The sequence below is a fragment of the Streptomyces niveiscabiei genome, assembly GCF_033794345.1.
Classification (GTDB): domain Bacteria; phylum Actinomycetota; class Actinomycetes; order Streptomycetales; family Streptomycetaceae; genus Streptomyces; species Streptomyces niveiscabiei.
Window position 1 is genome coordinate 1 of sequence record NZ_JARAYJ010000023.1, and the last position, 56,427, is coordinate 56,427.

Genomic DNA, 56,427 nt, shown 5'->3' on the forward strand with positions numbered 1-56,427 from the left:
CCAACGAAGCGATCTTCGATCTCATCAAGACTCGGCTGGCCGCTGGCATCCATGCCCCGACCGTACAGGCAGGGCAAACGTTGCCTGATGCGGCACTAGCTTGACTCTGTCGGGGATCTTGGAACGTCCCGCCAGTGGGCATGCTCGCGGTGTTCCGAGTGTCCATGCAGTTGTCGAGGTGCCCGTTGTCCCTCCGCCCCCGTTCTGGTGAGCGAGTCCCGCCTCTGACCGCGCAGATCGCGCGGGCGAGCAACCCGGGCGGTACGACGGCGATATGGGTGCGCGACCTACTGGACGGCCTGTGGCACGACGAGGACTTCACCGACTGGTACCCACGTGACGGACGCCCCGGCCTCTCGCCGGCCCATCTGACCACGGTCTGTGTGCTGCAGTTCGTGCTCGGCCTGTCGGACCGGCAGGCCGCTGAGGCGGTTCGCTGCCGCATCGACTTCAAATACGCGCTGGCCATGGAGCTGGACGACCCCGGCTTCCACCACAGCGTGCTCACCGACTTCCGCGTCCGCCTCACCGAGGACGGTCGGGCCGACCGCTTTCTCGACCTGGCGCTGGCCCGCCTGAAGGAAGCCGGACTCGTACGCGAGCGCACCACGCAGTGCACCGATTCCACCCACGTCCTGGCCGCGGTCCGCGACCTGACCCGGCTGGAGCTGGTGACCGAAGCGGTCCGCGCCGCGCTGGAGGAGTCGCCGGTACCGCCCCCCTCGTCGACGAGAACTGGGGGCGCCGCTACGGCCGTCCCGTCCGCCTGGGCAACCCCACCAAACCCAAGACCAGGACTCTGGCCACCGGAAACGACGCCGTCCAGCTCCAGGAGCACCTCTACTGGCATGGGAAAGACCACGCGTTCGGCACCCGGGTCCAGTCCCCGCGCCGGATCATGGTGCAGAACTACCACCGCAACGCCGCAGGACACCTGTACTGGCGCATCGCCGAGAGCGAAGGCGGGCCGGGGCTGCCGCCCTCGGCACAGGCGATCGTCTCGCCCTACGACACCTTGAGGTTCCCCCGCTACGCACGCCACGGGCACATCATCAGCTGGAAGGGGTTCTCCGCCCACCTGACGGAGACGCGCTCCCGATGGCCCCAATGTGATCACGGACGTGGCCACCACTACGTTCACCACCCACGACAGCAAGGTCCTGCCCGGCATCCACACCCGACTGGACCGTCGCGGGCTGCTGCCCGCCGAGCACCTGGTCAACAGCGGCTACACACCCCTGCCTCACCTGGAACAAGCCGCCCGCGAACACCAGATCACCGTCTCCGGACCGCTCCGGGGCAACCCCACCCGGCAGCACCGCCGGGGCGAGGGCTTCGCCCGCGACGACTTCCACATCGACTACGACCGCCGGCAGGTCACCTGCCCACAGGGGCAGGTCAGCCAGGGCTGGCACGGCCCCTACCCGACCTCCTCGCCCACCGCGGCCCTGCTGATCGTGGCCTGGTTCACCAACAGCCAGTGCCACCCCTGCCCGGTCCGCGCACAGTGCACCGCCTCCCGCGAAGGCCACCGCACCGTCAGCTTTCCCCCGCGAGAACTCCGCGACCTGCAACTCCGCGTCCGCGCCGAGCAACAGACACCCGAGTGGAAGACCCGTTACGCGGTCCGCTCCGGAGTCGAGGGAACGGTCAACGAGTTCGCACACGGACACGGCATGCGCCGCTGCCGCTATCGCGGACAGCAAAAAGCCCACGTCCGGCACGTCCTAACCGCCATCGCCATCAACATCGAGCGCCTCAGCGGTCTCCCAATAACCGAGGAGGCACGCGCTCCCCGCCGACCGACAGCCTGTCAGACATACCTCGACCAGCATGAACTACCCCGGCCGAAGGCCTGGCGCACTCTGGGCACCTGACCTTGCCAGCTCCAAGAGTCGGGTGGCCCGGGGGAATCTCACCCCCGGGCTCCCACAGAACGGAGCGTGACAATCTCTCGTCACTCCGCTCTTGTCATCCTGGTCACCAGGCAACAGAGGCTTCAGTTGCCCACCGCCATTGTGCGAACAACCGGGGATATCGCTTGGCGATCCCCTGCATGCACTCGACGGCCTTCCTCAGCCCCGCGAGCCGCTTGTACTTTCGTCGGATCCACCGCACCAAGTAGGCGTTGATGCGCGCCAGGAGGGGATACAATGCCGACCGATAGAACCGGCCGTAGTAGTTCATCCAGCCCGCCACGATCGGATTGATCGACTTGGCGAGTTCCACGAACGTGAAGCTGGAGCGACGATGGAGCCGCCATCGGCGTACTTCGCGCCCCATCTTGTTCAGAGCATCCTTGCTGACCGCCGGCAGGAACGACAGGAACTTCACGCCGTCCTTGGTCCGTGCGCCGCGTGGGCGAAACGTGAACCCCAGGAACGTGAAGGACGTGTGCTCGTAAGAGCCGCGCCGCTTCCCGTCCTTGCAGTACACGATCTTGGTTTTGTCGGGGTGCAGTCGCAGCCCGACCTCCTCCATTCTGTTCCCGAGCATCGCCAGGACCTTGCGGGCCTGACTCTCGCTGACGCAGTGCACCACCGCGTCGTCGGCATAGCGTTCGAACTGGACACCCGGGCATGTCCGGGTCAGCCACATGTCGAACGCGTAGTGCATGAACAGATTCGCCAGCACGGGCGAGACCGCAGACCCCTGCGGGGTGCCCCGATCCCGCATCTGCAAGGAGCCGTCCGGCAGTTGAAGCGGCGCGCGAAGCCACCGCTCAACATACAACTTCACCCAGACGGCATCGGTGTGAGCCTCCACAGCCTTGACGATGAGGTCCCAGCGGACACTGTCGAAGAACTTCTGAATGTCGAGGTCGATCACCCAGTCCTTCTTCCAGCACCGTGCCCTGCAACGCTCTACCGCATCCAAGGCCGACCGCCGGGGCCGGTATCCATAAGAGTCCTCGTGGAACACAGGGTCCACACGGACACCGAGATGCCGGGCCACGACTGTCTGGGCAACCCGGTCGGCGACAGTGGGAATGCCAAGCATTCTCGTGCCTCCACCGTGCTGCTTTGGAATCTCTACCGCACGCACCGGAGGAGGGAAATACGTCCCCGACGACATCCGATTCCAGACCTTGTAGAGGTTGTTCCTCAGATCGGCCTCGAAGTCCTCGATGGACTGCGCATCCACTCCCGGTGCGCCCTGGTTTCTCTTCACATCCTGGAAAGCCTCCCAGACCTCCCACTCCGGGATATCAAACGGCTTGTCTGACGACTTCAACTGCCCCATCGGCTCCTCCCGGTCATAGCCGGCTGGCCAAACGAACACAGTTACGGATGACCCGGCCCCTTCGCTCCACCCCCATTACAGGGGCTTCATCGCTACTACGGGCCGGTCCGCCAGCGCACCCAGCGACGGTACTCAGTCCCTTGCGGTTTCAGCCGCTTGGGACGCTCCCTCTCACCGCTCAACCCGAGCGGACAGTGTCAGGGTGCGCTTTCTCCTGTTCCATGCGGAAGCAGCAGATCAGGCTCACGTCATCTTCATGCCGGGCACCATCTGGCCAATAAACGGGCTCCCGCCAGACTCATCCCAGAGATCGGAAAATATCTCCGGTTCTGATGCCTTCTCGCTCTGTTTCGACACGTCAACAATGATTCGCTTGCGCTCGTCTTCCTGATCCCCACCTGACGCCTCTCACGACGCCTTTTCCTCATCGCTCACCACGACGGTCTTCAGTCAACGCAGCATGAGGCGGTTTGGAGCCTCCCCCCGCAGGGCGACTCCGAAGGGCCAATTCCTTCATCTCCCGCACAGCATCACTTGAGGATGCAATTCCTACATAGAGTTCCTCATCGTGTTCAGGACACACTCCCCGACAGAGTCAAGCTAGTGGCCCCAGTGATCTACCAGTAGCTACCGGACTGGTAGATCACCCGGCATCGGCTCCGGGCTGAAGCTCGCGGCGGCGCCGCCATCGACCAGGCGTCGGCTGCGCGGCGGCGCGCACGGCGACACCGAAGGCATGAGGGGCCGCTTCCAACTCGGCTGCGCTCGCGGCTTCGTGGTAGCCGTATGCCGCCGCCATCACACGCTCAGCGGTCTCGCGCACCTGGAGGTCGGAGTGCTGAATGAGCGGGGCGGAGGCCTGAGTCACTGCGGTGGCCTTGGGCGTGATGCTCGAAGTCGCGGCCTTCTGCTGGATGCGCTCCTGGGACAGGACCCAGCTGGCCCCACCCAGGACCGCCGCGAGCTGGCGGCGGTCGGCCCCCCTGATGAAGGCGGCGAGGCCAACGTCAGCCATCCCAGCCAGGATGCCAGCGCGGACCTTCTCCATCCCGTTGCTCCACAGGATGCGATCCTCGTCGACCGCGTCGCGCAGCTGCGCGACGGCCACGAACATGGCGTCGAACTGGGCACCGAGGTTATCGCGCTCGGCCTTGACCTCAGCGCGGACTGTAGCGCGAGCGTTCACGCATGCACCGAGAGGGACGGCCACCAGGCCGACCACGGGAGCTATGAGGGTGTTGGGATCGAAGGTCACTGGCACAGAATGCCGTACAACTCCGCATGCTTCGTCCCGACTTGACAGCCTCCCGTGCGCCTACTTGATGGTGCCGGTCCAGTTCGGGTCGTCGCCGAGGAAGCTGCCGCTCTGAAGCCACGCATCGTCGGAGCGGCTCATGGTGAACAGGACCTCCTTGCCGTCACTCTTGGCGAGGGAGTACTCGGCGGTGAACGTGGCGGAGCGGCCTGCGGCGAGTCGGCCGTCGGCCTGCTTCGAGCCTGCCTCGACGTACAGGAACTCGGTCTGCCCACCGGTCGTGGCACCTTCGGCGTTGTAGCCGAAGCCGTCCAGGTCGTACGCCTTCTTCGTGCCGTTGGTGATCGTGAACGTGACCCGGAACGGGGTCATGTCGGGGTCAGGCTTGGTGTCGTACTCGCCCCATTTGGTGATCGTGCTAATGCTGTCGACCTTCGTCTTGAGCCCGTCGCTGTAGGCGAAGGTGTCCCCCACCGCGAGCTCGGTGTCCGGCTTATCGTCGGCGGCCGGGGCCGCGTCGCCGTCGGGCGAGTCGGAGGCCGGCGAGCTGGCCGCTGCGGTGGCGCGTTCAGCCTTGCCCTGCTCGGGTTCGCTGCATGCGGTGAGCGTGGCGGCGAGGATGGCGATGGTGGCGAGCGCGGTCGTTCTGGCGTGCATGGTCCCCCCAAGGACGGTACTGAACTGTCCGTCATTGTGGGGGCGTTGTGTAACTTACGGATGGGGCGTGCACTCTTCGTGTCGCAGCTGTGACACGTGTGAGCCCCGCCGCAGGGGTCCTCTGGCGGGGCTCGTCCCGGCGGGTGGGGCGAGGGGACGTACGTCCGGCCCACCGGTACTGCTACACGTACACGGTGTACGTCTTGCAGTAGTCCTTGTTGCAGCCCTTGATCTGGGCCCTGTCGAACTTGCCGCTCGGGCTGTTGACCGGTCCCACTTGAGTGTTGCTGTCACGCCACTTGCCCCAGCTGTCGCCGTGGACACGCATCCAGACGTGGCCTGCGCAGGAGCCGTCGTTGCCCTTGCCTGCCACCGCCTTCTTACTGGTCAGGTTGATGGCATAGGTGGTCCCGCAAGGCCGGGTGAACTCGCCGAATCCATCGACGAAGTAGACACCGGTGTCCGGACGATGCCCGGACCCGGTGTCCGCGGATGCGGTGCCAGTGGTGAGCATGATGGCCGCGGCAGTGGCGCCGAGGGCTGTGGCGATGCGCTTGCGCATGAAGTTCCTCCGTTGGTATGCCTCGCGGGTCCAGTAACGATCGGACACCGCGGCCAACGTAGGGGGCATGCCGCTCACGGAGTACCTACAACTGTCTAGGGTGAACCACGGGGAGCACGCACAAGTTGGCCCGGGACACCGGAGTGGTGTCGCTTCCCTGACGGCACCTCCGCACACCGCTACCGTCACAGGCATGGAACCGGGAGACTGGATCGCTGTCGGGGCTGGGGGCGTAGCGGTCATCGCAATGCTGATCAGCCTGTCGCAGGCGAAAAGTGCGCGCACAGCGGCAACTCAAGCAGAGCGGCAGGCCGCTGCCGCCGAGGATCAGGCAAACCTTCTGCGCCAGCAGCTCGCTCAGGCAACTCAGGCTCATCGAGAGCAGAACGAGCCGTACGTCGTCGTGGACATTCAGCCTGACCAGCCTGGATCGGGTCTTATGGTGTTGCTCATCGAGAACATCGGTCCCACCGTCGCCCGGAACGTGCAGGTCACTGTCACACCGCCGCTGGAGTCTGGCCTTGGGGACACGCACACCCAGCGCTTGCAGCGTGCCATGGGCCGCACCTTCCCGATGCTGCCTCCCGGACGGCGGCTGAAGTACGTATTCGACGTCCCAGACCGCTTCAGCAACACGGCGCTTCCTCAGGTGTACGACTTCACGGTCAGGGCCGAGGGGCCGTACGGTCCGGTAGAGGATCTTGCGTACACGGTCGACTTCGGGACCTGGGGCGAATCGCTGGTGGGTGAACGCCCCATGAAGAGGCTGGAGCAGAAGGTGGCTGACGTCGCCAGCAGTCTGAAGAAGCTCGCCGACCACTACGGCAAGGCCAACGCCACGTCGATTCGCACCGAGCAGGAACAGCGAGTCGCTCGACTGCGACAGAGGGCACCGGGCGACGGCACACCGGCTGGAGACGGTACGAACCCCTGACTGGTGCCCCAGTCCCAGATGGAACCCCATCTGGGAGCACGACATTCGCGCGGCCCACCCGGAACACAGGCGGTGTACGGCCGCCTGGTACGCCTGCCCCGTTCAAGGGCTCACGGCAAGCGTACGCGGTAGCGTCACCATCTCGGCCAGTACAAGTAGGAGTGTCCAGGGTGCCGGCCTTCGTCCATCGCGGGCGCGCGGCTGGTGCTCTTCAAGTCGTCATGGCAGGCATTCTCTCCGACTCCCCTGCTCCTATCGGAGGCCGCGGCGAGGGCCCCGTGTCTCTGTCCGAGCCCTTCTCCCTCACGCGTCCGGATTCAGCACCATCCGGAACCGCGCCTTGCCTTCCTGCTGTGTCTTCAGCGCGTGTTGCGCCTCCTCCAGTGGGGCCGTCTCGACCATCGGCCGTACGCCGGTCGTGGCGGCGAAGCGCATCGCCTGTTCGGTATCGGCCGGGCTTCCTGTCAGGTGCCCGGCGATGGTTCGGGCTCCCATGACCAGTTTGCCCAGGGGTAGTGGGAGGGGGGTTCCGTCGAATCCGACGACGGTGAACTGTCCGTGGGGGGGGGCGAGGCCGTCGGTGAGTTCCGCGAGGGGCTTGGTGCTGGAGGCTGTGGAGAGGATGAGCCGTGCGCCGCCCAAGGCGGTGAGTGCGGCTCCGGGGTGTTGGCGTTCGGCGTCGATGTAGTGCCGCGCGCCCAGTTCTTCGGCGAGCGCCCGCTTCTCCGCGCCCCGCCCGATCGCGGCGGTCTCGAACCCCATGGCGGCGGCGAAGCGAACGGCGAGGTGCCCGAGCCCGCCGATCCCGAGGACGGCGACCAGGTCACCGGGCCCGGCGCCGGAGTGGCGCAGGGCGTTGAAGGTGGTGACTCCGGCGCAGCCGAACAGACAGGCGTCCGCAGGGGTCAGCCCGTCGGGGATCCGGGCGAGGGTGGTGGCGGGCACGGTGGTCGTGCTCGCCCACCCGCCGGGGTACGCGAGCCTCGGCACCTTGCGCTCGGGGCGGTGCACGACGTCTCCGGTACGGCAGGGCGCGGCAGTGCCCGCAGCTCCCGCCGAACCAGCTGGCGGTGCCCCTCTCCCCCACCGCCCACCCGGCAACGTCCGGCCCCACCTCGGCGACGACGCCGGCGACTTCGTGCCCCGGCGTGACGGGGAAGCCGGTCGCCAGGGCGGGGTCGCGGACCGTTCCGGTGTCGGCGCCGCAGATCCCGGCGGCCATCACATCGACCCGCACCTCACCGGCCCCGGGTGCGCGTGCCTCCACCGGCACGGCCTCCACGGCCGCTCCGGCAGTGGCGACCTGGGCGACCCGGTGGCGGCGGATCGCGTACCGGGACACGGAAGCCCCTCCTTCGTGCGACGGGGCGCTGAGCTTCATGGGGTATCGCGCGTATGGCTCCGTCCGCATGGTGAGCCGTGCCGAACGGCCCGGGTGGAGGGGTAGGGCGAAGGGGGGTACAGCGGGTGGCTATGGCCGGGTCGGGGCGACGCCTCCCGCGAAGGGCAGGGTCCGCCAGTGTTCGACGGCGGGCGTGAGGTACTCCATCAGTTCGGGCAGCTGGGGCGCCAGGGTGAGCGTGGCGACGGCCCGCAGCATGCCGACGGCGTCGGCGAAGCGCAGGACGTCCTCGTCGAGCGTCCGCGTGCCGGCGTTCCGTGCGCCCCGGTCGTAGGCGGCCCGGTGTTCGGGGCCGAGGGCGGCGAGGTCCCATTCGACGGGCCCCAGGGTGACCAGTTCGAAGTCGGCGTAGAGGTCGCCGTCCACCCCGGCGAAGATGTTCGCGGGCGGGGAGTCGCCGTGGACGGCCTGGAGTGCGATGCCCGGGAACCGGGCCTCGAAGGCGGCGCGGGAGCGGACGAGGGGTTCCAGGACCCGCCACTCGCGGCGGGCGCGGTCCAGGTCGGCCGGGTCGATCAGGACGGGGTCGGCGAGGCTCCGCGTGACGAAGTCCGGGTCGGCGGCGGACAGGAACTCCAGGCGGCCCGGGTAGCCGCGCAGGGCCGCGTGGAGGGCGGCGGTGCTCTCGGCGTTGGCCACGTAGTCGGGTTCCGTGTCCCGGTTCTCGGGGACGTACGTCCAGAACGTCATGGAGAAGCCGTCGCGCTGGACGGGTTCGCGCGGTACGAGCGGGCTGGGCGCGATCACGGGCACGCCCTGCCGGTCGAGCCAGCGGGTCACGGCCAGTTCGTCGCGCTGGCGGCGGGCGAGGGCGGCCGGGTCGGCGGGCTGCGGCAGGACGGTGGGGATGCGGACGACGACGGGCGCGGGCGCGAGGTGCACGACGACGGAGAAGACGTCGTGGAGCACGCGGGCGTCGGTGACGGTCAGGCCGAGTTCACGGCCCGCGGCGACGGCCGCGCCGAGGGCGGCGGAGGTGCGGGCGGCGCGCTGTCGCGGGGTCAGGAAGGCGGTCGTCATGGGTTCCTCGTTCCGGGTGGGGTGGTCAGTGGCGGCGGCCGGCGCGCAGTTCGAGCCGGTCGCCGTGGAAGCCGCGGTCGTGGGTGACGGCGACGACGGTGCCCCGGTGGGCACGCAGGTGGTCCTCCAGCCAGCGCACGGCCGCCGTGTCGAGGTGGTTCGTGGGTTCGTCGAGGAGGAGCCGTTCTCCCCGACGACGGCCGCCTTCTCGCCCGGCCGGACGGTGAAGGTGACCTGGTCGAGGACGGTACGGGTGGCGTAGGACTTGGTGACGTCCTTGACGGACAGCTGGGTCATGGCGGTTCGGGCGCGGGCGCGCATAGGACTTTCCCCGGGCGTGCGGAGGGTCGACGGGCGGCAGAGACGGCGGGATCGGCCGTGCCCGGACTCAGACGAAGAAGAGGAAAGCCATGGCCCGACGGTAACAAGGGGGGTCGCCGGGCCTCAACGCGTATTCCCGGGTCAGTGTTCGTGCGGTCCCGCGCGGTGCACCGGTCCGTGTGCGCCGTCGGGGGTGTCCTCGCCCGCGTGGTCGACCTGGAGTGTCGTGTGGGTGATCGCGTGGCGGGTGCGCAGGAGGCGTTGGAGGTCGCGGCGGACGGCGTGGCAGTCGCCGTCGGGGGCGACCAGGACGTGGGCCGAGAGGGCGGGTTCGCCCGAGGTGATCGTCCAGAGGTGGAGGTCGTGGATCTCGGCGACCGAGGGGCGGGCGGCCAGTTCGTCGCCGATGGCGTCGGGGTCGAGGCCGACGGGGGCCGCTTCCAGGAAGATCCGGCCCGAGTCGCGGACCAGCCCGTAGCCCGCCTTGGCCATGAGGGCGACCACGGCCAGCGTCGCGATCGCGTCGGCGCGGGCGAACCCCGTGAGGACGACGACCAGCGCCGCGACCGCCGTGCCGATGAACGCGAAGAGGTCGTTGAGGATGTGCTGGTAGGCGCCCTCGACGTTGAGGGAGCTCCGGTTCGCGCGGGAGACGCACCAGGTCGCGGCGATGTTGACGACGATCCCGGCGAGGGCGGTCGCCAGCATGAGGCCGCCCTCGACGTCGGGCGGGTCGACGAGGCGCCGTACCGCCTCGTACGCCAGCCAGGCGCCCAGCAGGAGCAGGGTCAGGCCGTTGGCCTGGGCGGAGAGGATCTCGGCGCGTTTGAGGCCGTACGTGAAACCGCCCCGGGCGGGCCGCGCGGACAGCCGCATGGCGACGAGCGCGAGGACGATGGAGACGGCGTCGGTGAGCATGTGCGCGGCGTCGGAGATCAGCGCCAGCGAACTCGCCAGGATGCCGACGACGACCTCGGCGGCCATGAACACCGTGATGAGGGCCAGGGCGGTGCCGAGCCAGCGGCGGTCCGCGTCGGAGCTCACGCCGTGGGCGTGCCCGGCGTGCTCCGCGGTGTCGTGACGGCTCATGTCGGACGCCTTCCTCGTACGCGGGCTCCCGGACAGCAGTGAAACCCAGAAGGAGCGCCCGCGCCAAACGTCGTCACCTGGGCGGACGCGGTCGCCGGGGCACTTGCCGGGCCCCGCCCGGCGGGGGAGGTGCGCGTGGTTGCAGGCCACCGCCCGGCCGGCACTGACAGGATCTTTACGCGCGCCGACGGTTAGGGTTCGTGTCCATGCGGGCCGTGTCGATCAGCCGGGACACCCGCTCCGTGCGCCGGGCCGGAGCGGTGCTGGTGCTCGCGCTGGTCACGCTCCTGCACGTGCTGTGCTGCGCCCACGGCCCCACGGCGGCCGAGCCGTTACGCGCGGACGCCCTGACCGTCGTGTCGTCCGTCGCGTGCGAACCGCACCGCCCCGGCCACGGGTCCCACGGCGGCTCCTCCCACTGCGTGGACGCGGACGAGCCGACCGTCCAGCCGCCCCGCGACCACCCGGCCGGCCCGCTCGCCCCGGTCACGGCCGTACCCGCCGTCCTCCATCCGGCGGCGGCCCCGCTCCCCCGCCTCTCCGGCACTCCTCCCCCGCCCCTGCCGCCCGGCAACGACCGGGCCCGGCTCGGCGTGTGGCGGACCTGATCGGACCGGAGTCCGATCACGATCCGTCTCTTCCCCCGACCCACGGCCGGCTGTGTCCGGCCGCAGGAGAAGCACGCCATGACGCATACCCCCCACGCTCCGGTGTCCCAGTTGCTGGCCGACGCCAAGCACCCCCTCCACACGCCCGCCGGGCTGGTCGGCGACACGCCCGTCCTGTGGATCGGCGAGCCCTTCACGGCCGCCGGACGCGGCTTCTGGGCCAAGCTGGAGGGCCACAACCCGGGCGGCATCAAGGACCGCACCGCCCTGTACATGGTCCGCGCGGCCCGCGAACGCGGTCTGCTGCGGCCCGGCGCCCGCGTCGTCGAGTCGACGTCGGGCACGCTCGGCCTCGGCCTGGTCCTGGCCGGCGCGACGTACGGCCACCCCGTCACCGTCGTCACCGACCCCGGTATGGAACCCCTGATGACGGGGCTCCTCACGGCGTACGGCGCCGAGGTCGACCTCGTCACCGTCCCGCACCCGGAGGGCGGCTGGCAGGAGGCCCGGCGGCGCCGGGTCGAGGAGCATCTCGCGCGGGACCCGGAGGCCTGGTGCCCGGACCAGTACAACAACCCCGACAACGTGGCCGCGTACGCGCCGCTCGCCACCGAACTCGTCGCCCAGCTCGGGCGGATCGACACGCTGGTCGTCTCGGTCGGCACGGGCGGGCACTCCGCCGGGATCGCGTCCGTGCTGCGCGGCTGGTTCCCGCGCCTGAAGGTCGTCGGTGTCGACACGACCGGCTCGACGATCTTCGGGCAGCCCGCCGGGACGCGGCTGATGCGCGGTCTCGGCTCCAGCATCTACCCGCGCAACGTGGCCTACGACCTGTTCGACGAGGTCCACTGGGTCGCCGCCCCCGAGTCGGTGTGGGCGGCCCGCCACCTGGCCCGCAGTCACTACGCGACCGGCGGCTGGAGCGTCGGCGCGGTCGCGCTGGTCGCCCGCTGGCTGGCGCGGACGCTGCCCGCCGAGGACCGGATCGCCGCCGTCTTCCCGGACGGGCCGCAGCGGTACGTCGGGACGGTGTTCGACGACGAGTACTGCCGGCGCCACGACCTGCTCGGGCGTCCGCCCGCCGACGAGCCGGACGAGATCGCCGCGAGCCGTGAGCGGACGGTCACCCGCTGGACGCGCTGCACGCACGTCGTCGACCCCCTCGCGGTGACCGGGGTTTCCCGGTGAGGGGGCTGTGGCGGCAGACCCGCTCCTTCCCGCCGGCCGTGCGGCTGCTGATGGTCAACCAGTTCGCGATCAATCTCGCGTTCTACATGCTCATGCCCTACCTCGCCGCGCATCTCTCGGACGGACTCGGACTGGCCGCCTGGGCCGTCGGACTGGTCCTCGGGGTGCGGAACTTCTCGCAGCAGGGGATGTTCCTGATCGGCGGGACGATCGCCGACCGGTTCGGGTACAAGGCGCCGATCCTGGCCGGGTGCCTGCTGCGGACCGTCGGGTTCGGGCTGCTGGGCTGGGTGGACAGCCTGCCCGCGCTGATCGCCGCGTCGGCCGCGACCGGGTTCGCGGGTGCGCTGTTCAACCCGGCGGTGCGGGCGTATCTCGCGGCCGAGTCGGGTGAGCGGCGGGTCGACGCGTTCGCCACGTTCAACGTCTATTACCAGGCGGGGATGTTGCTCGGTCCGCTGGTCGGACTCGCGCTGCTGGCCGCCGACTTCAGGCTGGTGTGCGCTCTCGCGGCGGCCGTTTTCGCGGGGTTGAGCCTGCTCCAGTGGCGGGCGCTGCCCGCGCGTCGCGGGGTCGCTTCCGGGAGCGGTGAGAGCGTGCTCGCCCAGTGGCGGACGGTCGTCGCCAACCGGCCGTTCCTGCTGTTCTCCGCCGCGATGATCGGCTCGTACGTGCTGACGTTCCAGGTGTATCTGGCGCTGCCGCTCGCCGCCGAGGACGCGCTCGGGGAGCGGGGCACGGCGGTCACCAGCGGGCTGTTCGTGGTGTCCGCCGCCGTCGCCGTGGCGGGTCAGCTGCGGCTCACCGGCTGGGCGAAGGGGCGGTGGCGGCCCGACGAGGCGCTCGTGCGGGGGCTCGCGGCGATGGGGGTGGCGTTCCTGCCGCTGGCGCTCGTCCCGCGCGGGTCGTCGTACGCCGTCCTCGCCGGGCTGGTGCTGGCGGTGGTGCTGCTCGCGGTGGGGTCGGCGGTCGTCTACCCCTTCGAGATGGACACGGTCGTCGCACTGTCCGGGGAGCGGCTCGTGGCCACGCACTACGGGCTGTACAACACCGTGTCCGGGCTGGGCATCACCCTCGGCAACCTCGTCACCGGGGCGCTGTGGGACGTCGCCAGGCGGCACGACGCGCTGTGGCTGACGTGGGGGACGCTCACCGTGACGGGTCTCGCGTGCGCGGCCTCGGTCGCCGCGCTGGCCCGGGGCGGGCGGCTGCTGAAACCGGTCACGGTGTGACCCGGTAGAGCGCCGTCAGCAGCTCCACCGCCTGCTGGGCGGCGGGGTGCGGATCGTCCCGCCACCAGGCGAGACGGACGACGACCGGCTCGGCGTCGAGCACCGGAAGGTACGCGACGCCGGGCCTCGGGTACTGGTGGGCCGTGGACTCGGCGGTCACACCGATGCTGCGGCCCCCGGCGATCGCGGTCAGCCAGTCGTCGACGTCGTTGATCTCCGCCACCGCCGGACGCGCGCCCGGCGGCCACAGGTCCGGGGTCGTCGTCCCGGTCCTGCGGTCCACCACCAGCGTGTGTCCGGCCGCGGCGAGGTCCGCGAGGCGTACGGCGCCGGCTGCGGCGAGGGGGTCGTCGGCCGGTACGGCGGCGAGCCGGCGCTCCAGGCCGACGACCGCCGCGTCGAGGCGGCGGTCCTCCAGCGGGCGGCGTACGACGGCCAGTTCGCAGGTGCCCTCGGCGAGGCCGCCGGTCGCGGAGTTGTGGCGGATCAGGTGCAGGTCGGTGGCCGGGTGGGCCTCGGCCCAGCGGCGCTGGAAGACCGGGGTGTGCCTGCCGAGCGCCGACCAGGCGTAGCCGACGCGCAGGCTGGTGTGGCCCGAGGCCGCCTCGTGGACCAGGTCGTCGATCTCGGCGAGGACGCGGCGGGCGTGCGCGAGGACGCGGGTGCCCGCGGCCGTCGGGGCGACCTCTCGCGACGTACGCCTCAACAGCCGTACGCCCAGCGCCTGTTCGAAGGAGGCGAGGGTGCGGGAGACGGCCGCCTGGGAGACGCCGAGGGTGATCGCGGCGTCGGTGAAGGTGCCCTCGTCGACGATGGCGACGAGGCAGCGCAGGTGCCGCAGCTCCACATCCATGCGGTCAGCGTATAGATCTCGCGGTGGGTGCATTGTGCGTATCCGGGCGGGCGGTTGAGCATCGTGCCATGCCCGCCACCAAGGATCGGTCCTTCGTCGCCGGGGTCGCCACGATGGTCGGGAGCGGTCTGTCGAACCAGACCGGTGCCGCGATCGGGTCCCTCGCGTTCCCCGTCATCGGCCCGGTCGGGGTCGTCGCGGTCCGGCAGTACGTCGCGGCCGTCGTCCTCGGCGCCGTCGCGCGGCCCGGGCTGCGCGGTCTGACGTGGTTCCAGTGGCGGCCCGTTCTCGCGCTCGCCGTGGTGTTCGGGACGATGAACCTCTCCCTGTACACCGCCATCGACCGCGTCGGCCTCGGGCTCGCGGTCACCCTGGAGTTCCTCGGTCCGCTCGCCATCGCGCTCGCGGGGGCGCGGCGGCGGATCGACGCGGGGTGCGCGGTCGTCGCCGCCACCGGGGCGGTGACGCTGATGCGGCCCCGGCCGTCGGCGGACTACGCCGGCATCGGGCTCGGGGTGCTCGCCGCGTGCTGCTGGGCCTCGTACATCCTGCTCAACCGGGCCGTCGGGGAACGGGTCCCCGGCGTGCGGGGGCCGGCCGCCGCCTCCCTCGTCTCCGCCGTGCTGTTCCTGCCGGTCGGGGTGGTCGTCGCGGTGCGCCACCCGCCGTCCGCGAGCGCTGTGGGCTGCGCGGTCGCGGCGGGGGTGCTGTCCTCCGCCGTGCCCTACCTCGCCGACCTGATCACCCTGCGGCGGGTGCCCGCGCAGGCGTTCGGCCTGTTCATGAGCGTCAATCCGCTGCTCGCCGCCGTCGTGGGGTGGGCGGGGCTCGGGCAGCGCCTCGGGTGGGCCGAGTGGGCGGCCATCGGCGCCGTCGTGGGCGCCAACGCCGTCAGCATGACGACGCGGTCCGCCGCCGCACCAGCGCCACGCCCACCCCGGTCAGCGCCGGCACGGGCCCGCCGGGGGTGAGCAGCCGTACGAGGGACAGGGACTCGGCGCGGCTGCGCGCGGTCTGCGGGACGCCGCTCGGGCGGGGGCGGCGTCGAGGTTCATCGGAGTGTCCCGTCCGTGCCCAGGGGGCTTCTGAGGTGCCACGCGTATGCCGGGGGCAGGTTGGCCCAGACCGTCCAGCGGCCCACGGCGTACCGGCGCTGGTAGGCCGCCATCACCTCGTCCACCTCCGCGTGGCGGCGGGCCTCCGCGCGGGAGGCGGTGAGGGTGCGGGCCCTGCGGGTGCCGAGGTAGGCGAAGTAGGTCAGCGTGCCGCCGGGGTGCAGGAGTTCGAGGAGGCGGGCCATGATCTTCTCGACGTCGCCCGGCGGGAAGTTGGTCAGGGGGAGGCCGGAGACGATGACGTCGTAGCGGGTGTCGGTGGCGAGGTCCTCGATGCGCTGCTCGTGGACGGCCGCCCCGGGGGCGAGGGCGCGCAGGCGGGCGGCGAAGCGGGGGTTGGCCTCGACGATGTCCAGGGTGCTGCCGCGCGGGAGGGCGGGGAGCAGGACCCGGGTCACCGCTCCGGTGCCCGCGCCGACCTCCAGGACCGCGAGGGGGTTCGGTGCCCGGTCGCGGACCGGTGCGGTCAGGGCTCGGGCGAGGGCCTTGCCGCTGGGGGCGATCGCTCCGGTGGTGCGCAGGTCGCGGGCCGCCTCGCGGAGGAAGGCCCAGCGGTCGTGGTCGTTCATGGAATCGACGCTAGGAATCGGCTCGGGTCTTCGAATCGGTCGTTGTGCGACGCTCACCCTCGACTTTCGTAGGGGGTGCGCGCAGGCCCGCGTGCCTAGGATGGGCGGCGTGAGCGGGAGAACAGGCGCCCGGTGGACGGCCGTCGGGCGGACCGCGTTGGTGGTCGCGTGCACGGTGACGTCGCCGGTCGGCACCGACCGGGCGTTCGTGGTCCCGGTGGCCGTGGCCGCGCTGGTGTGCGGGGCGGTGCTGCTCGTGCCCCGGCTGCGGTGGCCCGTCGCGCCGGCCGTCGTCTCCCTGGCCACGGCGTGGTGGGGGCTGCCGCTGCTGCCGCTGCTGGTGATCGCCCTGTTCGGCATGGCCGTGGACCTGCGGTGGCGGGCGGCGCTCGGGTGGGCGGCGGTGGCGCTCGCCGGGAACCTGCTCAGTTACCGGGAGACCGCGCTGTGGACGAGCACGACGTACGCCTCCGTCGTGCTGCTGCCCGGCCTCGCCGTCGTCGGCGGGCTCTGGCGCGGCAACCGGCGCCGCCTCCTGGACGCCCTCACCGCCGACCTCGCGCATCTGCGGGTCGCGGCGCAGCTCCGCGAGGACGCCGCCCGCGCGGCCGAACGGTCCCGGATCGCCGCCGAGATGCACGACGTCCTCGCCCACCGGCTCAGCCTCATCGCCCTGCACACCGGGGTCCTCACCACGAAGGGCGGCCTGCCCGCGCCGGTGGCCGAACGCCTCGCGCTGCTGCGGGAGACCTCCGTGGAGGCGCTCACCGATCTGCGGGAGGTGCTGGGCGCGCTGCGCGACACCGACTCGCCCGAGCTGCGGCCCGCGGTGCGGGACGTGCGCGAGCTCGTCGAGGAGGCGCGGGGGGCCGGGCAGCAGGTCGTCCTGGTCACCGACGGGACGCCCTCGCTGGCGCCGACCACGCATCGGCTCGCCGTGTACCGGCTGGTGCAGGAGGCGCTGACCAACGCCCGCAAGCACGCCGACGGGGCGCCCGTCACCGTCCGCGTCTCCTACGACCCGCCGGACACGCTCGTCGAGGTCACCAATCCGCCCGGCGGCTCCCGTACGGACGCGGACGGTTCCGGCTACGGGCTGGTCGGTCTGCGTGAGCGGGTCGGCGCGCTCGGCGGCGAGTTCAGCGCCGGGCCCGCGGGCGCGGGTGTCTGGCGGCTCGCCGCGCGTCTCCCCCACCCCTCCGTCTCCCCGGGACAGCCATGATCCGCGCCATGATCGTCGACGACGACGCGCTCGTCCGCCTCGGTCTCGCCGACCTCCTCTCGGGCGACCCCGGCATCACGGTCGCCGCGCAGGCGTCCGACGGCCTCCAGGCGGTCTCCCTGGCCACGGCCCACGCCATCGACGTCGCCCTCGTCGACGTGCGCATGCCCCGCATGGACGGCATCACCGCGACGTCCCGCCTGCGCGCCCTCCCCCACGCCCCGAAGGTCGTCATCCTGACCACCTTCGACCTCGACGAGTACGTCTACGACGCGCTCGCCGCCGGCGCGGACGGGTTCCTCCTCAAGGACACGGACCCCGCCGAGATCCTCCGCGCCATCCACCTCGTCGCGGCGGGCTCGGCGATGCTGCACCCCGCGGCGGCCCGGCGCCTGATCGACCGGTACCACGCGAGCAGCGGCCCCCGTACGTCCGCCGCCCGGTCCCTGGTCGAACGCCTCACCCCCCGCGAACGCGATGTGCTCGCGCTGCTGGCCGAGGGGGAGACCAACGCGGACATCGCCGGGCGGCTGAACATGCGGGAGAGCACGGTGAAGGCTCATGTCAGCCGGATTCTCACGGGTCTTGAGGTGACGAACCGGGTACAGGCGGCGCTGGTGGCGCGGGACGCGGGGGTCTAGCGCTTCGGGGGGTCCGCCGGGCAGGGCCTCCCGGCGGACCGGTTCGGGTCAGGGCAGGCGGGTGGTGATCCGGTAGCGGCCTGAGGTGAGGCGGTAGGAGGAGGTGGTGTCGGTGTGGGTGAGGAAGCGGGCGCCGTCGGCTTCGGAGAGGGGGGTGCGGCCTTCTCGGACCGTGTCGGGGGACGTCGAGGGGAGGTGGAGGGTGGCTTCGGTGTTGGGGGGTACCGCCGCCTCGTACGTGAGGATGTCGTCCGTCGTCGTCCAGGCGCTGTGGATCTCGCCGTACGGGGAGTCGTGGGTGGCGGCGACGTGGGTGATGCGGCCGGTGGGGTCGAGGTGGGGGGCGAGGGTGAAGCGGCGGAAGCCGGGGTGGGCGGGGTCGCGGGCTATGCCGGCCATGTAGGCGTACATCCACTCGACGATCGCGCCGTAGGCGTAGTGGTTGAAGGAGTTCATGGAGACGGGGCCGAAGCCGTCGGTGCGGGAGTAGGAGTTCCAGCGCTCCCAGACGGTGGTGGCGCCGCCGCGGACCGAGAACAGCCAGGAGGGCAGGGCGTCCTGGTGGAGGAGGGCGTAGGCGAGGTCGGAGCGGCCCTCGTCGGAGAGGACGGGGGCGAGGACGTTGACGCCGAGGAAGCCCACGGAGAGGGTGTTCTCGGCGTAGCGGACGCGGGCGCTGTCGGGGTGGGCGGCCTTGTACGCGGCGTCGTTGCGGATGTTGTCCGCCAAGTGGCCGACGAGGGCGTGGCGTTGGGCCTCGGTCTCGTAGAAGCCGAGTTTCAGGACCCACAGGAGGGCGGTCTGGGTGTTGTCCTCGGTCTTCTGGTCGGGGTCGGCGCCGGGTTCGATGGGGGACGCCGGGCCGAGGCTCGACTTCACGGTGACCGAACTGCCCTCGCCCGCGAGGTACTTGGTGATGAACGCCTGCCGGATGCGGGCGAACAGGTCGGCGTAGGCGCGGCCTTCGGCGGGGCGGCCGATCGCGGGGGCCATCTGGGCCATGAGGCGGGCGACGTAGCCGTAGTAGACGTCGCTCATGAGCTGGGCGCTGGTCTTCTGGGGGGCGAGCCAGTCGCCGGTGAGGGAGCCCTGTCCGGCGTAGGTGTCACCGGTCTGCTGCCGGATCCAGTCCAGGTAGGCCACCATGGCGGGCCAGTTGTCGCGGACGATGGTGTCGTCGCCGGTCATCTGCCAGACCGTCCAGGGCAGGACGACCCCGCAGTCGGCCCAGCCGCTGCCGCCGCCGGGGAAGTTGTAGCGTCCGCCGGGGGCGACGCCGGTGAACTGGCGTCCGCCCTCGCCGTAGAGGGCGGCTGAGTCGACGACGGTGTCCTGGAACTGGGTGAGGAAGGCGCCCGCGTCGGCGTTGTAGAGGCCGGTGGTGGCGAAGATCTGGGTGTCGCCGGTCCAGCCGAGGCGTTCGTCGCGCTGGGGGCAGTCGGTGGGGACCCAGAGGTAGTTGCCGCGCTGTCCCCAACGGACGTTGCTGATCAGCTGATTGGTGTCGGCGTCGTCGGTGGTGATGGTGCCGGTCTCGCGGATCGCGGAGGTGACGACCTTCCCGGTGAGCCCGGTGACGGTGACCGTGTCGGAGGCGGTGACGGACACGTACCGGAAGCCGTAGAAGGTCAGCGAGTCCTGGTGGGTCTCGCCGCTGCGGTCGCCCTTGAGGACGTACGTGCTGGTGGCTTTCGCGCTGCGCAGGTTGGCGCGGTAGACGGAGCCCTCGGGGCCGTCGGCGCCCTCGCTGTCGTCGTTGAGCATCTCCGCGAACCGGAACTCGACGCGGGCGCCCGCCGGTCCGCGCAGGCTGTAGCGGGCGACGCCGACCATGTTCTGGCCGAGGTCGTAGACGGCCGTGTCACCGGGGCCGATCGTGACGTGCGCGGCGGCGGCCCGGCCGGGGTCGGTGACCGTGCGGGCGGGGTCGACGACGATGCGGCCCTTCCCGTCGCCGGTCACCCCGGTGTACACGGTGACCGACTCGGGGCGGCGGTCCCAACGGGGCATCAGGCGGGCGGAGTCGGCGGGGTGGGCGAGCAACCGGACGCCGGGATAGCGGGTTTCGTACGGGACCTGCTCGACCTCGCCCCAACTGCTCACGGGGTAGCCGGACTTGGTCCAGCCCGGCAGTTCCTGGCGGGCGTCGTAGGTCTCGCCGTCGTAGATGTCGTCGGCGCGCCAGGGGCCGGTGTCGGTGGCCTTCCAACTCGGATCGGTGACAACCGACTTGGTGGTGCCGTCGGTGTAGCGGATGAGGAGTTTCGCCTTGAGGGCGAGGGGGTTGCCGTCCTTGGACCAGTAGGTGCTGCCTTCGGAGATGCGGCCGTTGTACCAGCCGTTGCCGAGGACGGCGGCGAGGGTCACCGTCCGTTCGCCCGCGATGAGTTGGGGGACGTCGTAGGTCAAGTAACTCGCGCGGACGTCGTAGTTGGTCCAGCCCGGGGGCAGGAGTTCGCGGGTGGGGGTGCCGTCCTGGAGGGCGGTGAGGGGGTGGCCGTTGACGTGGGCGTCGTACACGCCGAGGGCGGCGACGTACAGGCGGGCCTCGCGGACCTTCGTGCGCAGGGGGACCTCGGTGCGCAGGAGGGGGGCGCCGGGGCTGTGGGGGGTCTTGCCCTTCATGCCGATCCACTGGGCGCCGTCCCAGCCGGTGACGCCGTCGGTGGAGAGCAGGCCGGTCTCGAAGAAGGCGACGGGGGCGGTGCCGACGGTGCGGTCGCGGGTGTCCCAGACGGTGACGGTCCAGTGGTAGCGGGTGGAGGGGCGCAGGGCGGGGCCCCGGTAGCGGACGGCGACGGAGTCGGCGGAGTGGATGCGTCCGCTGTTCCAGACGTCGGCGCGGGTCGCGGTGAGGCGGTCGGGGGAGGTGGCGACGAGGATCTGGTAGGCGCCTTGGGCTCTGCCTCTGGCGAGGGAGCGGGTGCGCCAGCCGAAGCGGGGGGTGGTGGCGTCGATGCCGATGGGGTCGACGCGGTGTTCGACGGTGAGGCCGGTCACCTCGCCGTCCCGGGTGCGTGGGGCCGCCGCTGCCGGGGTCGCCGGGAGCCCCGCGCCCGCGACGGCGACCGCTCCGGCGGTGGCGGCGAGGACGGTCCGGCGAGGGAGGCCCTGGTCGGGTCCATGGTTCACACCGTTTTCCTTTCGTGGTGGGGGGGTGGTCAGCGGGCTGCCCGGTAGTCGTCGTCCATCTCCTTGAGGAGGCGCGCGGGGGTGGACTGGCCGCTGAAGATCTCCTGGAGGCCGCTGAGCATCGTCTGCTGGACCTTGGCGTCGGGCCAGAGCTGGTCCATGAAGGGGACGGTGCGGCCGGTGCGGATGAAGGTGGCGAGTTCGGCGAGGGCGGGGTCGGCCTTGTCGCCGGTGCCGGGGAGGGTGGGGAGGCTGCCCTGTCTGGTAGTGAAGAGGTTCATGCCCTCGGGGGACATGACGAAGTCGACGAATTTCAGGGCGAGTTGTTCGTGCTTCGTCTTGGCGTTGACGCCGTATCCGGCTCCTGCGGCGGCGGGGACGAGGGTCTGCTTCGGGTCGTCGGTGGCGGGGAGCGCCGTGAAGGTGAAGGTGCCTTGCGGGTTCTTGCCCTTGAGGAGGGCGATGACCCAGTTGCCCTGGACGAGGCCCAAGGTCTTTCCGGTGGCGGCGAGTTGCTGGCTGGCTTCGTAGCTGGTGCCGAGGGGGTTCTTCTGGAAGCAGCCCGTCTCGCGCATCGTGAGGTACTTGTCGACGGCGGTGGTCCACGGCGAGGTCGCGAACGTGGCCTGCCCGGCCCGCATCTTCTGGTCGAAGGCGCGGTCGGGGCCGTAGACGGTGGTGGCGACGAGGGCGTACTGGACGAGCTGGGCGACCCAGTTGTCCTGGAGTCCGAGCGCGAAGGCGGGGGTGCCCTTGGCCTGGGCGGCGCGGCAGAACGCGAGGAGGCCGCTCCAGGTGTCGGGCGGGGTCAACCCTGCCTTGTCGAGGGCCTGTTGGTTGTAGATGGCGCCGATGCCGTTCTGGCCGAAGATCGCCGTGTACGTCTTGCCGCCGTCCTGGGCGACGCTCTTGACCGGGTCCGGCAGTTTGCTCGCCCAGGGGCGGTCGGAGAGGTCGCGGAGGTAGCCGGGCCCGGCGAGGACGTGCGTGGCGGCCGGGTTGCCGTTGCCGGGCCACACCGACATCACGTCGGGTGCGGTGCCGGAGGCGAGCTGGGTGCGGATCTGCTGCTGGTACTGGTCGGCGCCGCTGGTGGTGTAGCGGACGTCGACGCCGGGGTTGGCCTTCTCGAACGCCGCGACGACGTCCTCGACCGAGCCCTGGTCGACGGAGGCGAGGGTCAGGGTCTGCGCACCCCCGCCGGAGCCGCCCGCGTTGGTGCCGCCGCTGCACGCGGTGAGCAGGATCAGGAGCGCGGCGGGCACGGCGTGTTTCTTCATGGCGTTTCTCCCTCTCAGGGGTCTCATCCCCGCAGCCCTCCGGCGAAGCCGTCGATGATGCTGCGCTGGAGGACGAAGTAGACGGCGAGGACCGGCAGGACGCTGATCACCAAGGCCGCGAAGACGAGGTTCCAGTCGGTGACGTACTGGCCGACGAACCCGGCGATCGCGACCGGCATGGTCTGCCGGGAGCTGCCGCTGAGGTACAGCAGGGGGGTGAAGAAGTCGTTCCAGACCGCGACGGTGTTGAGGACGAGCGCGGTGACCGTGACGGGTTTGAGCAGGGGCAGGACGACGTACCGGAAGCCCTTGAGCGGGGTGCAGCCGTCGATCAGCGCGGCGTCCTCGAAGTCCCGGGGCAGGGCGCGCAGGAACCCGGTGTAGAGGAAGACGGTGAACGGCACCTGGAGGCCCGCGTAGTAGAGGACCAGCGCCCACGGGGTGCCCAGCAGTCCGAGGTCGCGCATCGTCCGGTACAGCGGCAACGCGCCCAACTGGAAGGGCAGGACGAGACCGAGGAGCACCAGCAGGTACGTGCCGCGCGACCAGCGGGCGGTGACGCGGGCCAGCGGGTAGGCGGCGAGCGAGGACACAGCGAGGACGACGGCGACGCTGCACGCGGTGACCAGGACGCTGTTGCCGAGCGCGCCGCCGAGCGCGCCCTGTTTCCACGCCTGGCGGAAGTTGTCCAGCGTCGGGGAGGCGGTCGGGGTGAGCGGTGAGGAGGTGTCGGAGGCGGGGCGTACGGCCAGGTTGACGAGGACGTACACGGGGAACGCGACGAACAGCGCGGCGGCCGTCATGGCGAGTTCGAGGACGAGGGTGCGGGGGCGGTAGCGGGTCATGACGCGGACCTCTCGCTGCGGGCCAGAAGCGCGTACTGGCCGGTGGAGACGACCGCGACGACGATCGTGAGGACGACGGCGAGGGCGATGCTGTAGCCGAACTCGCCGAGGGTGAAGGCGTCCTTGTAGATCAGGGTGGAGATGGTGTCGGTGGCGTGGCCGGGTCCGCCGCCGGTCAGCGCGTAGACCTGGTCGAAGAGTTTGATGCCGCCGATGGCCGAGAGCATCAGGTTGATGGTGAGGGCGGGGGCGAGCAGGGGCCGGGTGACGGACCAGAACCGGCGGACCGGGCCCGCGCCGTCGAGTTGCGCGGCCTCGTGGAGTTCCTTCGGCACGGACTGGAGTCCGGCGAGGAAGATGACCATCGAGTACCCGGCGAACTGCCAGACGACGACGCCGACGACGGACCACAGGGCGAGACCGGGGTCGCCGAGCCAGTCCTGGCCCCGGCCGCCGAGCGCGCTGTTGACCGCGCCGTCGGGGCCGAGGAGGTTGCGCCACAGGTAGGCGGTGACGATCGGGGTGATGACCGCCGGCGCGAAGAGCAGGACCCGCAGGAGGTTGCGGGACTTGATCGCCGAGTTCACGCCGAGCGCGAGCAGCAGGCCGAGGCCGTTCTGGACGACGGTGACGGAGACGGCGATCAGCAGGGTGTGGCGGACGGCGGCGAGCGCGTCGGGGTCGTCGAGCATGTCCGCGAAGTTGCCGAGGCCGACGAAGGAGAAGCCCGGGTCGAGGCCGTCCCAGTCGGTGAAGGCGTAGTAGACGCCCCGGGCGCTGGGGACCAGGACGACGAAGGCGAACAGCAGGAGCGCGGGGAGGGCGAACCACCAGGGCGGGGTGGTCTTGGGTCGGGTGGTCACGGCCCACCTCTTCCATGGAACGTTTCAACGAGCGGTGCGGCTCGGGGGCGGCTCAGGGCGGGGACGGGAATGGGTAACGTTTCCCAAGGGGTGTTGCCAGACCCTAAGGACGGGGGTGGGGGACGTCAAGACACTGCGCAGTACACTGTCGGGCAACGTTTCCCACTCCGACCGGAGGACCCCGGGATGGCCCCGCCCACACCGCCGCGCCGCGTCACGATCGTCGACGTCGCCCGGCACGCCCAGGTGTCGACGACCGCGGTCTCCAAGGTGCTGCGCAACGCGTACGGCGCGAGCCCCGAGATGCGGGCCAAGGTGCGGCGCGCCATCGAGGAGCTGGGCTACCGGCCGCTCGCCGCCGCGCGGGGGCTGCGGGGGCGGACGTACACGATCGGGGTCATGCTGCCCGACATCCGCAACCCCTTCTTCCCCGAGATCCTCGACGGGATCACCGGACGCCTCGCGGACACCGACTACCAGGTGTTCCTGGGGCCCGGCTGCAACGGCGAGAAGGCGGAGGCGCGGGTCGCCGAGGCGATGGTCGACCGGGGCATGGACGGGCTGGTCCTCATCGCGCCCGTCTCCTCGCGGGACCGCCTCGAACAGGTCGCGTCCACCGTCCCGACGGTCGTCGTCGGACGGCACGGGCACTCCGCCGCGTACGACACCGTCGTGGACGACGACGTCGCGGGCGCCGGCCTCGTCGTCGACCACCTCACAGCGCTCGGGCATCGCCGCATCGCCCACATCGAACACCACGACACGGACCCGACGCGGCTCGTGGAGATGCCCAACTCCCAGCGGGCGGACGGCTATCGGCGGGCGATGCGCGAACGGGGCCTGGCGGACGACGTCGTGTCGACGAGCTACACGCACGCGGGCGGGTACGAAGGGGCGCGACAGCTCTTGGCCCGCCCCGAACGCCCCACGGCGATCTTCGCTGGCGCGGACGTCGTCGCGATGGGCGTCCTGGAGGCCCTCGCCGAGGCCGGGCTCACCGCCCCCGGCGACATCTCGCTCGCCGGGTACGACAACACGGTGTTCGCGTCCCTCGCCCCCGTCTCCCTGACCAGCGTCGACCAGGCCGGGCGGGAGATCGGGGACAACGCGGCACGGCTCCTGCTGGAGCGCATCGAGGACCGGGGGAAGGCTCCGGCGCAGGTGAAGCTGTCGCCGACGCTGGTGGTGCGGGGCAGTACGGGGGCGCCGCCGGCGGGGTCTTAACGCCGCTCGGACGAGGTCGCGGCGGTGGCGCCGCCGCGCTCCGTCCGAAGGCGTCTGCCCACCAGCGCACCCGGTCTCTCAGCGCGCAGTGACCACCTGCCGGCACGCGGAGCCCAGACGCACTCGACCGTCCCCGGGGCCGGCCTCACGTGTCGGGATTCAACAACTGCCCGCTCCAGTGGACTTGTCCGTGAAGCGTAGCCACGCGCTGAGAGCCGCCTGGAGTTCGATCACCGCCCGCCGGTCGAGGGTCTCCCCCGTCCTGCCGACATGGAGCCGCACTTCGTCACCCGTGACAGTCCACCCGACCGGCAGTCTTTGCGGAGCGCTGATCGAGGAGCCGCGTTCGAGAGCGCGGAGCATCACTTCGACGCGCGGCGGCAGCGACTGTGGGCGGGGAGCCCAGGGGACGTTCGCGGGCCGGGTGGGCAGCCCAAGGGTGCTGCGGAACGCCCCGATGACGGTGTCAAGCGGTTGCGGTCTGTTCGGAGCAGCACCGATGAATGCCTCGATCAGCTCCCGATGGGGCACTGCCTGAAGGGGCGGATACTCCTCTATGTCGAGGCGTACGACGGCGGGCGGGATGAGGAGACGGGAGTAGCCCCTCTTCAGGTAGTCGGCGTGGTGCTTGCGGAGATCGGCGATGGGACGGGCCAGCGGGTGCTCTCGTGCGAAGCTGCGGAGCGGGCTGGCCAGCGCACGTGACGGCTCTGGCTTCGACAGCCTCAATGACTTCCCGTACATGCCATGAGCGCGGTGCAGAACCCCGGACTCGGTCACCAAGACCGTCGCTTGCCAACTGCTCGCGTCATTGCCCAGCCGAAAACCCACGACCAGCGTCGCCACCTGACCGGCCCTCCCCTTCGCTGCCAGGCTAGCGAGTGCGGCTGCCGTCTGGAGTTGGTTCCCGCAGATTCACCTGGTGGCTTTGCCCACGAGAACGGACAGCAGATGTTCACCGCTTTCGGGAGGCATCCGAGCGCGCCAGGGATGCGAACGGTGATGCTCGACGTGGCGGCTGTGCTTCGGCCCCAGGAGGGGATTCAAAACACGTTGGCCGGTCTGCCGCGAAGCTGCGACGATGTCCTCTGTTTCTGGCGGAGGGCATTTGTTCGTTTTCGCGTGTGCGGGGTGCGGCGCTGAGCTGACCAACCCGCTGTCCCGGGTCGCCCTGCCGGCCCACGCTCATCAGAAGTACGGGAACGGGATTCAGCTCCCGGTGCTGATGGAGTCGGGCACGTTCGCCGTGGACCCGGAGCCCTGGGGGCCGCCGTGGCGGAGATGGGAGGAGATCCATCCGGACGAGGCGGTGGCCCGCGGCATCCACGCGCCGGTCCACGCCCTCTCCGACGGCGCCCCCGGCTCGATCGTCATCGCGCCTGGCGACGCCCGCGGCACCCTGCTGATCCCGGAGCGGGCCGGCGGCTACTGCTGCGGCCTCGGCGGAGCGGACGGTCCCAACATGGCATGCGAAGAGTGCGGTCTGCCCGTGGCGAGCAGGATCGACGACTGCTCACTCTGGCAGGCGGTATGGCTGGCCCCGCATGCCGTGCGCCGCCTCCTCGTCGACGGCACCGACTCCGCACCGCTCTCCTGGGCAGAGCTGGTGGAGGAGGGGACGTGCACGCCTCCGTTCGAGCCGGTCGCCACATGGGGGTCACGGCTCGGGCCGAACCACTTCTGGTCGTGGAGCCCGCAGTGGGAGGCCGCGGCCGGCCGGGCACTCGCTCACCTGCTGGCAGCCTCGGAAGGCCGACCGGTGACCGTCCCGGACGGTCTGAGCAAGGACGTATTCCAGCGCGCCCTCGACGCTCTGTTGCCCGCGGATCCGCCGGCACGGCGCGCCGTCCTGGCCGGACCAGGACAGCCCGCCCCCAACGCGGACGCTGACATCATCCTCGTGCCGACCCATCCGCAGACCGGAGAGACTTGGACCCCGGCCAACCCTGCCACTACGGCCTACCCGGTGCCTGTGCCGTTCGGGGTGTGGCTGTGGCTGGCCTTCCCCAAGCCGCACCTGCCAGTTCCCGCGTCGGGCGGTATGCCCGACGGCGTCCTCCGCGACGATCCGCCCGCCCCGCGTCCCCGGTACTTGTTCCGGGCCGATCCGGGCGCGTTTCAGCACACCCTGGTCCGGCTGCCGGCCGTCCGCAGTCCGTGGTTGCGCGAGATCCCCGAGAACCTCACGCAGTACATGCACGCCGGCCTCTTCTAGCGGACTTCCCAAGGTGCCGATAGCCGGTCTCCGACTTGCTCCGCAATCGAACAGCGCCGAACAGCGGTGCCTCTCGAACGTGGCGAACATCTGCTGTCCGTTCTCATGAACAAAACCAACCTGGATACGGAGTACCCGATGTCCCTGGCCGATCGGTCCTCTCGCAGAGCTCAAGGGAGGGGGACGCCGGTGGCCGAGCCGATGTTGTTCGCGAGAGGCGTGGACGGGCGGGATACCGGGCTGCCCGGCCCGTCGGTGACGCTGGAGGCGGAGCTTCAGGGGCGGGTCGCGGCCGGTCTGGAAGCGATGCTCGGCATCCGGTTCCCGGCGTCGGAGTACCTGACCGGGCAGTGGCACCGGGGCCCGACCGACACTCTGGGGCCGGACAAGAACGGCAGCCCCGTGGTGATCGAGTTCGAGGCGCTCGCCCAGAAGATGCTGGGCGCGAAGGAGGCCGAGTCCGTCGACCGGCTTCGTCCGCAGCTGGTCTGCATCGCGGCCGGCTTCTCCCATCACGAACGCGTGTCCGTGCAGCGGCTGCCCGAGCGAATCGACCTGGTGCGCTCCGCGTCTTCGAAGGAGGCTTATTGAGCCTGCTGCACGTGAACTCCTCGGCCGGTCGACGCGTACGGAGGCGATCGGTCCGGTCGTGTTCAGGAGGAGGAAGTCGATGCTGTACCCGTTCACGCACGCCGCCAGCTCTTTGGGGAGCTTCTCCGCTGCGTGGAGGACGGCACTCAGGGCCTCGCGGGAGAGCGTTAGGTCTCCGGCGAGCGGTTGGGGGATGTCGTGGCCGGTGATCGCGGCGATGAGAGGGCAGGCGAGGTGGTTGGTGAGGTTGGCTTCGTCCCGGTGGCGCGGATGGTCGGCGATCGCGAGGGCGGCCCCGTGCGAACCCTGCCGACCAGCGCAGCGTAGACGGCCGGGTCGGGGTTCAGGGTGTCGGTGTCGGCGATCAGCACGATGTCCGCGTCGTCGAGTTCGGGTCGGCGGCGCCGAGGGTCCAGCCGATGCGCATCCCGCGGGGCATGACGTCCTTCGCCTGGACAAAACCGTCCTCGGTCCAGCGCAGGATGTGGTCCTCGCCGCCGCTGAGGGCGTTGGAGAGCGAGTCGTTCATGCCCACGCCGCCCCGCGCGGAAGGGTCGAGAACAGGGCTGTCGGCAAAGTAGTTGCCGATGAGGCGTCTTCGTGGCCGTCGCCGTCGAAGTCGGCGATCGTCACCGCGAAGGAGTCGGCGGTCAGGTCGTCCAGGCCAGGCCAGGCCTGGAAGACGATCGAGGTTCGGCCCCAGTAGTAGACGAGCAGGCCGCTGTGCCCGTCCTCGTTGAAGTCACCGGCGACGCAGCCCATCGGGGCCATCGGGTCGTCCCTGGGGAGCGGGGCAGGGCCGAGGACGAACGGCGCGTAGTGGTCGCCGCGTTCGTCGGGCACGGATGTCACGACGACCTGGTCGATCCGGGGGCCGGTGACGCAGAGGTCGTTGGAGAAACCGTCGACGTCGTTCATGGCGATGCCGGCGCCCACGGAGGAGATCCACGCCTCGATGTGCGACCTTGCGGATGTCCTGCTGGTCGTAGCCTGCGGGCATGGCGATGGTCTTCGAGGTGAAGGCGAAGGTGGTCGCCCGTCTGTCCGTCTCGGCGGCGGACGGCGTAGCGGGACGCACGACGAAGTAGGTCACCACCATGAGCAGGACAGCGACGATTCCTGGCAGCTTCAGGTAGAGGCGGGATCGCACGGTGGTCACGTGGCTAGCACCTTCCGTCGGGAACCAGTGCTCCGGCTATGCGTTGGCGCCATGTCTCGTAGGCGGGCGTGTCCACTCGGTCGGGCATGCCCGGCCTTGTTTCCCGGCAGACGCGTGCCGCCTCGTGAGTTCCATGCCGCACAGCCTCGGTGGCGAGGCGGGTGTGTGGCACCGTCAGTCCGGCGCGCTCTCGCGCCTCCGCGGCGAACGCCGAGCCCTGGAGGAGTTGGGGTCGGTACTCACCGGAGCGCTCGCACAAGCGCAGCAGTTCGTCCGCGTCGACCCGCCGGTGTAGGTCGCGGCCGGCCCCACCCCGCTGAAGAGGTCACCGCGCCGGTCGGGTGGAAAGGCGCCGGGGAGTGCCAGGACGGTGTCAACGTCGGTGCCGCCGACGAACCACAGGTTCCGGCCGATCCCTTGGTCCACGGCGCGGTGCGCGTACGACGTCTGGTCCTGCGGCCACGGCGGCTTCTGTTCGCGTCGCTGCTCGGGGACGAAGCGGTCGGTGTGGAAGTACGCCTGGTGGAAGCCGTATCCGTCCAGGATCAACCACCTCAGGAGCGGGTCCGTCTCCCGGACGTCCGGGTGCAGCAGCCGCAGCAGTCGCGCCATGGCCCAGCCGATGCCTACGTACGCCATGTACGTGTGCGCGCCGCCGCGCCCTGCCAGCAGATCGCTCAGACGCTGTCTCCCGCTGCCGGGCAGCGCGTCCATGATGGTGCAGCCCATGGCCGCACCCTCGTAGGCAAATCCCCGGAACTGCTTGGGAATCGCTTCCAGCCAGGGCTCCGCGACCCCCACATCCGGTGCTTCGACGAGATGTCCGTATCCTTCGAGGAAGCTGCGCCTGATGCTTTCCAGCAGTTCCTGGGCAGCGGAGTTCTTTCTCCGGAATCCGCGAACTTCCAGGCTCGCACTGGACAAAGCGGGGACTAGCATTCGGCGCCGTAGCGCACGTAATGCAGCCGTCACTGTACGACACCCCCTCGTTTGGGTGCCTCAAGTGGTACGGAAAGACTTGCCGAATATACCCGGCGATTCCGGGCCGCTGTCTACTTAAAATGTGCGCACCCCATTCCCGATTCCGCCTTCCGGGTCGTGCCACCGCAGACGTCCGGCAGTGCGGCCACCGCTCTTCCGGTAGGGTCCCCACTGTTGGGAAAGCACAACGAAGGCGAGGCTCGTAAATGGACAGTCCGGCGATTGTGTCCAGAGAAGAATGGTTAGCGGCCCGCAAGGAACTGCTGGCACGGGAGAAGCAGTTCGACCGGGAACGGGACGCGCTCAGCGCTCGGCGCCGGGCGCTGCCGATGGTCGAGATCACCGAGCCGTACGTCTTCGACGGGCCGGACGGCTCGTCCACTCTCGTCGATCTGTTCGACGGCCGCAGTCAACTCATCGTCTACCACTTCATGCTGGACCCCGACTGGGAGGCCGGCTGCACCGGGTGCTCGCTCCTGGCCGACAACATCGGCCACTTGGCGCATCTGCACGCGGCTCGTACATCATTCGCCGCGGTTTCCCGCGCGCCGCTCGCGACGATCACGAGATTCCGTGAGCGCATGGGGTGGACATTTCCCTGGTTCTCGTCGCACGGAACGTCGTTCAATTACGATTTCCACGTCACCATGGACGAATCGGTGACGCCTGTTCTTTTCAACTTCCGCACGAAGGACGAATTGCGGGAGGCTGGAATCGGCTCCTGGGCCCTGAGCGGAGAGCAGCACGGTCTGAGCGTTTTCCTACGCGAGAACGAGAGGGTGTTCCACACGTACTCGACGTACTCGCGGGGCACCGATCTCCTCAACGGCACTTTCAATTACCTGGACCTGACTCCGCTCGGGCGCCAGGAGGAGGCGGGGATCATGAACTGGGTCCGCCACCACGACGACTACGCCGACCGGGGCGGCCGGGACGGCTGCGGCCACTGCGACGGCTGACACCGTCCGGTGCCGAGGCCCGCTGCGGGGCGGTCGGACCGTCCCGGGCGGCCTCGGCATCACGGCCGGCCCGGGCGCAGCCGCAGCAGCTGGCCGTTCGCCTCGGCGAGTGACGTCGTGCGGTTGGTCCGGTAGAGGTCACCGTTGGGAGCCACGGTGACCCCGCCGGGGTACTCCAGTCCCTTCCGCGCCAGGACCGTCCGCCGTCCGTCCCGTTCGACGCGCACCAGCTTGCCGGTGCGGTCGGGCGAGTCGAAACCCTTGACGACGTCGAACCCATGCGCCCCCAGGACGTCCACCGAGCGCTGTCGGATCATCCCGGCCCCGAACGGGCGGAGTTGCTGACGGACTTCCACACCGCGCCCCTGGGGTCGGGCAGCATCGCCTGCGTCTACCCGGCCCGTCTGAGCGACGGGCCCCAGGTGGCCGTCAAACTCCGCCGGCCCGGCCTCACCGACACGGTCCGCCGCGACGTCACCATCCTCAGCAGCGTCTTCGCGCTCGCGGGACGCCGCCCGGGCGGCGCGGAGCCCCGCTTGCCGCCATGGCGCACGCTGTCGAGGCGAGCGTGCTCCGCCAACTCAACCTCGACGCCGAAGCACGCAACCTCGCCCTCCTCCACGACGACCTCTCCACCCTGGAGTTCATCTCCGTACCCGCACCCGTCACGTCGCTGTGCGGAGAGTCCTGCGTCGTCATGGACTTCGTGCCCGAGATACGCGACCACGTCGAGGTGACCGAACTGAGCACGGAGCGCCGCCGGGCACTCGCCGACCAAACGCTCCGGGCCGTCCTCGAGATGCTGTTCTGCACCGGGCTGGTCCACTGCGACCTGCACCCCGGCAACCTGCGCCTGACCCGCACCGGCTCAGTGGTCGTCCTCGACGCCGGGTTCGTCTACCGCGTTCCCGAAGTCGTACGGGAGAACCTGGCCCTGTTCTTCCTCAACCTCGGCTTCCGCAACGGCCCTCGGTGCGCCGAAGCGGTCCTGGCCAGCGCCGAACAGGTCGACAGGCACAGCGACACGGTCGCCTTCACCGCGGACATGACCCGCCTCGTCGACCGGTACGGCGGCACCACCGCCCGAGACTTCGACCTGATCGCTTTCTCCACCGAGCTGTTCGCCAGCCAGCGGCGCAACGGCATATACGCCTCGTCGGAGTTCGTGTTCCCCCTGCTCGCGCTCCTCATGGTGGAGCAGACGGTCCGCCGTCTCGACCCCGACGTGGACTTCCAGGCCATCGCCCGCCCCATCGTCTTCCGCGCGGCGTCGGGCCGCCCCGCGGGCGAACGCCGCCGCCGACTGGAGACCGCGGGCTGAGCTGCTCCATGTGCCGCTGATCGTCGCCACCCGGCCTCCCGGGTGGCGACGACGTCAGTCGCGCAGGTGACTGCTCACCACCCCGCCCGCCGCCTCCTCGACGAGGTGCGTCGGCAGCGTGAACGGACCCCAGGTGAACGCGGGCAGCCACCGGTCCGGCTCGGTGCTCCAGGACAGCTCGCCTATCTGCCGGACCGTACGCCGTCCGGTCAGCGCGCGGAAGATGTCCATGCTCTCCCCGCTCAACGTGGCGGCCGGTTCGCCCTCCCCGACCGTCCACACCCGGTCGGGCGTCTGGACGCACAACGCCGGCAGGCTGTGCTCGTGCAGCGCCAGGGTGAAGCCCATGGCAGCGAGATCCAGCGCGTCGGCGAGAGCGGGGTGGCGGTCGGGCGGGGGCATGCCGAGGGCGGCGCGGAGATCGAGTTCGTGCGAGAACGCGTCCAGGGGCAGGATGCGCCGGCGCAGCCAGTCCGCGCGCGGCAGCACCCGTGGCAGCTCCTTCTCCAACTCAGCCCAGGCGATGACGAGTTCAGGGACAGGGATCCCCGGAGGCGGGGGCGGCGGATCGCTGATGTCACCCGGCTCCTCGTCGACGGCCATCCGGCAGACCACAACGAGGTGTCCGACGAGATCGCGCACGCTCCAGCCGGGACAGGCCGCAACCGGGAGATCCGCGACCGAGGGGCCCGAGGTGACGAGTCGGGTGATGTTCTCCCGGCATCTGCGGTAGGTGACGTGATGGACGGCGTCCGGGAACGGTTCGGCGGACTTGTCGGTCATACATCAGCCGCCCTGGACGATGCCGGCCCGGTAGCCGTCGTTCATGATCCGCCGAGCGGCGTGCTCGTAGTACCCGTCGTCCTTGGGCAGTTCGGTGGCCAAGCAGCTGACATAGCGGTTGTACATGCAGAACGCCGCCGCGATCAGAACGGTGTCGTGCAGGTCCGTGTCGTCCGCGCCCTCGGCCCGAGCCGCCTCGATCGCCTTGTCGGAGACCGGACGCGCGGCCCTCTGGACCTCGGAGGCCACGCCCAGCAGCGCACGCAGACGGCCGCTGATCGGTGCGGTACTGGGGTCGGCCAGTACAGCCCGGACCAGTTCCTGGCCTCCCGCCAGTTGCGCGGCGGCGAAGGCCCCGTGCGAGGAGGAACAGAACTCGGTGTCGTTCAGTTGCGAGACGTACGCCGCGATCAGCTCTCGCTCTCCCGGTTCGAGCGAGGACGGCGCCCTCAGCAGAGCGTCCGCGAGGTCACCCAGCGGTCCGCCGGTGTCGGGACGGTGGATCATCAGGCCGGTGATTCCGGGGAGATCGTTGTTCAGTGCGACATGGGACATGGCTCTTCCTCCAAAAAATGAGGGGGAGACAGGTGACCGGCGAGGGCCGAGTGGCCGCCGGACGACGGGGCCTCGTGAGCCAGGAAGCTAATGAACCGCCCGGTCGGTGGCAACTGCCCGCCGGAGCAGGGGAACGCCCACTGTCTTGGCCTGGCCGCCGGCCGACCACGAGAACAGGACGGCGGGGCCTCCCTCGATCAAGCCGCTGAGCAGCGGCGATCGTTCGGTGAGGGTCGCGGCGGCCGACACCGCGGGGCAGCCGCCGAGCAGTTCGCGGGCGTCCGAGCGTCTGCCGACCGGTCCTTCAAGGAGAGCACGAGGGGAGAAGCCCTCCCGCTCACGGTCCTGATGTAATGAGCCACCGTTCCCTGACCCCGGAGGTTCAGGCATGGCCATCAGCATGGGAGCGTCACCGCGCACTCTGCGGAGCGGGCTCGACTCCCTCAACAGCCGTCATCATCAACTCGGTCTGTGTGTCTTCCTGATCATCGTCGTCGCGCACTGGGCGGAGCATCTGGTCCAGGCGTACCAGATCTACGTCTTGGGCTGGCCGATCCCGGAGGCACGCGGCGTGCTCGGGGTTCCGTTCCCGTGGCTCGTCACCTCGGAGTGGATGCACTACGGCTATGCCCTGGTGATGGTGGTCGGCCTGTTCCTCCTGATGCCGGGCTTCACCGGCCGCTCGGGCATCTGGTGGAAGGTGTCGTTCGGCATCCAGGTGTGGCACCACCTGGAACACCTGCTGCTCCTGGTGCAGGCGCTGGCGGGCGCGCACTTGCTGGGCAAAGCCGCTCCGACGAGCCTCATCCAGCTGATCATGCCCCGCGTCGAACTGCACCTCTTCTACAACACCTTGGTGACCGTCCCCATGGTGGTGGCGATGTACCTGCACACCCGCGCGAACCGGCCGGACAACGCCGCCGCGCAGTGCACCTGCGCGCCGAAGGACTGACCTCATGCCCATCAGCGGGAGGAGGCCCTCCGGGTTCGTCTCCCTGCTGCTCCTGCTGGCCGGCATCCTTCTCTTCTGGCTGTCGGTGCCACATCTCGGCACCGTAGCCAGAACCGCCACCGCCGACGGGCCTCGGGGCACCTTCACCGCGCGCCACCTCACGTGCTCCGGGCACGCCGGGCACACCGCCTGCGAGTGGTCAGGAACGTTCCGGTCCGACGACGGCACCGTAAGACTCACGGGCGTCAAGCTGCACGGCAGCGACCGCGACACGTTCCGGACCGGACAGACGGCGCCCGCCGTGGACGTGGGCAACGCGGGGCGGGTCTACGACCCGACCGGATCGCACGCGTGGATCGTCACGGTCGTGCTGGCGGTGCTCGCCTACGTCCTGTTCGCCGTCGTGGTCCGTCGGCACCTGATGCCTCCACCGCTTCCCGGCAACGACATCCGGCCCAGGACGATCCGCGCGGCCTCCGCCCCACGTTCCTTGACGAGGCGATCCTCTCTTTCATGAATCGGACGCGGGCACGCTCCTCGACACGTGTCGATGTCGATCGCGGCAGCGCATCACCGCTGTTCAGGAAGCCGTACGTCATCGGCTTCGACAATCTCTTTCGGGACATCGGCCCGCCGACGAGGGCTCGCCAGAACCTGCCGGACCTGTTGTCGCCCCATCCGGCCACTGCGCCGCATGACGGCTGGGTGCCGGTCATCGAAGTTCTGGGGACTGCAAGGACGGCAGCACGCCCGACACCTCCAACGATCGGCGCGGCGGATGAAAGAACCGAGCGTGTGCAGGTCCCGGATGCCGCACGGGACGGGAAGACCCGGCCAGCGCCGGATGTCGAGATCGTGAACGAGGCGAGCGGCTGGTACCTCGGCAGTGCCACTGGCGGGGACGGCAGAGAATGCAGGGTGTGCAGCAGGGAGCCCAACTGCCCTGTCGGAGGCACTGAGCCAGCGCCCACGGCGGCTTCCAGCCCGGTCCACGTCGACTACCACGCGTTCGAACTCAAGGACTCCGGCGAGCGTGCACCCATGGGCTTCGAGACCTCGAACGGACTGGTCTTCGCCGCCCCCCGGCACGCCGTCGTCTGCACCGGCGTCAGCAGCGGCCCGGCCAACGTCAGCGTCCAGTCGCGCCGGTGTCCCCCGAGCGGGCGGACACCGGCGACCTGCTCGTCGTGTGGCCGGACGAGCCACAGCCCGACGAGATCCACCAACAGACCGGCCACTACGGCGCGCAACTTCGCGCCCAGCAGACCGGCGCCCCGGCAAGCACCCGTCACAGCCGCCGAAGCCGAACGGCAACGCCTCATGCGAACCCGGCTCCAACGACGTAGTCATCAGGCCGCAGGTTGATAAGCGGACTGCTGTCCGGTACGTTTCGAGAGTACCGGACAGCAGTCCGCTTACGTCCCGTGTCGCGCCTCCTCGACGGTGAGCCGTTACCGGGACTCCCCCCTCTCGGAAGGCCCCCCGTCATGAACCTGCTCGTTCTCGGCGCCACCGGACCCACCGGACGCCACCTCGTGGACCTCGCGCTCACGGGCGGCGACGAGGTCACCGTCCTGGCCCGCAGGCCGGAGGCGCTCGACGGGCTCGCCGGCCGGATCACGGTGGTCGCGGGCGACGCCACGTCCCGCGGCGACGTCGCGAAGGCCATGGTCGGCCAGGACACCGTCGTGTCGGCCCTCGGCCGCAGCAGGTCGATCCGGGCCGACGGGCTGTTCACCCGCGCCGCCGGCGCCGTGCTCGGCGCGGCCCACGAGACGGGGGTCGCCCGGCTCGTGTGGCTGTCGTCGTTCGGTGTCGGCGCCACCTACCGGGCGGCGAGCACGACGCAGAAGGCCATCTACAGCACCCTCCTGCGCAACATCTACGCCGACAAGGCCGCCTCCGAGCAGGCGATCCGCGCCAGCGCGCTGAACTGGACGCTGGTCTACCCGACGATGCTCACCGACGGGCCCGCCAAGGGGACCTACCTCGTCGGCGAGCGGCTGCCGATGAAGGGCAATCCGACGATCAGCCGCGCGGACGTCGCCGGCTTCCTGTACAAGGCGGCCCACGACCCCGAGTGGCTCCACCGCGACGCCGTCCTCACCGACTGACGGGCGCCCCCGTGCGCAGGCCGTCCATCACGACGTCCAGGAGCACGGACGCCTGGCCCTGCCAGTCGCCGCCGGAGTCGATCTGCCAGATCCCGGCGATGAGCAGGACGAAGTCGGCGGACGTCACGCCCGGCCTGATCGTGCCGGCCTCGTGGTTCGCCGTGAGCAGGGCGTCGATCGCCTCGGCCACGGCCGCGTACCCCGGCTGGGCCCGGGCGTCCGACGAGCCGACGATGCGGCTCATCGTGTCCGACAGGCCCGCCTTGGCGACGGCGAAGCGGGCGAGCTGATCCAGCCACTCGCGCAGCGCCCGGTCCGGGGTGCGGGTCGCGAGGAGGTGGGCCGCCGCGTCGGTGAGGAGGCGCACCTCGTGGCGGTAGACCTCCAGGACGAGGGCCTCGCGGTTGGGGAAGTTGCGGTAGAACGTGCCCTGGCCGACGCCGGCCCGCTTCGCGATCCGGCTCAGCGGGACGTCCTGCGCGCGCGACAGTTCCGCGAGCGCGACCTCCAGGATCCGCTCCCGGTTGCGCTGCGCGTCCGCGCGGTGAGGGCCGTCGCTCCTGGGGTCCACGTCCCCCTCCTTCCGGGCTCGCGCCCACACTTCCGGACATGCGTCCGTTTAGGGTGCCACCTTAACGCCGCTCACACGGGGCCGGTCGCCGCGACCAGCGCCGCGAGGTCGTCCTCGTACGTCAGATAGCGGCCCGTCAGTGCGTCCGCCTCTCCGCCGATCAGGCGCAGGAGGTTGCCGAGCGCGGCGGGCAGCGTGGCGTAGCGGCCCGCCCGGCGCTGCGCCGCGAGCCACGAGTCGACCCGGCGCTGCCAGGGGTTCTCGGCCTCCTGGGCTGGCGCGGCCCCGATGCCGACGTCCAGGAGGCCGGGGTGGTAGCTGAACGCGGCGATGTCGTGCGGGAGGAGTTCGATCGCCAGGTTCTCGGTGAGCTTGTTGACCGCGGCCTTCGACACCGAGTACGCGCTGACGTACGGCCACCGGGTGTGCCCGGCGTGGCTGGAGACCGTGACGATCCGGCCCCGGCCGCGCTCGATCATGCCGGGGACGACGGCACGGCAGGCCGCGAGCGTGCCGCCCAGGTTGACGTCCATCGCGTGCTGCCACTCGGCCGGGTCGCTCTCCCAGACGGGGCCCGCGGGGCCGGGGACACCGGCGTTGTTGACCAGCACGTCGATGCCGCCCAGCCGGTCGGTGGCGAGCTTGACCGCCGCGGCGAGCTCGGCGGCGTTGGTGACGTCCGCGACGGCGGTGACGACACGGGGCCCTCGGTCGAGGCCCGCCGCGGCGACGCCCTGCGACTGCGGGGTCCGCGTGGTGAGCACGAGGTCTCCCCCGGCCGCGTGCACAGCCTCGGCGACAGCCCGGCCCAGGCCGCCGGCCGCGCCGGTGACGAGGACCCGCAGACCGGTCAGGTCGGGGCTTTGCGACATCAGAACCTCCAGCACGAGCACGTACGTATCCGGTCATCCGACCATGCGCGGATCGGGTGGGGTGGACGGGGTGGCCCGCGGGGCTGAGGGGCGGCGGGGTGCGTCCCGGCCCGCCCCTCAAGCCCGCCGCCTCACACCTCGGCCTCCAGCGCGGCCGTCAGCTCCCCGTCCAGGTGTTCCGCCAGCCCTCTCAGCTCCGCGTGGTCGAACACCAGCGTCGCCGGGAGGCGCAGGCCCGTCAGGGCGCTCAGCCGGTTGCGGAGTTCCACCGCTGTCAGGGAGTCGAGGCCGAACTCGTGCAGGCTGCGGTCCAGGGAGAGCGCCTCCGCGTCCGCGTGGCCCAGCAACTGCGCCGCGACCGACCGGACTTCGGCCAGCAGCCGGGCCGCGCGCTCGGCCGGGGCGAGGTCCCGCAGCGCCACGGCGGGCGCGGTGGCCGGCGTCGCGGGCACCAGCCCCCGCAGCAGGCCCGCCGCGCCCCGCGTACGCAGCGTGCCGAGGTCGAACCTCGCCAGGGTCAGCGCCGCCTCGTCCTGGCGCAGCGCCTCGTCGAACAGGGCCAGCGCGAACGGCGTCGGCAGCGGCAGCACGCCGTCGGGGACGTCCCGGTCGCGGACCGCCGCCGTCATGCCGGAGATCTCCTCCCACAGGCCCCACGCCTGGGCCTGGACCGGCAGCCCCTCGGCCCTGCGGTGTTCCGCGAAGGCGTCCAGGAACGCGTTGGCGGCGGCGTAGTTGCCCTGGCCGGGGCTGCCGAGGACCCCGGCGACCGAGGAGAAGAGGACGAACAGGGCGAGGCCGGCGTCCCGGGTCAGCTCGTGGAGGTTGAGGGCGCCGTCGACCTTGGGCCGCAGCACCTCTTCGACCTGGTCGGCGGTCATCCCGGTGACGACCCCGTCGGCGAGGACCCCGGCCGCGTGGACGACACCGACGAGGGGCCGCTCGGCGGGTACGAGGCTCAGCGCGGCGGCGAGCGCCTCGCGGTCGGCGGCGTCGCAGGCGGCCACGGTGACCGAGGCGCCCAGCCCGCGCAGCTCCTCCACAAGGGCCTCCCCTCCCCCGCTACGGCTGGTCAGCAGCAGACTCCGCACCCCGTACTCACTCACCAGGTGCCGCGCGAGCAACGCCCCGAGCGTCCCGGTCCCCCCGGTGATGAGGACGGTCCCCGACGCCAGCGAAGGCCGCTCCCCCCGGCCCGGCGCGACCCGGACCAACTCCGGCCTCCGCAACCGCCCCCCGCTGACCCGCACATGCGGCTCCCCGGCGCCCACCGCGTCCCCGATACGAGCCGAAGACCGGGCATCCCCGTCCGTCTCCACCACCACGAACCGCCCCGGATGCTCCGACTGGGCCGACCGCACGAGCCCCCGGGCCGCCGCATGCGCCAGATCCCCGCTCCGGGTCACGACGGCGAGCGGAACATCCTGATCCCCCTCCAGCCACTGCTGAAGCCGGGCCAGCGTGTCCAGCACAGCCTTGCGCACATCACCGGCCGGCGGCGTGAAGACCACCGACTCCCCCGCAGAACCGGCGAGTTCGACCCACCGCGTCCGGTACACGGAGTCGGTGGGCACAGCCCCGGTCAGCTCCCGCAGCGCGACGGCCCGCATCCCGAGGGTCCCCCGGAACATCGGCTCCCCCGCGACGGTGAAGATGCTGACGTCGACGTCCGACGCTCCCCTCGGCACCAGGTGGACGTACGCCTCGGTGTCCTGCCGCTCCCCCGCCCACACGTCCCGCCACACGAACGGCAACCGCACCTCGCCTTCGGCCGGGTCCGCGGTGAACGCGAGAGCGTGCAGAGCTGCGTCACCGAGGACGGGATGCAGTCCGGCCCCGCCGAACCCGCCCGGCGACTCTTCCGGCAGCCGAAGCTCCGCGAAGAGTTCGTCACCCCGCCGCCACAGCTGCCGCACTCCGCGGAAGGCGGCCCCGTACTCGAACCCCCGCAGGGCGAGCGACGCGTAGTCCACGTCGACCTTCTCCGCGTCGGACGGCACCGGCTGCGCGCCCCCCGAGGGCTCGGCTCCTCCCGCGCCGAGGGTCCCTTGCGCATGCCGCCGCCACCGCGCCCCCGGCTGGTCCGGCCGCGAGAACACCTCGACCGTGCGCCGCTCGCCGTCCACCACGACCTGGAGTTCGGCCGCACCCTGCCGCGACAGCACCAACGGCGCCTCGATGACCAACTCGTCGACCCCACCGCCCCCGGCCCACAACGCGAGGTCCAGCAGGGCGGTCCCCGGCAGCAGGCACGTCCCGTTCACCGCGTGGTCCGCCAGCCACGGCAGCTCGACCGGCGAGATCCGGCTCGTCGCCACCGACTCCCCGCTGCGCGCGGACTCGACGAACGCCCCGAGCAGCGGATGCCCGCTCCCCGTACGCGCCGCCCCGCCGGTCGTCAGCCAGAACCGCCGCCGCCGGAACGGAGTGGTCGGCAACGGCAGGGCAACCGCCCGCCCGGCCGGCGTGAGCCGCACCCCGTCCACCCCACGGACGTACAACTCGGCGGCGGAGGACAGGAACCGCGCGGGACCACCGTCGTCGCGCCGCAGCGTTCCGACGACCACGGCGTTCACGCCGGCGCCGTCCAGCGTCTCTTCGGCAGCGGAGGCCAGCACAGGATGCCCGCTGGACTCCACGAAGACCCGGAACCCGTCCTCGGCGAGCCGCTCGACGGCAGGTTGGAACCGCACGGGTTCACGCAGGTTGCGGTACCAGTACTCGGCGTCCAGCGTGCCCGGACCGATCCACTCCAGATCGACCGTGGAGTACATCGGCACCGAAGGCGTCCCCGCCCGCACCGTCCCCAGCCGCTCCAGCAGTTCCTCCCGCAGCGCCTCCATCCGGGGCGAGTGCGAGGCGTACCCGATGCGCACCCGCCGGGCTTGCACCCCGTCGAGCGCGCACTCGGCGAGCAGCCCCTTGAGCGCGATCTCGTCCCCGGCGACGGCCGTGGCCGTCGGCCCGTTGAGCCCGGCCACCCACAGCTGGTCCGGCCACCGCTCGACCAGCCAGTCCACCTGCTCGGGCGCCGCCGACACGGCGACCATGCCGGTCCCGCCGCCGAGCCCGGCGATGACCTGCCCCCGCACAGCGACGATCCGCGCGGCCTCGTCCAGGCTCAGCGCGCCCGCGACGTACGCGGCGGCCAGCTCGCCCACGGAATGCCCGAGTACGGCGTCCGGTTCGAGCCCGTGGGCCCGCCACAGCGCGGCGAGCGACACCGTCACCGCGAACAGGGCGGGCTGCACGATGTCCACCCGGTCCAGCCGCCCGGGATCGGCGAGCACCTCGGTGAGCGACCAGTCGACGTACGGCGTAAGGGCCCGCTCGCAGGCGAGGAGCGACTCCGCGAACACGGACTCGCCCATGAGCCCGGCGGCCATCCCGGCCCACTGGGACCCGTGCCCGGGGAACACGAACACGACCTTCCCGTCGACGTCGGCCACCCCGGCGACGACGTTCGCGGCCGGCTTCCCGTCGGCCAACGCCCTTACCCCGGCGGCGAGGTCGCCGCCGACGACGACGGCCCGGTGGGCGAAGCGGCTGCGTCCGGCGAGAGCGTGCGCGAGGGCGCCGGGCGGTACGGTCAGGGCGACCGGGACCAGCCGCGCGGCCCAGTCGCGGAGGCGTTCGGGCGACTTCCCGGACAGCGTGAGGGCGACGGCCTCCGGCTCGGGCCCGGCCGGCACCGCGGGTTCCTTCGGCGGCTCCTCCAGGATCATGTGCGCGTTGGTCCCGCTGATCCCGAACGAGGACACGGCGGCCCGCGCGGGCCGCCCCCGATCCGGCCACGGCATGCTCTCGGTCAGCAGCCGCACGTCACCCGACGCCCAGTCCACGTGCGGTGTCGGCGCGTCCACGTGCAGCGTCCTGGGCAGGGTCCGGTGCCGCATCGCCTGGACGACCTTGATGACCCCGCCGATCCCGGCGGCGGCCTGCGTGTGTCCGACGTTGGACTTGAGCGAGCCGAGCCACAGCGGCGCGCCGCGCCCCTGTCCGTACGTCGCGAGCAGCGCGCCCGCCTCGATGGGGTCCCCGAGGCGGGTCCCGGTGCCGTGTGCCTCGACGGCGTCGACGTCGTCCGGTCCGAGCCCGGCGTCCTGGAGGGCGAGGCGGATCACCTCGCGCTGGGCGGTGCCGCTGGGCGCGGTGAGACCGTTGGAGGCGCCGTCCTGGTTGACGGCGGAGCCCCGGATCACGGCGAGCACGGGATGCCCGGCGCGGCGCGCGCTGGAGAGCCGCTCCAGTACGGCCATCCCGGCGCCCTCGGCCCATCCCGTGCCGTCGGCCCCGGCGGCGAACGGCTTGCACCGGCCGTCCTCGGACAGCGCGCCCTGCTTGCTGAACTCCAGGAAGCCCTGGGGGGTGCCCATCACGGCGACCCCGCCCGCGAGCGCGAGGTGGCACTCGCCGCGCCGGATCGCCTGGGCGGCGAGGTGCAGCGCGACCAGCGAGGACGAGCAGGCGGTGTCGATGGTGAGGGCGGGGCCGCGCAGGCCCAGGGTGTAGGCGATCCGTCCGGAGGCGACGCCGCCCTGCACGCCCGTGGCGAGGTAGCCCTCCAGTTCCCGGGGCACCCGGTCCATGTCGTTGACGTAGTCGTGGAGCATCAGCCCGGCGTACACGCCGACCCGTTCGCCGCGCAGCGCGGCCGGGTCGAGTCCGGCGCGCTCCAGGGCCTCCCAGGCGGTCTCCAGGAGCAGGCGGTGCTGGGGGTCGGTGGCGAGGGCCTCGCGGGGGGAGATCCCGAAGAACTCGGCGTCGAACTCGGCGGCGTCGTGCAGGAATCCGCCGTGCCGGGTGGCGGACGTGGCGAAGAGCCGCTCCAGGTCCCAGCCCCGGTCGTCGGGGAACCCGGAGATCGCGTCGGTCCCGTCGGCGACGAGGCGCCACAGCTCGTCGGGGGTGGTGACGCCGCCGGGGTAGCGGCAGGCGAGCCCGACGAGGACAACGGGGTCGTCGTCGGCCGCCGCGTGTACGGCGGTCGGGGTCGATGTCTCGGTGGCGCCGGTGAGTTCGCCGTGTACGTACGCGGCGACGGCCCGTACCGAGGGGTGGTCGAAGACGAGGGTGGTGGGCAGGGTCAGCCCGACGGCGGCGGCGATGCGGTCGCGCAGGCGGACGGCGTCGGCGGAGGTGAGGCCGTACTCGCGCAGGGCGCGGTCGGGGTCGATGCCGACGGGGTCGCCCAGGACGTGGGTGACCTCGCGGGTGACGACGTCGACGAGGGAAGCGCCGGTCAAGTCGGCCTTCTCGGGGAGCCGTTCGGGTGCGGTGGGGCGGGCGGCGGTGACGAGGGTGGCGCCGGGGTGGCCGAGGGCGACGTCGAGGGCGTCGAGGACACGGCGGTCGGTGAGCCCTTCGGCGAGGACCAGGGTGGTGCCGTCGACGGTGACGGTGGTGCCGGTGACGGTGACCGCCAGGTCGTGAGGTTCCCCGGTGACGTGCCGGGCTCCGTGCCCCTCGACCAGGTGCCCGGCGATGAGGGCGGCGAGCCGTCCGCCGGTCACCGCGACCTCGCGGCCGGCCAGGGACGGCAGCGGCGCGGTGCCCGGCAGGGGCGTCAACTCGCCGCCCGCGCTGACCCGTTGGAGTCCTTCGTGGACGCCGGAGACGCCGAGGAGGCGGCCGGGCAGGCCGGGGAGCAGTCTGCGGATCACCTTCCCGCTGGCGGTCCTGGGCAGTTCGCGTACCGCCCTGGCCTCGACGGGCACCTTGAAGGGGGCGAGTTCGCGGCGGCATCGGGCGAACAGGGCGGCGCAGTCCACGCCGTCGGGTTCCGGCACCACCAGGGCGGCCGGGACCTGCCCGAACTCCTCGTCGGGCAGGCCGAGGACGGCGGCGTCGCGGACGCCGGGGACCTTGAGGAGGACGGCCTCGATCTCGGTGGGGTGGACGTTCTCGCCGCCCCGGATGATGACGCTGTCGCGGCGGCCGGTGATGTGGAGGTAGCCGTCGGTGTCGCGGCGGGCGAGGTCGCCGGTGTGGTACCAGCCGCCCTTGAGGGCCTCGGCGGTCGCGTCGGGCCGGTTGTGGTAACCCAGCATGATGTTCGGGGACTTGATCCAGATCTCGCCCTCGGTGCCGGCCGGGACGTCGGCGCCGGTCGCGGGGTCGACGACGCGCAGGCCGGTCCCGGGCAGCGGCAGCCCGCAGGAACCGGGCCGCACTTCGCCGCCGGGGCGCATGGTGGCCATGGGGCCGCTGGTCTCGGTGCTGCCGTAGTGGTCGGTGAGCCCGATACCGAAGGCGGCCTCGAAGGACGCGGCGAGCTGCGGGGTGGTGACCGCGCCGGCGACCAGGCAGACGCGCAGCGCGGGGAGGTGGAGCCCTTCGGGGCCGGCCGCGTGGACGAGGTTGTGGTACATGGTGGGCACGCCGACGAGGAAGCTGTGGGGGCGGGCGCGCAGTTCGTCGAGGACCTCGGCGGCCGAGAAGCCGGGCACGATGTGCGCGGAGGCGCCGACGGCGGTCACGGCCATCACGCACAGGTTGTGGGCGAAGGAGTGGAACAGGGGCAGCGGCCACAGCAGCGCGTCGTCAGGGGACAGTTCGATGATCGGCGTGTAGCAGGTGGCGGTGTTCCACAGGACGGCGCGCAGCGTCGACAGGACGCCCTTGGGGACGCCGGTGGTGCCGGAGGTGTAGAGCAGGAACGCGGGTTCGTCGAGGCCGAGGTCGTCGCGGGCCGAGGTGGCGGGGTCGCGGGTGACGAGGTCCTCGTAGGACTCGCCGACGACGATGACGTGCCGTGCGCCGGGCGGCAGGACCGTGCGGACCTGGTCGGCGTGGGCGGTGTCGGTGATGACGGCGAGGGCGTCGCTGTCGGTGAGGACGTGGGTGAGTTCGGCGTCGGAGGAGTGCGGGTTGACGGGGACGCCGACGCAGCCCGCCCGGTTGACGCCCAGGTAGCTCTCCACGGTCTCCACGCGGTTGCCGAGGAGGATCGCGACCCGGGAGCCCCTCGGCAGGAGGGCGGCCAGGTGGCCGCCGAGGCGTGCCGTGCGCAGGTCGAGGTCCGCGAAGGTGAGCGACGTACGGGTGTCGGAGAACGCGACCTTCGTGCCGCGCGCCCCGGCGTGTCCGCGCAGCAGTTCGGGCAGCGGTCGGACCAGGTCGCTGGGTGTCGCGGGCATCTGTGTCTCTTCTCGCGGTGCGGTCATGGTGTGGGTTCCCCCTCGCTGTCTCGGCCCCACGATGTCATCGCTCCGGCCGGGGGACCGGGCTCAGGTTCTCGGCGTGAGGTGGAGGATGCAGCTGTGGGGGACGTCCAGTTCGGTGCGGTCGTCGAGGCGCCACGGGGAGCGGGCGATGGCGTCCTCCCATTCGCCGACGTCGGGGATGTGCTGGTCCATGAGGGCGTGGGTGTACTCGTAGCCGAGGGAGAACAGGGGCGCGGCGGGGTCGTTGCTGAGGTCGGAGCGGTAGGTGTCGCCGAGCAGCAGGCGCCGTACGTCGGGGAACGCCTCGCGCAGCCGGCCGAGCGAGGCGGCGCAGTCCGCCGGGGGCCACAGGTCGTGGCCGAGGAAGAAGGAGAGGACGAGGTCGACGCCGGGGTGGCGGCCCTTGGCCAGGCGGGCGACGTCGCCGTGGACGATCTCGACGCGGTCGCAGAGCCCGGCGTCGGCGACGGCCTTGGTGGCGGCCTCGACCGCCCCCGCGTCGACGTCGATACCGACGAACCGCTTCCCGGGGTGACGCAGGGCGAGCCGGACGAGCCGGCGTCCGCTGCCGCAGCCCAGGTCGGCGGCGCGCTCGAAGTCGAGGCCGGCGGTGACCCGTTCGACGACGGGGTCGACGTGGAAGTTGCCGTAGTCGCGGCCCGCGCGGGCGATGGCGGCGCCGTCGCGCAGCCGTACGGCGTCCTGGCCGCGTCCGGTGCGGGCGAGTTCGCCGGCCCGGGCGAGGAGGGAGGCGTGTCCCTGGACGAGCCACACGAAGTAGCCCTTGTTCTCCCAGAGTTCGCTGAAGCGGGGGCCGGGCACGAGGGTGACGCCGTCGCCGACGGTGGCGACCGCGTCGGCACCCTCCAGGGCGTCCACGATGAGCCGCAGCGCGCGAAAACTCAGACCGTGCTCGCGGGCGAAGGCGTCGAGGGCACAGGTGCGGTCCTCGTCGAGGACGTCGAGGAGGCCGAGTTCGACGGCGGCGGCGATCGCGGAGGCGAGGACGGTGCCGTTGAACGCCTGGCGCATGGAGAGGGGGGCGGCGGTGTCGGTGCTCATCGGGGGGCTCCTGGGTGGGGGTGGTGTCCGGCGGGTGGAGGGGGGCGGTCGACGCGCGGGAGCCCGGTACGGGCCACCTCGACGGACCGGGGCTCACGCCCCCGGGTTCCCGGAGCGGGGCGGGGGCGCGGAGCGAGCGGCGCGGGGCCGGGCTGTGGGCTCATGAGAGCGTTCCTGTGACGGGCTCGACGGTGTCGATGACGGCGCCGGAGGCGATCAGGGCCACGGCGTCCTCGATCTCCGGCGCCAGATAGCGGTCGGGGCCGGGGCCGGGGATGCCGCGTTCCCTCAGCAGCGCTACGACCGCCGCCGTTGCGGGGGACGGTGTCAGCGGGGCCCGCAGGTCCAGGGCGCGGGCAGCGGTGAGGATCTCGACGGCGACGACCCGGGTGAGGCCGTCGACGGCGCGGCGCAGCGTGCGGGCGGCGCCCCAGCCCGCCGGGACGTGGCCCTCGGCCGCCGCGCCGGGCGGGACGGAGTCGGCGGACGCGGGCGCCGCGATCCGCTTCAGCTCGGAGACGATCGCCGCCTGCGTGTACTGGGCGATCATGGAGCCGCTGTCGACGCCGGGCGGGCCGCCGGCGCGGGCGACGTCCAGGAGCCGGTCGGTGCGGCGTTCGCTGATCGAGGCGGCGTCCGCGACGGCGACGGCGAGGAGGTCGAGGACGTGCCCGACGGGCGCGCTGTGGAAGGCGCCGTCGGAGCGGACCCGCCCGTCGTCCGGGGCGGCCGGGCTGTCGACGGCGGCGGCGAGTTCCCGGCCGGCGACGGCCGCGGCGTGGTCGACGGTGTCGCGGACCGCGCCGTGCACCTGCGGGGTGCGGCGCAGCGAGTAGGCGTCCCGGACGCGGGGGCAGCCCGGGTCGGGGTCCCGGTGGGAGGCGAGGAGGGCGACGAGGTTGGCGCCCGCGCGGGCCTCGCCCGGGTGGGGGCGTAAGGAGAGCGGTTCGGGGGCGAAGGCGCGGTCCGTGCGCAGGAGCGCCTCGACGGACATGGCGGCGGCGATGTCCATCGTCTTCAGCAGGCGGTTCAGGTCGGTGAGGGCGAGGACCAGGTGCGCGAGCATCCCCTCGACGCCGACGAGGAGGGACACGCCTTCTTTCTCGCGCAGGCCGACCGGGGTGAGTCCGGCGGCGGCCAGCGCGTCGGCGGCCGGCATCAGGGTGCCGGAGGCGTCACGGACCTCGCCCTCGCCCATCAGGGCCGGCGCGCACGGGGCGAGGCCGCCGGAGAAGCCCGGGGAGCCGTACTCGCGGACCACCGGGGTGATACCGGCCGACAGGAGGGCGGCGAGGAGTCCGGCGGTGGCGGGGCGGATGCCGGTGTGGCCGGTGGCGAGCGTGGACAGGCGCAGCAGCATCGTGCCGCGGACGACCTCGCGCTCGACCTCGGGGCCGGTGCCCGCCGCGTGCGGGCGGACCGGCGACCGCTGGAGCCGGGCGGGCCGGGCGGGCGGGACGCGTTCGGTGGCGAAGCCACCGGAGCCGGTGAGGCCGCCGTACTCCACGTCCGGTCGCGCGGCGGGCTCCTCGGCCCGGGCGCGGCCCTTCTCCAGGGCCGACAGGGCGTCGTCGCCGAGGCGGACGCCCGCGCCCTCGCGGGCCACGGCGACGACGTCCGCGAAGGAGACCGGGCCGGTCCCGACGGTCACGGTCCTCATCGGGCCACCACCGGCTCCGGTCGGGGGTGCGCCCCTACAGGGTGTCCGTTCACGGCGTTCCTTCCTGTCGAACCGCCGGTGAGGAGGGCCGCGCGGGGGCGGGCGGGCCGGGTGCCTCGGAGAACTCGTTACCGGCTGCCCTCAGCAAAGACCTTGAACATTCAGCGGTCACGCCGTCGTGCCGCACTGTGGCACGGCGATGGCGGAGCGTGGGCACGTACGCGGCGGTTGTACCGGAAAGTCCGGTGCGCTCCCGGCGGACAGCGCACGGGATGCTCTCGCCGTCGGCCCGGGGGCGGGGGCGTGTCTACAGTGGTCGGGTGTCCTCAGAGAACGCCATGGTGGCCCACAACATCCGGCTGCTCAGGGAGCGCCGCGGCCTCTCCCTGGCCGAGCTGGCGCGCCGGGCCGGGCTGGCGAAGCAGACGCTGTCGCGGCTGGAGCAGGGGTCGGGCAACCCGACGGTGGACACGCTCTTCGCCATCGCGGCGGCCCTGCGGGTGCCGGTGGCCCGGCTGGTGGCGGACCGGCAGCCGTCGGTCACCGTGCAGCGGGGCGACGAGGTGGTGTGGGAGTGCGGCGCCGGCTTCGAGTCGCGGGCGCTCGGCCTGGTGTACGGCTCGGGGGTCGTCGAGAACTATCTGCTGCGGGTCGGGCCGCGCGCGGGCGGGGCGTCGGAGGCGCATCCGGTGGGCACGCTGGAGCACCTGTACGTGGTGAGCGGGCGGGTCCGGGTGGGCCCCGCGGAGAGCCCGGTGGAGCTGTCGGCGGGCGACTCCGTCCGCTACCCCGGCGACCGGCCGCACGTGTACGAGTCGCTGGACGGCGAGAGCGTCGTCCACGTCGTGGTGAGCGTGCCGTACGGCGGCGCCGAAGGAAACGGTCTTGCCCCCAGGTCTGCCCTCCGGGGCCTGGACCTGGGCTGACGGCGCCGGGTACGACAGAGGGGCCCTTGTCTGAACGCTGGACGGAGACCCCCCATGCACGCCCACGAGCGGCCGGACCGCAAGCCCGCCAAGGCCCCGCGAGCGGACCGGAGTCCGGGCGGCGGGGCGGCGGACCCGCGGGCGCGGCTGCTGACGGCGACCGTGCTGGGCGCGTTGCAGCGCAGCGTCGGCAACGCGGTGGTGAGCCGGTTGGTGTCCGGCGAAGCGGAGGCCGCGGAGTCTGCGGTGCAGCGGTCGACGGCGCACGACGTGCTGCGCTCGTCCGGCAAGCCGCTCGACGAGCCGGTCCGCGCCGAGATGGAGTCCCGTCTCGGCCACGACTTCTCCGACGTGCGCCTGCACACGGGCCAGGCCGCGCAGCGCTCGGCGGCCGAACTCGGCGCGCGGGCCTGGACGTCGGGCAACCATGTCGTCATCGGCAGGGGCGGCGGGGACCCGCACACGCTGGCGCACGAGCTGACGCACGTCGTGCAGCAGCGCCAGGGGCCGGTCTCCGGTACGGACAACGGGTCGGGGCTGTCGGTCTCCGACCCCTCGGACCGCTTCGAGCGGGAGGCCGAGGCGACGGCCAGGCGGGTGATGTCCCGTCCGGTGGGTGAGGCGGCTGCGGCGCAGACCGCGCCCGCGCACCACGGGCACAGCCATGGGGCGTCCGTGCAGCGCATGGAGGGGTTCGAGGCCGAGGTCGACAAGCGGGTGCGGGACCGGTCCGGGGCGAAGCTGCCCGGTGACACGAATCTCGCGACCGGAGCGGAGGGCGCTTTCACGGTCGTCTCCGACAGCAGGTCGCGGGCCGGCGGCGGTTCGTACTCCAACATCGAGTTCGTGTCCGGTGCCGTCCAGGTTGTGGGGTCGAAGAGGGACGCCGGTCCGGACGAACTCGACCGGATCGTCGACGAGATGAAGCGGGTCCGCGACGACTTCTACAACGCGGTCGACGGGACGCAGCTGGCGGACGCCACCGTGGGTCTGGAACTCCTGTCGGCCGCCGAGGGCGTGACGCTCAGCAGCCAGGGCTACGCCGAGAGGTCCGGGCAGCCGGGCCGGGGTGACGGGCTCTTCGTCCAGTACACGATCGGTGTGCCGCTGGCCGGAATCCCGCTGGTCTTCGACCACTACCGGGAGGAGGCTCCGGCCGTCGCGAACGCGCGCCAGCCGCGCGCGCTGTTCCGGCTGAACCAGGCACGGCCGTTCGCGGAGGCCGAGGTCGCGAAGTTCGAAGGTTCGGCGGCCGGCAAGAAGCGCAACCGGGACACGTCCGAGACAGACACCCTGAACGGTTTCCTCCAGCTCTACTTCACCCAGGTCGCCGCGGTGGCCGACTACGTCGCGGAGCCGAAGGACAAGGGCCAGATCAAGAACAGGACGATCTTCCTGTCCCGCTCCAACCTCACCGACACCTACCGGCTGCTCCCCGAGGACGTGCAGGGTTACCTGCGCCGCAACAACAACCACATCGTCAGTCGGCTGGCCGGATTCCAGGAGAAGACGGAGAAGGAGGGCGAGAAGCTGTCCTTCTTCGACCGAGCCACCCGCCAGGTGGGCGAGCTGGACGAGGTGAGCCTGGAGACCTACGCGAAGTCGGCGCTGACGGGGAAGCCGGAGGTGTCCCAGGAGCAGGTGTTCGGCGGGATGAAGGGAATCCCCCCGCACCCCGTCGAGGGCACCCAGGTGATCCCGATGGAGATCCGCGCGATCGGCAGCTACCTCAAGACCTGGGACGAGGTCAAGGCTGAGCTGCGCAAGATCGCCGGCTGGGCCCAGGAGGGCTACGAACGCGACCAGGAACTCGGCGGCGGCTCGGGCACCAACAGGAGCAGACGCTGACGGCGCCGCGTCACGCGGCGGGCCACTCGGTGAGGACCCGGCCCGCCGCGTACGCCACTCTGCGCAGCGCGGGTGCGTAGCGGGCGGGGTCGAAGCGGTGGTCGGCGCCGGCCACGGACAGCGCGGCGACCGGCCGGCCGTCGGGTCCCATGACGGGGACGGCGACGCAGGTCAGGCCGAGGGCGACCTCCTGGCGGTCGTAGGCGATGCCCTCGCGCCGGATGCGGCCGAGGTCGGCGCGCAGCCGGTCGGGGTCGGTGAGGGTGTACTCGGTGCGGGCGGGGAGGCCCGCCGCGACGGCCGCCTCGGCGGCGTCGTGGTCGAAGGCGAGGAGCGCCTTGCCGACGCCGGTGCAGTAGGCGGGCAGGCGGGCGCCGATGCGGGAGGGGAAGCGGGTGGCGCGGTGGCCGTGGATCTTGTTGAGGTACACGATCTCGGTGCCGCGCAGGACCGCGAGGTGAACGGTTTCGTGGGTGAGTTCGTACAGGTCGGCGAGGTAGGGCAGGAGCCGTTCCTGGAGGAGGCGGGGGGTCGGGCCGTAGACGCGGTTGCCCATGTCGTACAGCTGGGTGCCGAGCCGGTAGTTGCTGCCGACCCGCTCCACGAGTTCGTTGCGCTGGAGGATGCCGAGCAGCCGGAAGGCCGTCGACTTGGTGAGGCGGGCCCGGCGGGCCAGTTCGCTCACCCCGATGTCCCCGTCCTCCTCGGCGAGGGACTTGAGGAGGACCAGCGCCTTGTCGACCGCGGTCCGCTGCTCGGGCGCGGGCGCGGGATGGTCTGCGAAGGGCGGCACAGGCATGGGGGACTCCAGGGGAAGAAGCACCTGACGACCATTGAAGTGGACGCCCGTCCAACCTATGAGACACACGTGGCGGTTGTAAACGACTTGTGCGCAGGCCCGCAATCCCGGTCCGGGCCGGGCTGTGCCGGGCGGGCAGGGCGGTCGAGCGAGATCGCCCGACAGCACTGGGCTCTGACCGGATCCCTGGCCGACCACGGCGTCCAGGCCGAGGGGGCGTTGCTCGACGTGACGGTCCGCGCCGGCGCCGTCCACGTCTACCCGCCGGCAACGGCTGTGTCCGGCCGGGGGGTTGAGGGGAGTCGACGTGGGTTCTGCGGATTCGGGGTGCGCGGGGCGGGGGATGCCATAGAGTGCGGCCACTGTTTTCGGGGATGACGGGGGAACCCCAATGCCGGTGTCTCGATGGCGAGTTGCGGGCGGGCCCAGGTCGGGCCGTCTGATGATGCTGGTGGTGCTGGTCGCCGTGGGCGGCCCGTGGATGCGGGACCCCCTCGACGACTACTACGTCGAGCACTACCGCGAGGGCGGCTTCCCGAGGTGGCTCGCCGTCGCGGGGTACGCGCCGTCGTGGCAGTACGACCCGGACGACATGGGCGGCATGGGCTACCTGGTCAGCAACAACCTGCTGACCCTGCTGATGTTCGCGGGCATCCTGCTGCTCCCGGCGCGGCTGCCGGCCCGCCTGCCGGGCTGGCTGCGCTGCCTCGTCGGCGGTGTCCTGGCGGCGGAGCTGATGTACCTGGCCCTGTGGCTCGTCCCCGAACTGTTCTACACGGACCCCTCGGGCATCAGGTTCGACGGGACGGTGCTGAAGAACTTCGCCCGCTCGGGGCTCATCTTCGGCCTCGCCGCGGGCATCCTGCTCGCACTGCTGACCAGGGGGTCGCCAGGAACGCGTACGACCGTGTCCGCCAGGAGGGTGAGGGCGTTGTCGAGTCCGAGGAGCAGACAGGGGGCCGGAGTGAGGAACGCCGTACCGATGAGCATGCCGCTGGGGCGTACGAAGGGTGATGTCACCCGGTACCTGTGCGCGGCGGCCTACACGGACGAGAACTTCGCCCGCCGGGTGGTGGACGAGGTCCTCGCGGACGAGGCGAGCGCGGTGGCGCCGTCGCCGGACGTGGACCTGGTCGCGGTGACGCTGCACTGCCTGCACGCCGAGAAGCTGCGGCACGAGCGTGACCTGCGGCTGTCCGTGGCGTTCGGGGCCGTCGCGCTGGTCGCGCCGCTGTGGCTGATCCCGGCCGGGCTGTATCTGGGGATCGTGCAGCGTCCGGTGCAGCCGAGCCTGTCGACGCGCGGGCGGCACCATCCCGACAGCAAGGTGCTGTGGGGGGCGGCGGTCTCGGCGGGGATCATCGCGCTGGTCGCGCTCTACTTCGCCGTCCTGCTGTCCTCGGCGCCGCTGCCGGGGTTCTTCGCCTGGCTGCTGGGCGCGTACGGGGGCGGTGTCCCGGCCGCGCTGGTGTCGTTCGGGGCGGTGGCGTCGGCGTACGCGCTGGTCGTGCGGCACGAGACGCGGATCGACCGGCTGCTGCGCTCGACGATGACGCGCGAGCGGTTCGGCAGTGCGCCGCCGCCCGCGCCGCCCCGCAAGGACTGGATCACGCGGCGGATCGCGGCGATCGGCGAGGCGCAGAACGGGAACGTGACGGTCTACAGCGGGTACGCGCCCTGGATGGGGTACGCGGCGACGGTCTCCAAGTACCCGCTGACCGTGCCGCTGCTGCCCGCCGACGACCCGACGGGCACGGGGCGCCCGCTGGAGACGACGCCGTTCACGGTGACCGAGCTGATCGCGCATGTGCGCCGCCGCATCCAGGCGACCGCCGGTGAGGAGGCACTCGGTTCGCTGACGATCGAGGACCGGGTCTTCGTCAACGGGACGACGCTGACGGACGACGAGCGGTTCATGCGGGCCGACACGCTGGTGCCGGTGACGCGGCTGTCGCCGGAGGCGGTCGAGCAGATCATGCTGCGGCCCACCGGGCACGTCCGGCACTACCTCGCGGTCCATGTGCCGCTGTGGGGCGGGGATGTCGTACCGAGTGTGCTGCTGCACTTCTCGACGGCCAGCCAGACGCTCCAACTGCACATCGACAACCACGTGATGAGCCCGGTGTTCGCCGCGTACCACGCGGTGGACCGGCTGCGCGGCCCCGGGCTCGGGGCGGACGCGCGGCGCGGGGTGCTGGTGAACGCCATCGGGCGCACGGGCGGCGCCCTGCTCGCGGCGCCGTTCCGGGCCCGGCACCACGCGCAGTTCGACAAGTTGCACGCGCGGCGCATGGACGACGAGCTGAAGGCGATGGAGCAGGACCCCGGGTACGACTACGGGGCGCGGATCAGCGTGCGGGAGATGGCGCTCGACCCGCAGTACCAGAACTACTTCCAGGTCTTGGACGCGGAGCGGGTCACCGCCCTGATCCAGCGTCACACGTTCGCGGCGATCCGGGAGTTCCTCGACGCGCACGGCTACGACACGACCGACTTCCGGGCGCAGCAGCAGACCATCCTCAACCAGGGGGTCATCCAGCAGGGCGGGACGAGCTTCGTCGGCAACCAGGCGGTCGGCCCGAACGCGACGGCGCTCCAGGGCATCCCGAAGCAGCAGCCGGGCGGCGCGGCGGCGCCGAGTCCGGCGGGCGGCGCGGCCAAGTAGAGGGGGCAGCATGAGTGACGAAGGCCGGCAGGGCCCGGTGATCAACCAGGGTGTCGTCCAGTACGGCGGCACGAGCAACGTCGGCAACCAGGCGATCGGCCCGGGCGCGACGGCGTACTCGGGCGCGGTGTCCTTCCAGTCCTTCGACGCGGGGCGTACGGCGGAGCTCCTCGCCCGCGTCGAGGAGTTGCTGGCGCTGCACCGGGAGCGGCTCGCCGACCCGGAGGGCACGAGCCGGGAACTGGGGCGGCTGCGCGAGGAGTTGGCGGAGCCGGAGCCGGAACCCGGTGTGGTGCGGCGGGCGCTGACCCGGCTGAACGACTTCGTGCAGCCGGTGACGCCGCTGGTCGTGGCGGTCGGGGAGCTGGCGCGGTCGATGCAGGGGCTCCCCGGGTTCTGAACCTGGCCTGTTTTTTACGGTTCCGGCCGTTGCGTTGCGGTTTCTTTGCCGTGACGGGAGAACAATCAAGCCTTCCCTTTGTCTTGATCTCTATGAGACGATCTCGGCGCCTTCGGGGGAAGGCAGGGGGACGGCGTGCTCGACCGGCACGCCAGGGGGCTCAGCTCTCTTCATCCGCAGCAGCGCCCGGCCGACCACCGGGCGGCGCCCGCTTCTCCTGGGCATGACATGTACCTGGAAGAAGTGGCTGATCCGTGCTGAGAGCTTTCCGAAGAGACCCGCGCGCCAGACGCGCGGCCCTGACCCGGGGCGTGGCCGCGACCGCGCTGACCACCTCGGCCGCCCTGCTGACGGGCCTGGTGTCCGTCGTCCCGGCGCACGCCGACGAACCCGGCGACAACCCCACCGACCCCTTCCTGCGCACGCTGCGCATCAGCCTGGGCGCCCAGGCCCGCCAGGACCGCTGCCAGGTCGGCCAGGCCGCCCACTACGGCGGCCCGGAGATGAAGACCGTCGCCAACACCGCGCTGTCCGGCACGGAGGCGGACGTCGCGGCGGCGTGGAAGGACTGGTGGTACGGCACCGGCCCGCTCGGCGAGGCGCAGAAGCGCGACCAGGCGGCGCAGGACGCGCGGTCGACCGCGTTCCGCACCCGCCAGGAGAAGCTGAACGAGACCAACAAGCCGTACGCGTCGGTCAACTCCCAGGGCGGACGCGACTACCACGCCCCGGAGTTCGGCGCGGACATCCTCGCCTTCGCGAAGGCGGAGCGGGAGTTCGCGTACAAGGTCAGCGGCGATCCGACGCCGAAGGCCGGCAAGGCGGCGCTGGACAAGGCGAAGGAGGTCCTGGCGGCCTTCGACACCACCGGGGACACCTGGGCGACGAACTACAAGCCGTTCGCCGAGGACGCCCTGTTCGGGATCGGCGGCGGTCCGGTCACCGGGTCGGCCAACGACATCGCGAGCGTGCTGCGGTTCGGCGGTTTCGCGACGAAGGCCCCCGAGCCGGGTTCGATGGAGGAGCGCGGCGAGGTCGAGGTCCTCAAGGCGGCCTGGGCGAGCTGCGACAGTGCCAACCCCATCGACCACTACCGGGTGCTGAGCGGTGCCGTCCTCCAGGCGCACGCCGAGTGGGAGGCCGAGTACGCCTCGCAGGCCACGCAGCGCAAGGACATCGTGGCCGCCGAGACGGCCGCCTCCAAGGAGGTCCGGGTCGCCACGGAGGCGATGACCGAGGCGATCCGGCAGGCGTGGCAGGCCGACCAGATCCTGTACTTCCAGAAGTACTGGGCGGCGAACCCGAACAGCATCCTGAAGCCGAAGCCGGCCGTGTTCACGAAGGCCGCGGCCGACCTGGCGGCGGCGAAGGCGGCGGCTGCGGCCCAGGTGCCGATCGCGGACAAGGCCGTCGCCGCGGCGAAGGCCGCCGCCGAGAAGGCGACCGCGGCGCAGACGTCGGCGTGGACGGTCGCGGACACCAACAAGACGCCGCGCGGCCGGGGCCTGATGTACGCGCAGCGGTCGGTGCAGGTCGCGAAGGCGTCGTACGCGGCTGCCCAGGCGGCGGCGAA

General features: G+C 71.6%; 50 protein-coding genes and 3 pseudogenes (1 of these 53 only partly in view). 24 read left to right on the forward strand and 29 right to left on the reverse strand.

Annotated features, from left to right (window positions below; translation table 11 throughout):
- Positions 1-278 precede the first annotated feature (278 nt).
- Positions 279-1,019, forward strand: coding sequence for a transposase (locus PV682_RS27580; RefSeq protein WP_319734500.1), 741 nt, complete (start codon positions 279-281; stop codon positions 1,017-1,019).
- A gap of 102 nt (positions 1,020-1,121) precedes the next feature.
- Positions 1,122-1,877, forward strand: coding sequence for a transposase (locus tag PV682_RS27585; RefSeq protein ID WP_319734501.1), 756 nt, complete (start codon positions 1,122-1,124; stop codon positions 1,875-1,877).
- Positions 1,878-1,980: 103 nt separating this feature from the next.
- Here PV682_RS27585 and ltrA read toward each other — a convergent pair whose 3' ends face one another.
- The 4 genes from ltrA to PV682_RS27605 all read right to left on the reverse strand — a co-directional run bounded on the left by ltrA (position 1,981) and on the right by PV682_RS27605 (position 5,717).
- Positions 1,981-3,243 carry a group II intron reverse transcriptase/maturase gene (ltrA, locus tag PV682_RS27590; protein ID WP_319734502.1) on the reverse strand — a complete coding sequence of 421 codons (1,263 nt, stop codon included), beginning with the start codon at positions 3,241-3,243 and terminating at the stop codon, positions 1,981-1,983.
- Positions 3,244-3,886: 643 nt separating this feature from the next.
- Complete coding sequence (locus tag PV682_RS27595) at positions 3,887-4,498, reverse strand: hypothetical protein (RefSeq protein WP_319734503.1); 612 nt, start codon at positions 4,496-4,498, stop codon at positions 3,887-3,889.
- 60 nt (positions 4,499-4,558) lie between these two features.
- Positions 4,559-5,155, reverse strand: coding sequence for a hypothetical protein (locus PV682_RS27600; RefSeq protein ID WP_319734504.1), 597 nt, complete (start codon positions 5,153-5,155; stop codon positions 4,559-4,561).
- A 181-nt stretch (positions 5,156-5,336) separates the two neighbouring features.
- Positions 5,337-5,717, reverse strand: a complete 381-nt coding sequence (locus PV682_RS27605; RefSeq protein ID WP_319734505.1) for a hypothetical protein — start codon at positions 5,715-5,717, stop codon at positions 5,337-5,339.
- Positions 5,718-5,910: 193 nt separating this feature from the next.
- Here PV682_RS27605 and PV682_RS27610 point away from each other — a divergent pair, with 193 nt between their 5' ends.
- The gene (locus tag PV682_RS27610) at positions 5,911-6,651 is read left to right on the forward strand and encodes a hypothetical protein (protein WP_319734506.1); all 741 of its coding nucleotides are present in this window, start codon (positions 5,911-5,913) and stop codon (positions 6,649-6,651) included.
- A gap of 303 nt (positions 6,652-6,954) precedes the next feature.
- On the opposite strand, the gene PV682_RS27615 is transcribed toward PV682_RS27610, so the two are convergent.
- From PV682_RS27615 to PV682_RS27625, 3 genes and pseudogenes are all read right to left on the reverse strand, one after another.
- Entirely contained in the window at positions 6,955-7,662 is a 708-nt protein-coding gene (locus PV682_RS27615) for a zinc-binding dehydrogenase (protein ID WP_319734507.1), read from the reverse strand.
- Positions 7,663-7,738: 76 nt separating this feature from the next.
- Positions 7,739-8,062 (reverse strand): annotated as a pseudogene (locus tag PV682_RS27620) (alcohol dehydrogenase catalytic domain-containing protein); the annotation flags it as partial.
- Between the two features lie 60 nt (positions 8,063-8,122).
- Positions 8,123-9,073 carry an aminoglycoside phosphotransferase/kinase family protein gene (locus PV682_RS27625; protein WP_319734616.1) on the reverse strand — a complete coding sequence of 317 codons (951 nt, stop codon included), beginning with the start codon at positions 9,071-9,073 and terminating at the stop codon, positions 8,123-8,125.
- On the opposite strand from PV682_RS27625, the gene PV682_RS27630 reads away from it, so the two are divergent.
- Entirely contained in the window at positions 9,072-9,335 is a 264-nt protein-coding gene (locus PV682_RS27630; RefSeq protein WP_319734623.1) for a hypothetical protein, read from the forward strand. The genes PV682_RS27625 and PV682_RS27630 overlap by 2 nt on opposite strands.
- A 200-nt stretch (positions 9,336-9,535) precedes the next feature.
- Here PV682_RS27630 and PV682_RS27635 read toward each other — a convergent pair whose 3' ends face one another.
- On the reverse strand, positions 9,536-10,483 hold the full coding sequence (locus PV682_RS27635; protein WP_319734508.1) for a cation diffusion facilitator family transporter: 948 nt from the start codon (positions 10,481-10,483) through the stop codon (positions 9,536-9,538).
- Between the two features lie 206 nt (positions 10,484-10,689).
- On the opposite strand from PV682_RS27635, the gene PV682_RS27640 reads away from it, so the two are divergent.
- From PV682_RS27640 to PV682_RS27650, 3 genes are all read left to right on the forward strand, one after another.
- Entirely contained in the window at positions 10,690-11,091 is a 402-nt protein-coding gene (locus PV682_RS27640) for a hypothetical protein (RefSeq protein ID WP_319734509.1), read from the forward strand.
- 78 nt (positions 11,092-11,169) lie between these two features.
- Entirely contained in the window at positions 11,170-12,279 is a 1,110-nt protein-coding gene (locus PV682_RS27645; RefSeq protein WP_319734510.1) for a PLP-dependent cysteine synthase family protein, read from the forward strand.
- Positions 12,276-13,511, forward strand: a complete 1,236-nt coding sequence (locus tag PV682_RS27650) for an MFS transporter (protein ID WP_319734511.1) — start codon at positions 12,276-12,278, stop codon at positions 13,509-13,511. Before PV682_RS27645 ends, PV682_RS27650 begins: the two co-directional genes overlap by 4 nt.
- On the opposite strand, the gene PV682_RS27655 is transcribed toward PV682_RS27650, so the two are convergent.
- The gene (locus PV682_RS27655) at positions 13,501-14,364 is read right to left on the reverse strand and encodes a LysR family transcriptional regulator (protein ID WP_319734512.1); all 864 of its coding nucleotides are present in this window, start codon (positions 14,362-14,364) and stop codon (positions 13,501-13,503) included. The genes PV682_RS27650 and PV682_RS27655 overlap by 11 nt on opposite strands.
- Before the next feature lie 68 nt (positions 14,365-14,432).
- Between PV682_RS27655 and PV682_RS27660 the strand changes: the two genes are divergently transcribed.
- Positions 14,433-15,335 (forward strand): EamA family transporter, encoded by a 903-nt coding sequence (locus PV682_RS27660; protein WP_319734513.1) that lies wholly within the window; start codon positions 14,433-14,435, stop codon positions 15,333-15,335.
- A gap of 80 nt (positions 15,336-15,415) precedes the next feature.
- Here PV682_RS27660 and PV682_RS27665 read toward each other — a convergent pair whose 3' ends face one another.
- A complete protein-coding gene (locus PV682_RS27665; RefSeq protein ID WP_319734514.1) occupies positions 15,416-16,048 on the reverse strand; it encodes a class I SAM-dependent methyltransferase in 633 nt (210 codons plus the stop codon).
- A gap of 109 nt (positions 16,049-16,157) precedes the next feature.
- Here PV682_RS27665 and PV682_RS27670 point away from each other — a divergent pair, with 109 nt between their 5' ends.
- The gene (locus PV682_RS27670) at positions 16,158-17,270 is read left to right on the forward strand and encodes a sensor histidine kinase (protein ID WP_319734515.1); all 1,113 of its coding nucleotides are present in this window, start codon (positions 16,158-16,160) and stop codon (positions 17,268-17,270) included.
- Positions 17,267-17,911 (forward strand): response regulator transcription factor, encoded by a 645-nt coding sequence (locus PV682_RS27675; RefSeq protein ID WP_319734516.1) that lies wholly within the window; start codon positions 17,267-17,269, stop codon positions 17,909-17,911. Before PV682_RS27670 ends, PV682_RS27675 begins: the two co-directional genes overlap by 4 nt.
- A 48-nt stretch (positions 17,912-17,959) precedes the next feature.
- Here PV682_RS27675 and PV682_RS27680 read toward each other — a convergent pair whose 3' ends face one another.
- From PV682_RS27680 to PV682_RS27695, 4 genes are read right to left on the reverse strand one after another with little or no spacing between them, the layout of a single operon-like run.
- Positions 17,960-21,043: a family 78 glycoside hydrolase catalytic domain gene (locus PV682_RS27680; RefSeq protein ID WP_319734517.1), complete on the reverse strand. Its 3,084-nt coding sequence runs from the start codon at positions 21,041-21,043 to the stop codon at positions 17,960-17,962.
- Between the two features lie 29 nt (positions 21,044-21,072).
- Positions 21,073-22,323, reverse strand: a complete 1,251-nt coding sequence (locus PV682_RS27685; protein WP_319734518.1) for an ABC transporter substrate-binding protein — start codon at positions 22,321-22,323, stop codon at positions 21,073-21,075.
- Between the two features lie 23 nt (positions 22,324-22,346).
- Positions 22,347-23,168 (reverse strand): carbohydrate ABC transporter permease, encoded by an 822-nt coding sequence (locus tag PV682_RS27690; protein WP_319734519.1) that lies wholly within the window; start codon positions 23,166-23,168, stop codon positions 22,347-22,349.
- Positions 23,165-24,031 (reverse strand): carbohydrate ABC transporter permease, encoded by an 867-nt coding sequence (locus tag PV682_RS27695; protein ID WP_319734520.1) that lies wholly within the window; start codon positions 24,029-24,031, stop codon positions 23,165-23,167. The genes PV682_RS27690 and PV682_RS27695 overlap by 4 nt, the downstream gene beginning before the upstream one ends.
- 186 nt (positions 24,032-24,217) lie before the next feature.
- Between PV682_RS27695 and PV682_RS27700 the strand changes: the two genes are divergently transcribed.
- Positions 24,218-25,255, forward strand: coding sequence for a LacI family DNA-binding transcriptional regulator (locus tag PV682_RS27700; RefSeq protein WP_319734521.1), 1,038 nt, complete (start codon positions 24,218-24,220; stop codon positions 25,253-25,255).
- 159 nt (positions 25,256-25,414) lie between these two features.
- Here the strand turns inward: PV682_RS27700 and PV682_RS27705 are convergent, their stop codons facing one another.
- On the reverse strand, positions 25,415-26,101 hold the full coding sequence (locus PV682_RS27705) for a hypothetical protein (RefSeq protein ID WP_319734522.1): 687 nt from the start codon (positions 26,099-26,101) through the stop codon (positions 25,415-25,417).
- Between the two features lie 262 nt (positions 26,102-26,363).
- Here PV682_RS27705 and PV682_RS27710 point away from each other — a divergent pair, with 262 nt between their 5' ends.
- Both PV682_RS27710 and PV682_RS27715 read left to right on the forward strand, forming a co-directional pair.
- Positions 26,364-27,470, forward strand: a complete 1,107-nt coding sequence (locus tag PV682_RS27710; protein WP_319734523.1) for a hypothetical protein — start codon at positions 26,364-26,366, stop codon at positions 27,468-27,470.
- Positions 27,471-27,659: 189 nt separating this feature from the next.
- Positions 27,660-28,061 carry a hypothetical protein gene (locus PV682_RS27715; RefSeq protein ID WP_319734524.1) on the forward strand — a complete coding sequence of 134 codons (402 nt, stop codon included), beginning with the start codon at positions 27,660-27,662 and terminating at the stop codon, positions 28,059-28,061.
- A gap of 364 nt (positions 28,062-28,425) precedes the next feature.
- Here the strand turns inward: PV682_RS27715 and PV682_RS27720 are convergent, their stop codons facing one another.
- The 3 genes and pseudogenes from PV682_RS27720 to PV682_RS27730 all read right to left on the reverse strand — a co-directional run bounded on the left by PV682_RS27720 (position 28,426) and on the right by PV682_RS27730 (position 30,159).
- Positions 28,426-28,590: a hypothetical protein gene (locus PV682_RS27720; protein WP_319734525.1), complete on the reverse strand. Its 165-nt coding sequence runs from the start codon at positions 28,588-28,590 to the stop codon at positions 28,426-28,428.
- Positions 28,587-28,997, reverse strand: coding sequence for a hypothetical protein (locus tag PV682_RS27725; RefSeq protein ID WP_319734526.1), 411 nt, complete (start codon positions 28,995-28,997; stop codon positions 28,587-28,589). The genes PV682_RS27720 and PV682_RS27725 overlap by 4 nt, the downstream gene beginning before the upstream one ends.
- Positions 28,998-29,224: 227 nt before the next feature.
- Positions 29,225-30,159 (reverse strand): annotated as a pseudogene (locus PV682_RS27730) (DUF1702 family protein).
- Positions 30,160-30,407: 248 nt separating this feature from the next.
- On the opposite strand from PV682_RS27730, the gene PV682_RS27735 reads away from it, so the two are divergent.
- A complete protein-coding gene (locus tag PV682_RS27735) occupies positions 30,408-31,160 on the forward strand; it encodes a DUF899 domain-containing protein (protein ID WP_319734527.1) in 753 nt (250 codons plus the stop codon).
- Positions 31,161-31,219: 59 nt separating this feature from the next.
- Here PV682_RS27735 and PV682_RS27740 read toward each other — a convergent pair whose 3' ends face one another.
- On the reverse strand, positions 31,220-31,516 hold the full coding sequence (locus PV682_RS27740) for a hypothetical protein (protein WP_319734624.1): 297 nt from the start codon (positions 31,514-31,516) through the stop codon (positions 31,220-31,222).
- Here PV682_RS27740 and PV682_RS27745 point away from each other — a divergent pair.
- Together PV682_RS27745 and PV682_RS27750 are read left to right on the forward strand one after the other, a co-directional pair.
- Positions 31,439-31,618 (forward strand): annotated as a pseudogene (locus PV682_RS27745) (AarF/UbiB family protein); the annotation flags it as partial. The gene PV682_RS27740 and the pseudogene PV682_RS27745 overlap by 78 nt on opposite strands.
- An 86-nt stretch (positions 31,619-31,704) precedes the next feature.
- Entirely contained in the window at positions 31,705-32,481 is a 777-nt protein-coding gene (locus tag PV682_RS27750; RefSeq protein ID WP_319734528.1) for an AarF/UbiB family protein, read from the forward strand.
- Between the two features lie 54 nt (positions 32,482-32,535).
- Here PV682_RS27750 and PV682_RS27755 read toward each other — a convergent pair whose 3' ends face one another.
- Together PV682_RS27755 and PV682_RS27760 are read right to left on the reverse strand one after the other, a co-directional pair.
- Positions 32,536-33,264 (reverse strand): maleylpyruvate isomerase family mycothiol-dependent enzyme, encoded by a 729-nt coding sequence (locus PV682_RS27755; protein WP_319734529.1) that lies wholly within the window; start codon positions 33,262-33,264, stop codon positions 32,536-32,538.
- Positions 33,265-33,267: 3 nt separating this feature from the next.
- Positions 33,268-33,819: a carboxymuconolactone decarboxylase family protein gene (locus tag PV682_RS27760; protein WP_319734530.1), complete on the reverse strand. Its 552-nt coding sequence runs from the start codon at positions 33,817-33,819 to the stop codon at positions 33,268-33,270.
- Positions 33,820-34,207: 388 nt separating this feature from the next.
- Between PV682_RS27760 and PV682_RS27765 the strand changes: the two genes are divergently transcribed.
- Both PV682_RS27765 and PV682_RS27770 read left to right on the forward strand, forming a co-directional pair.
- Positions 34,208-34,771: a hypothetical protein gene (locus PV682_RS27765; RefSeq protein ID WP_319734531.1), complete on the forward strand. Its 564-nt coding sequence runs from the start codon at positions 34,208-34,210 to the stop codon at positions 34,769-34,771.
- A 4-nt stretch (positions 34,772-34,775) separates the two neighbouring features.
- Positions 34,776-35,288, forward strand: coding sequence for a hypothetical protein (locus PV682_RS27770; protein WP_319734532.1), 513 nt, complete (start codon positions 34,776-34,778; stop codon positions 35,286-35,288).
- Positions 35,289-35,769: 481 nt separating this feature from the next.
- On the opposite strand, the gene PV682_RS27775 is transcribed toward PV682_RS27770, so the two are convergent.
- Entirely contained in the window at positions 35,770-36,093 is a 324-nt protein-coding gene (locus tag PV682_RS27775; RefSeq protein ID WP_319734533.1) for a hypothetical protein, read from the reverse strand.
- A 165-nt stretch (positions 36,094-36,258) separates the two neighbouring features.
- On the opposite strand from PV682_RS27775, the gene PV682_RS27780 reads away from it, so the two are divergent.
- Positions 36,259-36,885, forward strand: a complete 627-nt coding sequence (locus PV682_RS27780; protein ID WP_319734534.1) for an NAD(P)-dependent oxidoreductase — start codon at positions 36,259-36,261, stop codon at positions 36,883-36,885.
- Here the strand turns inward: PV682_RS27780 and PV682_RS27785 are convergent.
- The 5 genes from PV682_RS27785 to PV682_RS27805 form a co-directional block, all read right to left on the reverse strand.
- Entirely contained in the window at positions 36,875-37,456 is a 582-nt protein-coding gene (locus PV682_RS27785) for a TetR/AcrR family transcriptional regulator (RefSeq protein ID WP_319734535.1), read from the reverse strand. The genes PV682_RS27780 and PV682_RS27785 overlap by 11 nt on opposite strands.
- 71 nt (positions 37,457-37,527) lie before the next feature.
- Positions 37,528-38,328: an SDR family NAD(P)-dependent oxidoreductase gene (locus PV682_RS27790; RefSeq protein ID WP_319734536.1), complete on the reverse strand. Its 801-nt coding sequence runs from the start codon at positions 38,326-38,328 to the stop codon at positions 37,528-37,530.
- 131 nt (positions 38,329-38,459) lie between these two features.
- Positions 38,460-45,467 (reverse strand): type I polyketide synthase, encoded by a 7,008-nt coding sequence (locus PV682_RS27795; protein WP_319734537.1) that lies wholly within the window; start codon positions 45,465-45,467, stop codon positions 38,460-38,462.
- A 90-nt stretch (positions 45,468-45,557) separates the two neighbouring features.
- Positions 45,558-46,556, reverse strand: a complete 999-nt coding sequence (locus PV682_RS27800) for a class I SAM-dependent methyltransferase (RefSeq protein ID WP_319734538.1) — start codon at positions 46,554-46,556, stop codon at positions 45,558-45,560.
- Between the two features lie 160 nt (positions 46,557-46,716).
- Positions 46,717-48,216, reverse strand: a complete 1,500-nt coding sequence (locus tag PV682_RS27805) for an aromatic amino acid lyase (RefSeq protein ID WP_319734539.1) — start codon at positions 48,214-48,216, stop codon at positions 46,717-46,719.
- 320 nt (positions 48,217-48,536) lie between these two features.
- Here PV682_RS27805 and PV682_RS27810 point away from each other — a divergent pair, with 320 nt between their 5' ends.
- Positions 48,537-49,142, forward strand: a complete 606-nt coding sequence (locus PV682_RS27810; protein ID WP_319734540.1) for a helix-turn-helix domain-containing protein — start codon at positions 48,537-48,539, stop codon at positions 49,140-49,142.
- A 54-nt stretch (positions 49,143-49,196) separates the two neighbouring features.
- The gene (locus tag PV682_RS27815) at positions 49,197-50,990 is read left to right on the forward strand and encodes an eCIS core domain-containing protein (RefSeq protein WP_319734541.1); all 1,794 of its coding nucleotides are present in this window, start codon (positions 49,197-49,199) and stop codon (positions 50,988-50,990) included.
- Between the two features lie 10 nt (positions 50,991-51,000).
- Here the strand turns inward: PV682_RS27815 and PV682_RS27820 are convergent, their stop codons facing one another.
- Positions 51,001-51,789, reverse strand: a complete 789-nt coding sequence (locus PV682_RS27820; RefSeq protein ID WP_319734542.1) for an IclR family transcriptional regulator — start codon at positions 51,787-51,789, stop codon at positions 51,001-51,003.
- 391 nt (positions 51,790-52,180) lie between these two features.
- Between PV682_RS27820 and PV682_RS27825 the strand changes: the two genes are divergently transcribed.
- Both PV682_RS27825 and PV682_RS27830 read left to right on the forward strand, forming a co-directional pair.
- Positions 52,181-54,454 (forward strand): hypothetical protein, encoded by a 2,274-nt coding sequence (locus tag PV682_RS27825; RefSeq protein ID WP_319734543.1) that lies wholly within the window; start codon positions 52,181-52,183, stop codon positions 54,452-54,454.
- A gap of 10 nt (positions 54,455-54,464) precedes the next feature.
- Complete coding sequence (locus PV682_RS27830) at positions 54,465-54,854, forward strand: hypothetical protein (RefSeq protein WP_055720856.1); 390 nt, start codon at positions 54,465-54,467, stop codon at positions 54,852-54,854.
- 90 nt (positions 54,855-54,944) lie between these two features.
- On the opposite strand, the gene PV682_RS27835 is transcribed toward PV682_RS27830, so the two are convergent.
- Complete coding sequence (locus PV682_RS27835) at positions 54,945-55,079, reverse strand: hypothetical protein (RefSeq protein WP_319734544.1); 135 nt, start codon at positions 55,077-55,079, stop codon at positions 54,945-54,947.
- 29 nt (positions 55,080-55,108) lie between these two features.
- On the opposite strand from PV682_RS27835, the gene PV682_RS27840 reads away from it, so the two are divergent.
- On the forward strand, positions 55,109-56,427 hold the beginning of the coding sequence (locus tag PV682_RS27840; protein ID WP_319734545.1) for a hypothetical protein. 2,623 nt of this gene lie beyond the right edge of the window; 1,319 of the gene's 3,942 nt are visible here — the first part of the coding sequence; it begins with the start codon at positions 55,109-55,111; its stop codon lies off the right edge, out of view.

Coding starts and splice junctions, on each gene's coding strand:
- ltrA (WP_319734502.1), bottom strand. CDS start 3,243: ATGGGGCAGTTGAAGTCGTCAGACAAGCCGTTTGATATCCCGGAGTGG.
- PV682_RS27600 (WP_319734504.1), bottom strand. CDS start 5,155: ATGCACGCCAGAACGACCGCGCTCGCCACCATCGCCATCCTCGCCGCC.
- PV682_RS27605 (WP_319734505.1), bottom strand. CDS start 5,717: ATGCGCAAGCGCATCGCCACAGCCCTCGGCGCCACTGCCGCGGCCATC.
- PV682_RS27610 (WP_319734506.1), top strand. CDS start 5,911: ATGGAACCGGGAGACTGGATCGCTGTCGGGGCTGGGGGCGTAGCGGTC.
- PV682_RS27630 (WP_319734623.1), top strand. CDS start 9,072: ATGGGTTCCTCGTTCCGGGTGGGGTGGTCAGTGGCGGCGGCCGGCGCG.
- PV682_RS27625 (WP_319734616.1), bottom strand. CDS start 9,073: ATGACGACCGCCTTCCTGACCCCGCGACAGCGCGCCGCCCGCACCTCC.
- PV682_RS27635 (WP_319734508.1), bottom strand. CDS start 10,483: ATGAGCCGTCACGACACCGCGGAGCACGCCGGGCACGCCCACGGCGTG.
- PV682_RS27640 (WP_319734509.1), top strand. CDS start 10,690: ATGCGGGCCGTGTCGATCAGCCGGGACACCCGCTCCGTGCGCCGGGCC.
- PV682_RS27645 (WP_319734510.1), top strand. CDS start 11,170: ATGACGCATACCCCCCACGCTCCGGTGTCCCAGTTGCTGGCCGACGCC.
- PV682_RS27655 (WP_319734512.1), bottom strand. CDS start 14,364: ATGGATGTGGAGCTGCGGCACCTGCGCTGCCTCGTCGCCATCGTCGAC.
- PV682_RS27660 (WP_319734513.1), top strand. CDS start 14,433: ATGCCCGCCACCAAGGATCGGTCCTTCGTCGCCGGGGTCGCCACGATG.
- PV682_RS27665 (WP_319734514.1), bottom strand. CDS start 16,048: ATGAACGACCACGACCGCTGGGCCTTCCTCCGCGAGGCGGCCCGCGAC.
- PV682_RS27675 (WP_319734516.1), top strand. CDS start 17,267: ATGATCCGCGCCATGATCGTCGACGACGACGCGCTCGTCCGCCTCGGT.
- PV682_RS27685 (WP_319734518.1), bottom strand. CDS start 22,323: ATGAAGAAACACGCCGTGCCCGCCGCGCTCCTGATCCTGCTCACCGCG.
- PV682_RS27690 (WP_319734519.1), bottom strand. CDS start 23,168: ATGACCCGCTACCGCCCCCGCACCCTCGTCCTCGAACTCGCCATGACG.
- PV682_RS27700 (WP_319734521.1), top strand. CDS start 24,218: ATGGCCCCGCCCACACCGCCGCGCCGCGTCACGATCGTCGACGTCGCC.
- PV682_RS27720 (WP_319734525.1), bottom strand. CDS start 28,590: ATGAACGACTCGCTCTCCAACGCCCTCAGCGGCGGCGAGGACCACATC.
- PV682_RS27735 (WP_319734527.1), top strand. CDS start 30,408: ATGGACAGTCCGGCGATTGTGTCCAGAGAAGAATGGTTAGCGGCCCGC.
- PV682_RS27750 (WP_319734528.1), top strand. CDS start 31,705: ATGGCGCACGCTGTCGAGGCGAGCGTGCTCCGCCAACTCAACCTCGAC.
- PV682_RS27755 (WP_319734529.1), bottom strand. CDS start 33,264: ATGACCGACAAGTCCGCCGAACCGTTCCCGGACGCCGTCCATCACGTC.
- PV682_RS27760 (WP_319734530.1), bottom strand. CDS start 33,819: ATGTCCCATGTCGCACTGAACAACGATCTCCCCGGAATCACCGGCCTG.
- PV682_RS27765 (WP_319734531.1), top strand. CDS start 34,208: ATGGCCATCAGCATGGGAGCGTCACCGCGCACTCTGCGGAGCGGGCTC.
- PV682_RS27770 (WP_319734532.1), top strand. CDS start 34,776: ATGCCCATCAGCGGGAGGAGGCCCTCCGGGTTCGTCTCCCTGCTGCTC.
- PV682_RS27775 (WP_319734533.1), bottom strand. CDS start 36,093: ATGAGGCGTTGCCGTTCGGCTTCGGCGGCTGTGACGGGTGCTTGCCGG.
- PV682_RS27780 (WP_319734534.1), top strand. CDS start 36,259: ATGAACCTGCTCGTTCTCGGCGCCACCGGACCCACCGGACGCCACCTC.
- PV682_RS27790 (WP_319734536.1), bottom strand. CDS start 38,328: ATGTCGCAAAGCCCCGACCTGACCGGTCTGCGGGTCCTCGTCACCGGC.
- PV682_RS27795 (WP_319734537.1), bottom strand. CDS start 45,467: ATGCCCGCGACACCCAGCGACCTGGTCCGACCGCTGCCCGAACTGCTG.
- PV682_RS27800 (WP_319734538.1), bottom strand. CDS start 46,556: ATGAGCACCGACACCGCCGCCCCCCTCTCCATGCGCCAGGCGTTCAAC.
- PV682_RS27805 (WP_319734539.1), bottom strand. CDS start 48,216: ATGAGGACCGTGACCGTCGGGACCGGCCCGGTCTCCTTCGCGGACGTC.
- PV682_RS27815 (WP_319734541.1), top strand. CDS start 49,197: ATGCACGCCCACGAGCGGCCGGACCGCAAGCCCGCCAAGGCCCCGCGA.
- PV682_RS27820 (WP_319734542.1), bottom strand. CDS start 51,789: ATGCCTGTGCCGCCCTTCGCAGACCATCCCGCGCCCGCGCCCGAGCAG.
- PV682_RS27825 (WP_319734543.1), top strand. CDS start 52,181: ATGCCGGTGTCTCGATGGCGAGTTGCGGGCGGGCCCAGGTCGGGCCGT.
- PV682_RS27830 (WP_055720856.1), top strand. CDS start 54,465: ATGAGTGACGAAGGCCGGCAGGGCCCGGTGATCAACCAGGGTGTCGTC.
- PV682_RS27835 (WP_319734544.1), bottom strand. CDS start 55,079: ATGCCCAGGAGAAGCGGGCGCCGCCCGGTGGTCGGCCGGGCGCTGCTG.